Source organism: Streptomyces sp. GS7, assembly GCF_009834125.1.
Classification (GTDB): Bacteria; Actinomycetota; Actinomycetes; order Streptomycetales; family Streptomycetaceae; genus Streptomyces.
In genome coordinates this window covers 2591168-2648663 of sequence record NZ_CP047146.1, presented here as the reverse complement: position 1 = coordinate 2648663, position 57496 = coordinate 2591168, and the positions used below count along the sequence as shown (strand labels likewise).

The following is a 57496-nucleotide window of genomic DNA, read 5'->3' as shown; positions in this document are numbered from 1 at the left end:
GCGCTGCTGGTCGGCGGCGGCCGGATCGCGCCGGTGCCGCGCGGTGCCTGGGAGTTCTCCGCGGGGGGCGTCCGCGTGCTGGAGGCGTGGTTCGCCCAGCGGGGCGCCGCCGCACCGGACACCGAGGCCGCGGACGGCGGTGCGCTGGCGGCGCTGCGTCCCGCCGGCTGGCCGCAGGAGTGGACGTCGGAGCTGCTGGAGCTGCTCACCGTCCTGGCACTGGTGGCCGAACTCCGGCCGGATGTAGGAAGGTTGGCGCGGGAGGTGGCCGCAGGGCCGCAGATCGGCGGGGCGGAGCTGCGGGCGGCGGGGGTGCTGCCGGTGCCGGACGCCGCGCGCCGGCCGGCCTCCGTGCTCGACCATCACGAGGAGGGGCCGAACGGCCAGTTCGCGCTCTTGTGACGCGCGGGGCGGGGTGCCGGGGGGAGCGCCGGCGGGAGCGGACCGCATCCGGGCGCGCGGGGCCGGGCACACGCCGGGCACACAAAGGGCCACCCGTCACGGCGTGACGGGTGGCGAGAAGGGGACACCGGGCGGCAGCGCTGCGCCGGGAAGGGACGATGAGTCGCCTGTGCCCGTGGTGCCGCTTCAGGGACGGCTCAGCCGTGGCCTCCGAAGAGCGAGCGGCGCAGCCTGCGCAGCGGCGCGAACAGCGACACCCGGGCGCCGCGGCTCCTCCTCGTGCGCGAGTGATCACGCGCGGTGAGCTCCTGCATCAGCGACGTCGCGCCCTCTGCCTCACGCTGCGGGATGGCGGGTCCGCCGAGCACCGCGAGATGCCGGTCGAGACGCGCGCTGGACGCGCTGCTTCCGCATGTGATGGCAGGGACTCGCGCCCTGCTGCGCACTGTTATCTGTTCCATGAATCTCCCCACCCGTACGAGGGCACCCGGCCAACGGGCAGAGTAACCCTATCTCTCTTGGAGGACACGCGTGCAGACCGGTCAACGGATTCACCTGCCTTGCTGTGACGTTGACGAACACCATACGGAATGTCACGTACAGCGCGTGTACCAGGGCGAGTTGAGCGACCGTCGGGACGGCCTGACGGCCCGTGGGGCATTGGAGCGCGGAGGAGGCGCCGACCCTCCTCCGCGCCCCGTGTGCGCGGGATTACGCAGCGGAGCCGAGCACCGGGAGATAGCCGCGGGACTGACCGGCCGCCGTGGGGTGGTAGGACTCGTCGACGGGGAAGGTCACGCTGTGCAACCACGGACTGCCCGAGCACAGCTCATGGCCGGCGAAGGCCCTGTTGACATCGGCGAATGTGAAGTGATGGTCGGCGGCGCGCTTGGCGAGGACGCCGTTGATGTCGTCGGCGGCGGCGTCGATGGCGGCGCGGGACTTCTCCGTCAGCCCGGCGGCGCAGTCGCCGTTGAGTTTGTAGAAGCGCGGATAGCCCAGCACGACGACCCGGGCCGACGGTGCCTTGTGGGCGATGGCGGCGTAGACGGTGTCGAGCTTGCCGGGGAGCGTGTTCTCGATGTAGGTGCGCGCCTGGCCGACCCGGGCCAGGCAGGCGCTCTCGCCCTGGAGCGTACAGGTCTCCATGGTGTCGGCGAATCCGGCGTCGTTGCCGCCGACGGTGATGCTCACCAGGCCCGTGCCGGAGTTGAGCCCGCCGAGCTGACCGCTGACGACATCACCCGTTCGGGCCCCTGAACAGGCGTCGAACGAGAAGGACGCGGGCCGGTGCGCGGCGGCCCAGAGGGCGGGGTACGCCTTGGTGCTGCGCTTGCACGAGCCGCTGCTGCCGTCGTAGCTGCCGGCTCCGACGCCGGAGGAGTAGGAGTCGCCGAGGGCCACATAGCCGGCGGCGTGCGGGAGTTGGGCGGATACCGCGGCGCTCGCGCCGGTGAGCGCGAGCGCCGGGGTGACGAAGAGGACGGATGTCAATGCCGCATATCGGGACAGTCTCATGGAACCTCCCATAGCAGGATCTCTGCCTGATCCGTCGTACCAAGACTCGCGAGTAGCCGGAAGTGTCCATGCCAAAAGTCGTACAGAGTTCATGACAAATCCGTCGTTCCGTCAGGATCTCCCACGCGGCGGCATTGCCGTGCCATGACGCGCATATGACACCCCGTTGGGACTCCGGACAGCCGAGTGCGGCTCATCGCGTCCTTCGACGGTCGATCACGGACTTTCCGAAACGGCCGATTACGTACATGCCACGGGCGGGTGTCACCCGGGCGTCGACGGCGCCGGCGTCCGCATCTCCCCCGGGACTTCGGCGGCCGGCCGGCGACCCGTCAGCCTTCGGCGCTCCGGCCGTGCGCGAGACCGGGCACCAGCAGTGCCGTGGCCGCGACGGTGAACGCCACCAGCAGCACCACCAGCGGCGGACGGGTGCCCAGGCCGAGCAGCCAGGCCCCCAGCAGGCCGCCCGCGAGCATCGCGCCCACCGAACTCAACCGCCGGGGCCCCGCACCGCTGCCGTAGCCCAGCCGCCGGTCGCGGCCCAGCGGGGAGCCGCTCACCAGGGCCGTCATCACCCGGGTCTCCACCGTGGTGGTGAAGTCGGGGGCGGCCACCCGCATCGCGGTGACGTTGCGCACCCCCATCGCCGCCGCCATCAGGCCGATCACGGCGTAGCGCTGACCGGTCGCCAGGTCACCGCCCGGCCCGGACTCCCAGCCCGTGGCCGCCGCCGCGACCAGCAGCGCCGCCTCGACCAGCAGGGCCACCGGGAACCACGGCCGCCGCCGGGCCGCCAGCCCCGACTCCACCCGGGCCCCGAGGGCCGCGCCCACCAGGAACGCGCCGAGCGAGACCACCGTGGCCGCCACCGGCAGCCCGCCCTGTCCGGCGATACCGAAGCCGAGGAAGAGCAGATTGCCGGTCTGGGTGGCGATGAAGACATGGCCGAGCGCCAGGAAGCTGACGGCGTCGAGTACACCGGTGACCAAGGTCAGGCAGACCAGGACCACGGTCAGGGCAACTCCGCTCGGCGGCTCCACGGCCACGGCTCCTTCCACCGGGTCACGGCGCCGCCAGCCGGGCAGCCGCGTGCCGACAGTCTCCGGAGCCGCCCGGCCGCCACCGGGCCATTGCGCCGTCTGTGGGCGCCCCGCGCGTCTTGACGGCCCTTCGAGCGCTGCGTCACATTGAGGCCCGGCATCCGGCGCTTATGGGGGGTAAAGCTGCCAATGCACACCCACACCATGCACCACACCTGCCCCGGCGAGGGCCCCACCGAGCGATCCGCCCAACAGCCCGCCGACCGGCGGTCCGACGGCCCGTACGGCGGCCCGCCCAGCAGCCCGCCGCCCGACGACCGACCGCGCAGCCCTGCCGCGTCGCTCGTCGCGGGGGCCGCCTTCGGAACCGCCGCGACGGGCGCCGTCCTGTCGATCGGCGACATCGGCTCACCGCTGCGCGCACCGTTCACGCTCTTCTTCCTGCTGATGGCGCCGGCCGCCGCGATCGCCGCGGCGCTCGGCCGGATGGATCCGCTCGGCCGCGCGGTGGTCGCCGGGGCCGGGGCGCTCGCGGTCGATCTGCTGGTGGCCCAGACGATGCTGGCGCTGCACGTCTGGTCGGTACGCGGCGGGGTGCTCGCGGTGGCGGCGCTGAGCGGCGCCGGGCTGCTGCTGAGCGCGATACGGCGGCGGGCCCGGCGCGGCCGCCGGGACCGGGTGGAGTGACGTGGACCTTGCCGTACTGCGTCCCGGCGAGCTGACCGGGGCCGACCGGGAGGTCTGGCGGGCCCTGCAGTCCGAGGCCCGCGCGCTGGGCGCACCGCAGCTGGCGAACCCCTTCCTGGCACCGGAGTTCACCCTCGCCGTGGGCCGCTGCCGGCCCGGGGTGCGGATCGCGGTGGTCCACGAAGGCGCCGGGCCGGTGGCCTACCTGCCGTTCGAGCGGACGGCGCTGGGCGTGGGGCGGGCGATCGGCCTGGGGCTCTCCGACGCGCAGGGGGTGGTCCACCGTCCCGGATTCCACTGGGACGCCCAGGAGTTGATCCGGGCATGCGGACTGTCGGTACTGGAGTTCGATCATCTGGTGGAGGGTCAGGAGCCTTTCGGCAGCCGGAAGTTCCCCGTATTCGGGTCTCCGGTCGTCGACGTGGACCGGGGGTTCGACGCGTATCTGCGGCAACTGCGTGCCCGGTCGTCGAAGTTCGTCCGCACCACCTTCGCCAAGGAGCGCAAGCTCGGCCGGGACGTCGCACCGGTCCGGTTCGTCCACGACGAGCGCGACCCCGCGGTGCTGCGCACGCTGATGCGCTGGAAGTCGGCGCAGTACCGCAGGACCGGGCGCAGCGACCGGTTCGCGCACCCGTGGATCGTGCGGCTCATGGAGCAGCTGTTCCACACCCGTACGGAGTCGTTCACCGGTCTGCTGTCGGTGCTGTACGCCGGGGACCGGCCGGTGGCCGCGCACTTCGGGCTGCGGTCGCCGTCGGTGCTCGCCTGCTGGTTCCCGGCCTACGACCCGCGGTTCGCGAGGTTCTCGCCCGGGTTGGTGCTGCATCTGCGGATGGCGGAGGCGGCGGCCGCGGACGCGCTGGCGTATCTGGACCTGGGGCGCGGCGCGAAGGACTACAAGAACTCCCTGAAGACACGTGAACTAACGGTCCACGAAGGGATGGTGATGAGGCGTCATCCTGTTGCGCTGGGTCACGTGGCCCGGCGCGCGCCGGTGCGCGCGCTGCGGCACGCCGTACTGGCCAGGCCGGAGCTGTCCGGGCCCGCGGACCGCCTGCTCAAGAGGGTGGGGCGGCTCCGCACGGGGCGGTGAGGGGCGGTCGCGGCGGCGGAGGGAGCGCGGCCGGGCGCCGGCGCACTCCAGTCCGTCCCGGCCAATGGCGCGAAAGGGGACTTGCCATAGGAGGTATTGCTTTAAAGTCCCGTTCGTCAATATCGTCGCACATCCACCCGCATCGGATGATCACGGCACGGCTTCCCCTGGGGAGGGCGCCGGCCACGCGGTGAGCCGTCCGGCGCGGGGCGCGGTGGGGGGGTCCCATGCGCCCGGTCCTCGCAGGCTGTCCGCTGCCTGCCGGGGGCCGGAACACGACCGCGCGGCCGAGTGCGCGCATGCCAACTCACCTTGTTCGCACGGCAGTCGATCGCCGCCTGCACCGCCTGCCGCACCGAACGGGGTGGGCACCCCCCTTTCGCCCCGGACCGCAAGCCGGACCGCCCGGAGACGGGCGGTCCACCGAAAGCTCCACCGGACGTCTCACCGGACGAGAGGGAAACCGCCCATGAGCTCCTTCCTTCGCCCTGCCGACGCGGACGAACCGTCGCCGCTGACCGTGGTGCCCGACCGCTCCGCCTACCGTCCCGTCTCCTGCCACCTCGCCATCACGCCGCCGGTGAGCGTCGTCATCCCGGCGATGAACGAGGCGGCGAACCTTCCGTACGTCTTCCGGACCCTGCCGGACTGGATCCACGAAGTGGTCCTGGTCGACGGGAACTCCACCGACGACACCGTCCGGGTCGCCCGCGAGCTGTGGCCCGGCGTCACCGTCGTCACCCAGCGCGGCAGGGGCAAGGGGGACGCCCTGATCAGCGGCTTCGCGGCGTGCACCGGCGAGATCATCGTGATGGTCGACGCGGACGGGTCGGCCGACGGCCGGGAGATCGTCAGCTATGTCTCGGCGCTGGTCTCCGGGGCCGACTTCGCCAAGGGGTCGCGCTTCGCCAACGGGGGCGGCACGGACGACATGACGCCGGTGCGCCGGCTGGGCAACCGGGTGCTGACCGCCCTCGTCAACCTCAAGTTCGGCGCCCGCTACACCGACCTGTGCTACGGCTACAACGCCTTCTGGCGGCACTGCCTGGACCGGATAGCCCTGGACTGCGCCGGGTTCGAGGTCGAGACGCTGATGAACATCCGGGTGGTCAAGGCGGGTCTGCGGGTCCAGGAGATCCCCAGCCACGAGTACATCCGCATCCACGGCGCCAGCAATCTGCGGGCGGTACGCGACGGGCTGCGGGTGCTGCGGGTGATCCTGCGCGAGCGGGGCGCCAGGCGGAAGCCGGCCGCCCGGCCCGCGCTGATCGCCGGGGACGTGCGGTGACGGGGCCCGGGGGCTCGGGCCCGAGAGTGTCGGTCGTGATCTGCGCGCACACCCAGGAGCGGTGGGCGGACGTGCTGGCGGCGGTGGCGTCGGTGCGGGACCAGTCGTATCCCGCGGCCGAGGTGCTGGTGGTCGTCGACCACCACGACGCGCTGCTGGCGCGGCTGCGGGAGCACTTCGGCGGCGCGGGCGACCGGCCCGCGCCCCCGACTCCCCCGCGGATCATGGCCAATTCGGGGCCCCGCGGGCTCTCCGCGGGGCGCAACACCGGTATCGCCGCGGCCACCGGCGACGTCGTCGCGTTCCTGGACGACGACGCGGTGGCCGAGCGGGACTGGCTGCGGCACCTCGCGGCGGCGTACGCGGACCCGGCGGTGCAGGCGGTCGGCGGGCGCACCGAACCGGTGTGGGCGTCGGGACGCCGGCCCCGGTGGTTCCCCGCCGAGTTCGACTGGGTGGTGGGGTGCACCTACCGCGGACTGCCGCCGGGGAAGGTGCGGGTGCGCAACGTGCTCGGCGGCAACGCGTCGTTCCGCACCCGGGTGTTCGACCTGGTCGGCGGGTTCACCACCGGCATCGGCCGGGACGCCGGGCGGCGTCCGCTGGGCGGCGAGGAGACCGAGCTGTGCATCCGGATCACCCAGGCGCTGCCGGACGCGGTGCTGCTGATCGACGACCGGGCGGTCATCCACCACCGGGTGCCCGCCGTACGGGAGCGCTTCGGCTACTTCCGCGGCCGGGCCTACGCGGAGGGGCTGTCCAAGGCACTGGTGGCGCGGAGCGTCGGCGCGCGGGACGGGCTGGCGGCGGAGCGCCGCCACACGGCCCGGGTGCTGCCCGCGGGGGTGCTGCGCGGTCTGGGGGACGCCCTGCTGGGACGGCCCGGCGGGCTCGTCCGGGCCGGTGCGATCGTTGCGGGGGCGACGGCCGCGGCGGGCGGCTACGCGGTGGGCAGGCTGCGGTACCGGTCAACGGTGGTCCCCCGTACGGGAGTCGGGGGACCGCCGACCGCTCCGACCGCTCCGTCCTCCCCGAACACACCGGCGCACGGGGAGGCCGCGGCATGATTCCCCCCGGTGCGGAGACCGTTCCCCAAGCTCTCGAATCTGCTCGAACAGGGGAGGCCCCAATCACCGGAGCAGCCGACGCCACGGCGCCCGTGCCGATCCTCATGTACCACGCGGTGACCCCCGCCCCGGCGCCCGCCATGAGGGAACTGTCGGTCACCCCCGAGGCGTTCGCGGACCAGATGGCGGTGCTGGCCGCCCGCGGCTTCACCCCGCTGACCACCGCCGCGCTGGCGGCGGCCTGGCGGGACGGCGGCCCGCTGCCGTCCCGGCCGGTGCTGATCACCTTCGACGACGGCTACGCGGGCGTCCACCGCCATGCGCTGCCCGTCCTCGCCCGGTACGGCCACCCGGCCACCCTCTTCGCCGCGACGGGCTGGCTGCGCGGCCGGCACGCCACCGGGGGCGCGCCGGACACCATGCTCGGCTGGGACGAGATACGGGAACTGGCCGCTGCCGGCGTGGAGATCGGCGGGCACAGCCACCGCCATCCGTCGCTGGACGCGGTCGGCGAGGAGCGGCTGTGGCAGGAGGTCGCGCGCTGCCGGGAGATCATCGCCGAGGAGACCGGGACGGCGCCGGAGTCGTTCGCCTACCCCTACGGCCACTCCAGCGGGCGGGTGCGGCGGACGGTGCGGGCGCTGGGCTTCCGGCAGGCGCTGGCGGTGCGCAACGCGCTCGCCGAGCCGCGGCAGGGGCCGTACGCGCTGGCCCGGCTGACCGTCCGGCGGCACACCGGCATCGCGGAGTTCGCCCGGCTCGTCGAAGGGCGCGGGATCGGGCGGACGTTCGCCCGGGACCGGGTGCTCACCAAGGGGTACGCGATGGTGCGCCGCACCCGGCAGGTGGTCCGGCGTGACTGACACGACCACGTGGGCCGAGGAGCGCACCGGCCCGGAGCGGGCGGGCGACGGGCGCGACGCGGGGCGGGGCGGGCACGGCCCGCTCTTCCGCAACGCCTATGCGCTGATGCTCAACACCGGTGTCTCCGGGCTGCTCGGCCTCGGGTTCTGGCTGGTCGCCGCCCGCTACTACACAGCGGACGCGGTCGGCCAGGGCTCGGCGGCGATCGCCGCGATGAAGCTGCTGGCCGGGCTGGCCGCGGTGACGCTGACCGGCACGCTCGCCCGCTTCATCCCGGTCGCCGGGCACACCACCGCCCGCCTGGTGCGGCGCAGTTACGCCGGCAGCGCCGCCGTGGTGGCCCTCGCCGCGGCCGTCTTCCTGCTCACCCTCGACGACTGGGGCCCGTCCTACCGCTTCCTGCACGGGCCCTGGGGCGGCCTCGGCTTCACCGCGGCGGTGGTCGCCTGGTCGCTGCTGACCCTCCAGGACGCGGTGCTGACCGGGCTGCGCAGCGCGCTGTGGGTGCCGGTCGGCAACCTCGCGTTCTCGGCGGTGAAGCTGGGGCTGCTGGTGCTCTTCGCGGCGGCGCTGCCGGCCGCCGGGGTCTTCGTCTCCTGGGCCGCGGCGATCGCGGTGTCGGTGCTCCCGCTGGGCCGGCTGGTCTTCCGGCGGCTGATTCCCGGGCACGTAGGGGCCACCGGGCCGGGCGCCCGGCCGCCGACGCTGCGCCAGATGGCCCGCTTCCTGGCCGGCGACTGCACCGGCTCGCTGTTCTCGCTGGCCGTCGTCTACTTCGTTCCGGTCCTGGTCGCCGCGCAGGTCACCGCGGCGGACAACGCGTACTTCTACATCACCACCACCATCGCGGGCACGGTCAACCTGCTCGCCCTCAACATGGGCGCCTCGCTGACCGTCGAGGGCGCCCACGACCCGGCCCGGCTGGCCCACAACACCCGGGCCGCGCTGCGCCGGATGACCCGGATCATGCTCCCGGTCTGCGTCGGCCTGTTCGTGGGCGCGCCCCACGTCCTGGGGGTCTTCGGCCCGGAGTACGCCGAGGCGGCGACCCCGCTGCTCCGCTGGTTCGCGGTGGGGGCCGCGCTGCGGGTCGTCATGGAGGTCCACTTCGCGGTGCTGCGCGCGCAGAACCGGACCTCCGGACTGGCCGGTCTCCAGGGCCTGTTGTGCGCCCTGGTGCTCGGGCTGACCGTGGTGCTGCTGCCGCGGATGGGCCTGACCGGCGCGGGGCTCGCCGAGGTCGCCAGCCTGACGGTGATCGTCGCGGTGGCCGGCGTGCGGTTGCGGCGGGTGCTGCGCGGGGAGGCGGGCGGCGGGCTGGACGGGCGGCCGAGGGCGGCGGTGGTCCGGGCGCCGGTGCAGGCGGTCGCACCGGACGGGGACCTGGCGGACCTGGCGGTGTACGGGGACCAGGGGGACGGGCCGTCCTGGGACGCGCCCCGGGCCGAGCCGGAGCCGACGCCCCACAAGCCGCGCGGCGACCGGGGGCGCCTGCTGCCGCTGGGCGTCGCGGTGCTGGCGGGCACCGCCCTCGCGCTGTACTGGCTGCCGCTCGGCGGTATGGGCGACGCCGACCTGGACCGGATGGGCGGGCTCGGGCTGCTCTCCGTGCTGCCGGCCGCCTCCCTGGCCGGTGTCGCCCTGCTGATCGCGGCGTACGGCTGCGCCCTGTGGCTGCCCCGGCCGCGCCCCGTGCTGCTGACCACCGTCCTGCTGCTCACGGTGTTCTCGCTGCACGCCCTCCCGGCCGTACTGGAGAGCGTGCCCCGCTTCCCCACCGCCTGGCAGCATCTGGGCTTCCTCGACTACCTCGGGCGGACCGGCACCGCCGTACCGGACCTGGACGCCCGCTGGAGCTGGCCGGGGTTCTTCGCCGGGGCGCGGTTCATGGCCGGGGCGTGCGGCGTCACGGACTTCACCGAGGTGCTGCGCTGGTGGCCGACGGTCCTCGAACTCCTCTACCTGGCACCGCTGTTCCTGCTCCTGCGGGCCGTACGGGCGAGCTGGCGGGCGAAGTGGTGCGCGGCCTGGCTGTTCGCGCTGTGCGGCTGGGTCGGCCAGGACTACTTCTCACCGCAGGGCTTCACCTACCTCCTCTACCTGGTGTTCACGGCGATCCTGCTGGTGTGGTTCCGCGCGCCGGGGCCGCCGTCCCGGGGGGACCGCATCCCGGGCGAGGCGGCGGCCGCCCCCGCCGGCCGCGGCCGGCGGGTGACACTGCTCGCGGTGCTCGTCGCCCTCTTCGCCGCCGCGGTCGCGGGCCACCAGCTCACCCCCTTCGTCATGCTCGGGGTGCTGACCGTGCTGGTGCTCGCCGGCCGGTCGGAGCCGCGCGGGCTGCCGCTGCTGTGCGGGGTGCTGGTCGCGGCGTGGGTGGGGTTCCTGGCCGAGCCGTACTGGTCGGGGCACTTCGACGAGCTGTTCGGCGGCCTCGGGGGCGTCGGCGGCAACGTCGCCTCGTCCGTCACCGACCGGATCGGCGGCGACCCCACCCACCAACTGGTCCTCTACACCCGGGTGGCGCTGGCCGGCGGCGTGCTGGCGCTGGCCTGCTGGGGGATGCTGCGCCGGCGGGCGGCCGGCTACTCGGATCGCTCGCTCCTCGTCCTGGCCGCCGTCCCGTTCCTGGGCTTCGGCATGCAGTCCTACGGCGGCGAAATGGCGCTCCGGGTCTTCCTGTTCACGCTGCCCGGCGCCTGCGTGCTGGCGGCCCTGGGGCTCTTCCCGCGCGACGCCGGGGCGGCCCGCGGCGGCCTGCGCGCCGCCCTCGGTCCGCTCGCCGCCCTGCTGACGGGTCTGCTGCTGGCGTTCGGCTTCCTCGTCGCCCGCTGGGGCAACGAGCCGTTCGAGCGCGTCCGGCCCGGCGAGGTCGCGGCGATGGACTACGTCTACGCCCACGACCGGCCGACCGCCCGCCTGCTGTGGCTGAGCCCCGACCCCGCCAACAGCGTGACCCCCGAACTCCCCTGGGGCGCCCGGGACATGGAGCGGGTCCAGTACCAGCCGGTGTCGGCCCTCCGCGACCCGTCCCAAGTGGCCCCGGTGCTCGACGCCCTGCGGAGGGCCGGCCCGCAGTCGTATCTGGTCGTCAACCACGCCCAGGCCGAGTCGCTGCGCCTCGACTCGGGCTTCGGGGAGCACTGGGAGCAGCGGCTGCGCGCCGCCCTGGACGCCCGCCCCGATCTCCGCCGGGTGGTGTCCAACGCCCATGCCGCGGTCTACGAGTCGACCCGCCGGACGCCGGGCGTGATCCCCTCCCCCCGCCCCGGCCCGGCCGGACCGCTGGTGACCTGGACACCGTGGTCGGTGCTCGGCGCGCTGGCGGCGCTCGCGGTGGTCCTGCTGCTGTCCGCCCGCGAGGTGCTCCGGATCGCCGCCCCGCCCGGCGAGCGCCGGCTCCACCGGCTCCAGGGCCTGTTCTGGTTCGCCCTGCCCCTGCTGGTGGTGTTCCTGGCATCGCTGGTCCAGCGCTTCGCGACGATGTCGTAGCCGTCGCGGCGGGCGCCGGGGAGGGACACCGGGGGTGCGGCGAGGGGGTCAGGAGCGACGGTCGAGCCAGCGCACCGCGTAGGCGTCGAGCGTCACCGTCCGCCCCTCCACCGTCACCGTGGCAGGCCGGTCCGCGGTGTTGACGAGCATGACCGTGTGGTCGCCGCCGAGCACCCGGACCGCCGGATCCGCTTCCCCGCCGCGCACCGTGCGGACGGGCGGGCGCACCCGGCCGTCCGGCGGGAAGGCCCGGGAGAACCGCATCAGCAGGTCCAGCATCGGCAACTCCCGCCCGCCGCCGTCCTGTTCGGTACTGCTCCACAGGCAACCGGGACACGGGGCGTCGGGGTCCTCGCTCTCCGGGTTCCAGTACAGCCCGCTGGTCGCGCCCCCGGCCGCCATCTCCATCAGCGCGGCGGCCCGCACCGCGAGCCGCTCGGGCCCGCTCCATCCGGGGTCGTGCCGGGCGCCCTCCTCCTCGCCCGCCTCCACGTACCACTCCGCCCACCACAGCGGCAGCCCGGTCTCCTTGCGCACCCAGCGCCCCACGTCGGCGAACTTCAGGGTCGCCAGGAACGGGTCGTCCTGCGCGTAGTGCCCGTCCTTGGTGTAGCTGGAACCGTCGACGACGACGTAGTCCGCCCCCGCCTTGTGCCGGTTCCAGTAGCGGAGCGCGTCGACCGTCCGCCGGTCGAGGCTTCCCCAGGAGCCCTGGACCTCGGACGCGTACGTCCGGTCTCCGGGCAGGTAGCTGTCCATCACCAGATACGGCCCGCCCACCTGGATGCCCTTGTCCACCCTCTTCAGCTCCCGGTAGACGAGGTTGTAGAGCCGGGTGTAACCCTCGTAGTCCCAGCGGCCCTTGTCGTCGTCGAAGAAGCCCTTGAACTCGTTCCAGACCAGGTAGTGCCGGACCTCGGGGTACCGGCGGGCGATCTTTCCGGCCAGCGCGGCGAAGTCGGCGTAGTGCGCCGGGTCGGGGGCCTGCTCCAGCCTGCTCCAGTCGGTGCTCCCGGACCGGCCGCCCTTCATCCAGTCGGGGGCGCCGCACAGCGTCAGCACGGGCGTGCCGCCGGAGCGCCGGATCAGCGCGATGCGGCGGTCCAGATCGGCGAAGTCGTAGTGTCCGGGGCTCGGTTCGGGGCTGTCCGCGCCCCACCCCATGATGTGCTGGTTCTGCGGCATGGGGGTGCCGGACAGCAGCCGGGTGACCCGGTCCGTGGCGGTCCCGCTCCCCCGGTCCGCGCTGAACTGGGTATGGGTGAAGCCCCATCCGACGACCGGCCCCGCCGCCCGTTGCGACATCCCGCGCTCACCGCCCCTCCCGCACATCACCAGCAGCAGCGCCAGCGCCGCCAGCCCGACCACCACCGCGACCCCGACGGCCGTACCCCGCCGCCCGTGCAGGACCGCACCGTCCCGTAGGCCGGTCCGACGGAGCCGGCCGCGGTGCGCCGGATGCCCCGGGCGGCCCTGGCGTTCCCCAGCACGACGTCGCACGACGGACCACAGTAGGGCGGCCGGGTCCGGCGCGGCCAGGGCGCACCGAGGGCGTATCCGGCGCCGGATCCGCCGTATTCGGACGGGCATTCGGCCGGGTGCCCGGTGGTGCGGCACGTGCCGGGCGACGCCGGATAATCCATGTACGCGGCGGCCCGTGGTGGCGGATCATGGCGGCATGTGTGCCGATCACGTCCAGCCCTCCCCCACCGAAGCGTCGCTCCCGCTCCGGCTCACGATGGACGACAGCGATTCGCCGTCCGACGTCGTCGACGCGCTGTTCCTGGGGCGTTTCGCCAACGGCGAGCAGCCGTACGCCCGCAGCCGGTCGGTGGACCGGGTCAAGGCCGGGCTGACGCTGCTGCCGCCCGGCGTCCGGATCCTGCGCGCGGCACGCGACGACGACCGCAGCGCCACGCTCGCCGAGGGCGACGGCTTCACGCTGCTGGTCTCCCGCTGGAACCGCGGCGCCGACGTCACGGTCACCGCCGTCACCGACGCGCTCGCCGAGAAGGTGCTGGCGCAGTCCGCGGACGGCGCGGAGGACGAACCGGAACCGCAGCCGGAGAACGTCCCGATGGGCTTTTGGTACTTCTCCCCGCGCCGCGGCCCGCACCGCACCTCCCGCCAGATCACCGCCGGCACGTGGGAGGAGATCCGCCCCAACTACACCGCGCCGGTGGCCGACGCGATGGACCGGCTGATGAAGGTGGCGCCCGAGCAGATCGCCGGCCGGCTGCTGTTGCTGCACGGCCCGCCCGGTACGGGCAAGACCTCCGCGCTGCGGACGCTCGCCCGGTCCTGGCGCGACTGGTGCCAGGTGGACTGCGTACTCGACCCGGAGCGGCTCTTCAACGACGTCGGCTACCTCATGGACATCGCCATCGGCGAGGACGACGTCACCGGCCGGAGCCGCTGGCGGCTGCTCCTCCTGGAGGACTGCGACGAGCTGATCCGCGGCGAGGCCAAGCACACCGCGGGCCAGGCGCTCTCCCGGCTGCTCAATCTCACCGACGGCCTGCTGGGCCAGGGCCGCAACGTCCTGGTCGGCGTCACCACCAACGAGGACCTGGAGCGGATGCACCCCGCGGTGGTCCGCCCCGGCCGCTGCCTGGCCCGTATCGAGGTCGGTCCGCTGACCCGCGGGGAGGCCGTCGGCTGGCTGGGCGCGGAGGAGGGCATCGGCCGCGACGGCGCCACCCTGGCCGAGCTCTACGCGCTGCGCCGCGGCACCCGGCCCGCCTCGGTCCCGGCCCAGGACACGGGCGCGGACGCGGGGCTGTACCTCTAGCGCGGCGGCGGCCGTCCCGGCCCTTCCTCCTGTCCGCCCCGGTACGGCTCCCCCGCGCTCCGGGTGATCGCCAGGATCGCCATGTCGTCGTCGCGGGGGCCGCCGGTCCAGTGCTCGACGTCGTGGAGGAGGGCGTCGATGGCCTGCTCCGGGCGGCGGAACGGGCCCCGGCCGCCGAGTCCGGCCGCCGGTTCGTAGAACTGTCCGGAGCGGTTCCTGGCCTCGGTCACCCCGTCGGTGATCAGCAGCAGGGTGCCGCCGGGCGGGAACGGCCAGGTGTCCGGCTCCGGCCGCGGCACGCCCAGGCCGCTCATGCCCAGTGGAAGGCCGGGGTCGGCCGGATCCAGCGCGCACACCGCGGTGCCCCGGAGCAGATAGGGCGCGGGATGGCCGCAGTTCAGCAGCCGTACGCGGTCCGCACCCGGGGTGATCTCACCGAGCAGGGCCGTGACGAACCCCTCCGTCCGGACTGCCTCCTCGCGGTGCGAGCCCTCCTTGAGCAGGGCATGTTCCAGGGCCCCGGCCAGTGCCGTGAGGTCGGGTGCCCGGTCCGCCTCCACGCGGAACGTGCCGAGCAGTACGGAGACCACGCCGACCGCGCCCATCCCCTTGCCCCGCACGTCCGCGATCAGCAGCCGGGTGCCGTAGGGCGTGCCCTGCACCGCGTAGGCGTCCCCGCCGATCTGCGCCTCGACCTCCGCCGCGTGGTAGACCGCCGCGACGGTCAGCGGGCCGATTCGCGCCGGCGGCTGGGGCAGCACCGCACGCTGGGCGGCCTCCGCGACGGAACGGGCCTGTTCCAGTCGGCGCCCGTAGTGGGCGACCACCCGGTTCACCCCGACCCCGACGAGCGCGATGAGCACCACGTTGATCAGGGTGCGGGTGCCGACCGGGCGGCCGAAGTACCCGTCCCTGATCGTCAGTACCACCTCGATCAGGACCATGGCCGCGCCGGCGGCGATGGTGCGCCGGAGCGAGAACAGGGCTCCCGTCACCATGACGCCGGCGGACAGCAGCGCGTCCCCGGCGTACTCCGTCGGTGTCAGGGCGTCCCCGGCCGCCCCGGCGACGATCAGTACGACCGGCACGATCGCGACGTACCAGGGCAGCCTCCTGGAGGAAGGTTCCATCCGCGTCCCCTGTCCGACGCCGGCCGGTTCAAGCCCTATCAGCGATCATATGCACCGTTTTCCGGGGCGGGCCCGCCGGCTTTCAGGCGTACAGGTCGCGGAGGCGTACGGACAGGCAGGTCACGCACCCCTCCAGCTTCTCGAACTCGCCGATGTCCACGGGCACCGGCCGGTAGCCGAGGTCGGTGAAGAGCCGTGCGGTGCGGGGCGCCGAGGCGGCCATCAGGAGCCGGCGGCCGCCGAGGAGGACGACATGCGAACCGGCCTCCTCCGGGACGGGCCGGAAGCGCGGGAACACCGCGGGGTCGTCGACCAGCGGGGGGTAGCCGATGACGGTGCCGTCGGGCAGGGCGGTGACCGCGGACTTCAGATGGAGCACCCGGCTGACCGGCACGGCGACCACCCGGGCACCCAACGGCTCGAAGACGGAACGGAGTTGGCGTACCCCCTCGGCGTTGGTACGGCCGCCGCGGCCCACGTACACGGTGTCGCCGACCTTGAGGACGTCGCCGCCGTCGAGTGTGCCGGGCGCGCGGATCTCGTTGAGCGAGCAGCCGAGCGCCTCGGCCGCCGCACGGGCCGCGGCGACCTCGGGCTTGCGGGAGTCGGCGCCGGGGCGGGCGAGCAGGGCGACATTGCGGAAGACGACCATGGTGTCCTCGACGAAGACCGCGTCGGGGCAGTCGTCGGCGGGGTCCACCTCGGTGATCCGCCAGCCGTGGTCGCGCAGCACCCGGACGTACTCCTCCCACTGGCCGAGCGCCCGCGCCGGGTCCACCGGCCGCCGGTCGACATGGGTGACCAGGCCCTCGGCGAGGCGGGGGCCGGGGCGGCGGACGAGGGCGTGCCGGCTGGGCATGGGCGGGTCCTTCCGTCAGGAGGGGCGGCGCGGCGCCCGGCGGGCGGCGCGTCAGGCATCGGCTCCGTACGCGGCACGCAGCGCGTTCTCGACGGCGGTGCGGGCGGCATGTCGGTCCAGGCCCAGGCGGTGGGCGCGGCGGGCGTAGGCTTCGGCCGCCGCGGCGGCCTCCCGGTCGGCGGCGTCACCGGCCGCCGCGACGAAGCTGCCGTTGCGGCCGCGGGTCTCGATGACGCCGTCGGTCTCCAGGGCGCGGTACGCCTTGGCGACGGTGTTGGCGGCCAGCCCGAGTTCCTCGGCCAGCCCGCGGACGGTGGGGAGTTTGTAGCCGACCGGCAGACCGCCGTCCCTGGCCTGGTCGGCGATCTGGGTGCGTACCTGCTCGAACGGGGCCTCGGCCGCCGCCGGGTCGATGGTGATCGTCAGGGTCTGCGGGGACACGGTGGCACTCCTGGTACTCGTGGTGGCGCGGGCGGCGGGTGCGCGGGCCCGGGCTCGCGGGGTGCGCGGTTTTGTGGCATCCATTGTGCGTCAGGAGCGGCCACCGTGCCGTGCGGCGGGACGCCTCGGCCCGCCTACAGCTCCAGCGTCGTGCCGGTGGTCCGCAGCCAGGTGTTCATGCCGAGGGCGAGTTCGGCGCCGGGGCGGATGTCGTTGCGCGCGCCGTCGGCGGTGGCCTCGGCCAGCGCTCCGGAGTCCAGCAGCGGGCGGACGGGGGCGTCCCGGTCGGCGGCCAGGGCCTTCAGCTCGGCGCGCAGCGCCTCGTTGTAGTGCGGGTCCTGGGTGCTGGGGTAGGGGCTCTTGACGCGGTCGGCGACCAGGTCGGGCAGGACGTCGCGGGTGGCGGCGCGCAGCAGCGACTTCTCGCGGCCGTCGAAGGTCTTCATCGACCAGGGGGTGTTGAAGACGTAGTCGACCAGCCGGTGGTCGCAGAACGGGACCCGGACCTCCAGGCCGACGGCCATGCTGGCGCGGTCCTTGCGGTCCAGGAGGATCTGCACGAAGCGGGTCAGGTGCAGGTAGCTGACCTCGCGCATGCGGCGCTGATGGCCGGTGTCGCCGTCCAGGTACGGGACTTCGGCGAGCGCCTCGCGATAGCGGAGGTGCTCGTACCCGGGCAGGTCGAGCCGCTTGAGCAGGGCGCGGTCGAGCAGCGCCTCCCGGACCGCGTCGCCGCCGGAGAACCGGCCGGAGACGCCCGCGGCGACCCAGGGGAAGGTGTCGGCGTTGACCGACTCCGGGTCGTGGAACCAGCGGTAGCCACCGAACACCTCGTCCGCGGATTCGCCGGAGAGGGCGACCGTGGACTGCTCGCGGACCGCCTTGAACAGCAGGTAGAGGGAGGTGTCGCCGTCGCCGAAGCCGTTGGGCAGATCGCGGGCGGCGAGCACCGCGCCGCGGTGGCCGGGGTCCATCAGGGCGGCGGTGTCCAGCACGATGTCGTGGTGGTCGGAGCGGACGTGCTCGGCCAGCGCGTGCGCGTACGGGCCGTCGGGGGTGCCGCGCAGGTCGTCGGGCGTGAAGTTCTCGGTGTAGCCGGTGAAGTCGACGGCGAACGAGCGGACCGGGCCGCTGCCCTGGGCGGCCAGCGCCTTGGCGGAGAGCGCGGTGATGGCGGAGGAGTCCAGGCCGCCGGAGAGCAGGGTGCACAGCGGGACGTCGGCGATCAGCTGGCGGGCGACGATGTCGTCGAGCAGCTCGCGGACGCGGGCGACGGTGGTGTCGAGGTCGTCGGTGTGCTCGCGGGCCTCCAGGGCCCAGTAGCGGCTGACGTGCACCCCGTTGCGGTCGACCCGGACGAGGTGACCGGGGCGGACCTCGTGCAGGCCCTTGTAGACGGCGTGGCCGGGCGTCTTGGTGAAGGTGATCAGTTCGGCGAGGCCCTCGGCGTCGACGGCCGGGCGTATGTCGGGGTGGGCGTGGACCGCCTTGGGTTCGGAGCCGAAGAGGACGCCGTCGCGGGTGGGGTGGTAGAAGAGCGGCTTGATCCCCATCCGGTCGCGTACCAGCAGGAGTTCCTCGGTGCGCGGGTCCCAGAGCGCGAAGGCGTACATGCCGTTGAGGCGCTCGGCGAACGCCTCGCCCCACTGGAGGTAGGCGTGCAGCACGACTTCGGTGTCGCTGCTGGTCCGGAAGGTGTGGCCGAGGGTCTCCAACTCGGCGCGCAGTTCGCGGTAGTTGTAGACCTCGCCGCTGTACGTCGTGACGATCAGGGTGCGGCCGTCCCGGTCGACCTGCATGGGCTGCCTGCCGCCGTCGATGTCGATGACGGCGAGCCGGCGGTGGCCGAGCGCGGCGTGGGTGTCGAGCCAGACGCCGGCGGCGTCCGGGCCGCGGCAGGCCATGGTCTGCGTCATCGCCTCAAGGGTGGGGCGCTGCGTCGTCAGGTCGTTGTCGTAGGAGATCCATCCGGTGATTCCGCACATGGTCGCGGCTCCTCCTTCGGTTGCGGCCGGCCGCCGCACTCCCGTCGGCGGCCCGCGTGATCACCGTACGCCCGGTTAGTTGCAGTGGCCACCTATGTAGGTGTGCGACCGTCCGGAACGAGCCAGATACGCACCGCTCACCGGATCGGCACCGCCGCATCCCCCCGCGGGCCGGGAAACCGGCGGCAACCTCGCAGGGCGGAGGGCCTAAAAGGAGAGGCACGGCGGGGCGGGGCGGCGTACCGTGCGCGACCATGACGCTTACCGTGCGCGACTTCCGACCCGCCGACGCCAAGGCCGTGGCCGACCTGCGGCGGGCGGTCCTGCCGCATCTGATCTCGACCCCGCAGGGCGTCGCCCGGCAGGTCGCCGGCGCTCCCCCGGCGAAGCGGCTGCGGGTGTTCGTCGCCGAGCTGGCCGGCCGGGTGATCGGCCAGATCAGCGCGCAGCTCGTGCACCAGAGCAGCGTGCCGGGGCAGGCGGCGGCCACCCCCGTCGTCCACCCCGGCCACCGGCGGCAGGGCGCCGGCGGGGCCCTGCTGACCGCGGCCGAGGACCATCTGGCCGCGGTCGGCGCCGAGCACCTCTTCGCCTGGGCCGTCGACGAACCCGGCTCGCTGGCCTTCGCCGCGCGCCGCGGCTACCGCCTCTCCCGCCCGGCCGGCTTTCTCCGGCTCGATCTCGCGGGCACCGCGCTGCCCCCGCTCCCCGCCCCCCTTGCCGCCCGGCGTCCGGCTGTGCACCGGCGCGGACTTCGGGGCCGACCCGTATCCGCTGTTCGCCGCGGAGGCGGAGGCCGCCGCGGACGAGCCGGGCGATGTCGCCATCGACGCCATGGACTACGAGACCTGGCTGCGCACCACCTGGGAGCACCCCGACATCGACCTCGACCTCACCTCGGTGGTGACCGTCGACGGCGAGGTCGCCGCCTTCACCCTCGTCGCCACCGACGGCCTCGGCCGTTATGTCTCGGCGATGACCGGCAGCCGGCGCGCCTTCCGCGGCCGGGGCCTGGCCCGGCTCGCCAAGACCGACTCGCTGCGGCGCGCCCGGGACGCCGGGTGCACCGAAGCCTTCACCGGCAACGACGACGGCAACGCCCCGATGCTGGCCGTCAACCGTGCCTTCGGCTACCAGCCGTACGCCGCCCAACGGCGGTGCGTACGGGACCTGGTGCGGGGGTGAAGCGGTCACGGGGCCAGGGAGTCAGGGGTGGTCAGGGGGCAGGGGGCAGGGGATCAGGGGCGGTCCGGATGGACGATCAGGGCGTACCGCTCGTCGCGGACCTCCCTCCCCCACAGCGCCGGCTCGGCCGACAGCTCGAACAGCTCCGTACGCGACGCCAACGGGGCGGCGAGCGCCGCGAGTTCGGTGGCGCGCAGGCCGATCGGGGCGGCCTCGCCCCAGCGGCCCTCCACCAGGACCAGCCGGCCGCCGGGGGCCAGCAGCCCCGCCCACCGGCGCAGCACGGACGCCGGATCGGGCAGCGCCCACAGGACGTGGCGCACCAGGACGGCGGCGAACCGGCGCTCTCCTACGGGCGGTTCGGCGGCATCGCCCACGAGGAACACCGCGTCGCGTCCCGCGAACTTGTCACGGGCCAGCGCGACCATGGCCGGTGAACGGTCGACGCCGGTGACCCGGTGGCCCTGCTCGGCGGCGAGCAGCGCCAGGCTGCCCGTGCCGCAGCCCAGATCGAGGATCTCGGCGGGCGCGGCGGGCAGCCAGGAGCGCAGCCGGGCGGCCCAGGCGGCGCGGAGGGCGGGGTCGCGCAGGCCGTGGTCGGGCTCGTCGTCGAAGGTCGCGGCGGCGGCTTCCCAATAGGCCGCGTCCGCGTCGGGCAGGGGCGATTCCGCCTGGTCGGCGGGGGTGTTGGCAGTCATGCGTCCATGGTGCCCGCCACCACTGACAACGGCCGGGGACCGCCGGGCACGCGGCCGTGGACTGCGGCCGGGCGGGGCGGGGGAGTACCGTTGAAAGCGCTGGTGGTAGCCGGTGGCGGTCCGCGGCGGAGGGCCGCGGACGCCGGGCGTCGCACCGGCATGGGACCGGTCGTAGATGAGCGCATTCCCGAGCAGCCGCCTCACCGGAGACGGAGTCCTCGACTTCACCCGGACCGCCGTGGTGCTGGCCGATCGCACGGGCGTGGTGCAGGGCTGGACCGAGGGCGCCGAACGGCTCCTGGGGTATCCGGTGTCCCGGGCCGTCGGCCGGCCGCTCGCGGAGGTCTTCGCCGGGGCCGACCCCCGCCAGCCGTCGCAGGACGACACCTGGCGGGACCGGCTGGCGGCGGCGGACGGCTGGAGCGGGCTGGCCGCGGTACGCCGCGGCGACGGGCGCCGGCTGGACCTGGAACTGCGCGTGCTGCCGGTGCTGGACGCCGAAAAGCGGTCCTTCCGGCTGGTCCTGGCCGCCGAGATGATGCGGACCCCCTGGTCGGGGCTGGGCCGTTCGATGCTGGACGGGATTCTCGGGATGTCGCCGGTCGGGGTGGCCATGCTGGACCCCGATCTCCGGTACGTCTGGCTGAACGACGCGCTGGAGCGGATGGGCGGCTCGCCGCGCGCGGAGCGGGTCGGGAAGCGGATCGGCGAGGCGCAGCCGGGGCTGCCCGCCGAGTCCATCGAGGCGGAGATGCGCCGGGTGCTGCGGACCGGCGTGCCGTCGGTGGGCGTCGAGTACCTGGGCCGCCCGCGGTCCGATCCGCAGCGCGAGCACGCCTACTCGACGTCGTTCTTCCGCCTGGAGGACGAGGCCGGCCATGTGCTGGGCGTCTGCTACATGGTCCTGGACGTCACGGAGAGCTATCGCGCCCGGCAGCGGATGGCGCTGCTCAGCCGCGCCGGGGAGCGGATCGGCAGTTCGCTGGACGTCTGGCAGACGGCGCAGGAGCTGGCGGACGCGGCGGTTCCGGACCTCGCCGACTTCGTCACCGTCGACCTGCTCGACGCGATGGTCTCCGGTGAGGAGCCCTCGTCCGGGCCGATCGACGCCGGGACCCTGTTCACCATGCGCCGGGCGGGCCAGCGGTCCGTACGGGAGGGCTGCCCCGAGGCGGTGATCGCCGTCGGGGAGCCGGCCGCCTATCCCTCGTCGGCGCCCGTCGTCCTGAGCCTGACCGGGGGCGACTCCCTGCTGCTGCCGGCCCTGGACCTGGACAGCGGCAGCGACTGGCCGGCCGACGACCCGGTCCGCGCCGCGCGCCTGAGGGAGCTGGGCTTCCACTCGCTGATGGTGGTGCCGCTGCGGGCCCGGGGCGTCTCCCTGGGCGCGGCCACGTTCGCCCGCTGGCAGCCCACCGGGCCGTTCCAGCCCGACGACCTGGTGCTGGCCGAGGAGTTCGTGAACCGTGCGGCGATCTCCCTCGACAACGCCCGCCGGTTCACCCGCGAGCACACCGCGGCGCTCACCCTCCAGCGCAGTCTGCTGCCGCGCGATCTGCCCGAACAGAGCGCGGTGGACGCGGCGTACCGCTATCTGCCCGCCGATTCGTCCACGGGGGTGGGCGGCGACTGGTTCGATGTGATCCCGCTGTCCGGGGCCCGGGTCGCGCTGGTGGTCGGCGACGTGGTCGGGCACGGGGTGCACGCCGCGGCCACGATGGGGCGGCTGCGGTCCGCGGTGCAGGCGCTGGCCGATCTGGACCTGGCGCCGGACGAGGTGCTGGCCCACCTGGACGAGATGGTCAACCGGGTCGCCCATGACGCCAACAGCGACGACGGGGTGATCGGCGCGACCTGCCTGTACGCGGTCTACGACCCGGTGAGTTGCTGCTGCACGCTGGCCCGGGCCGGGCATCCGCCGCCGCTGCTGGTCAGCCCGGCGGGCGCCTGCCAGCTCGTGGAACTGCCGACCGGTCCGCCGCTGGGGCTGGGCGGGATGCCCTTCGAATCCGCGGAACTCCCGCTGCCCGAAGGGAGTTTGCTGGCGCTTTACACGAACGGTCTGCTGCTGGGCAAGGCCCTCGACCTCGACGGCGGGATCACCCGGCTGCGGACCGCGCTGGCCGATCCGCAGGCCCCGCTGGAGGACATCTGCGAGTCCGTCATCAGCAGCCTGCCCGGCGCCCGGCCGGTCGACGACGTGGCCCTGCTGCTGGCCCGCACCCGGGCGTTGCCGAAGGAGCAGCTGGCCGTCTGGGACATCGCCGCCGCCCCGTCCGCGGTCGGCGAGGCCCGCCGGTCCGCCGCCGGGCAGCTGGCCCGATGGGGGCTGGAGAAGCTGGAGTTCTCCACCGAGCTGATCGTCAGCGAACTGGTCACCAACGCCATCCGGCACGCCTCCGGGCCGATCCGGCTGCGGATGATCCGGGACGGGACGCTGATCTGCGAGGTCTCGGACGGCAGCAGCACCGCGCCGCATCTGCGCCACGCCAGGACCACCGACGAGGGCGGCCGGGGCCTGTTCCTCATCGCCCAGTACGCCGAGCGGTGGGGCGCCCGCTACACCGCCGACGGCAAGTTCATCTGGGCCGAACTCCCTCTGGAGACAGTGGTCGAGGCCGTACCGGCGAGCGCCCTCATCGACGCGTTCGCCGACCCCGACGACCGGTGACCCCGCTCCCCGACCCCGACCGCCGGTGACCCGGGCGGCACCCGCCACCACCCCAACCCCCGTTCTCCGGGCCCCTGATGCCCGTTTTCCCCCTGGCTTCCTGTGCCCCTGCTTAGTCCCGGCTTAAGACGACCATAAGGATCGCCGGGATCGGCCTCCGGGCCCCGAATCCGCTGCTCAGCGCGGCTAGCGTGCTGCTCGCAAGGCGGGTTCGGGTACCCGCCGGTGCCGTTCACCGGGGGGCGGCACCGCGGCACCCGCGTCCCGACCCCCCACCTCCGCCTTCGCTCCCCCACCCCCGAACCCGACGCACCTGATGAAGGAGCCCCCCACGATGACCGTTCGTCGCAAGGCCACCGTGATCGCCCTGGTCGGCGTCGCCCCCCTGGCGCTCACCGTGCTCGCCGCGGCCCCGGCCGCCGCGCACGGGACGATGTCGGACCCGGTCAGCCGGGTCGCGGCCTGCTACGCGGAGGGTCCGGAGCACCCCAAGTCGGCGGCGTGCAAGGCGGCCGTGCAGGTCGGCGGCACCCAGGCGCTCTACGACTGGAACGCGGTCCGGGACGGCAACGCGGGCGGCAGGTCCAAGGAGAAGATCCCGGACGGCCGGCTGTGCAGCGCCGGCAACCCCGAGTACAAGGGCCTGGACCTGCCGCGCGCCGACTGGCCGTCCACGAAGATGCAGGCGGGCAACCACACCTTCCACTACAAGGCCACCGCCCCGCACAAGGGCTCCTTCGAGCTGTACCTCACCAAGGACGGCTACGACCCGACCAAGCCGCTGAAGTGGTCGGACCTGGAGTCCCAACCGTTCGCGAAGGTGACCGACCCGACGCTGACCAACGGGGAGTACGTCTTCGACGGCAAGGTGCCCGCCCGCTCGGGCCGCCACCTCGTCTACAGCATCTGGCAGCGCTCGGACAGCCCCGAGGCGTTCTACACCTGCTCCGACGTGGTCTTCGGCAAGGACAGCGGCGGCACCGGGTCGGCGACGCCGGCGCCCACCGCCTCCGCGCCGACCGACCGCCAGATAGCGGCGGGCGCCGGCAGGTCGTCGATGGACATGAGCGGGCACGGCCACATGGCCGGCGGCGCGGGCCGGCCGGCGGCGGCCGCGGGTGCGGACGCCGCCTCGGTGGCCGGCGGCGCGCACCCCGACGGCGCGGCGCGGCCCGTCGACGGCCGCCGGCTGGCCGAGACCGGTGGCAACGCCGCCACCGCCCCGCTCGCCATCGGCGGCGCCGCGGTGCTCGCCATCGGCGCCGCGGTGCTGTTCACCACCGCCCGCCGCAGGGCCGTCCGCAACCACGGCTGAGCCGCTCCGGCTCCGCGGCCGATCGCCCCGGGCCGCTGCCCCCGTCAGGCCGTCAGGCCCGTTCGGGCGGCAGCGGCTCGATGATGTCGTTGGCGACGTGCTGGTAGACGACCGAGCTGCGGCAGTCGACGACCTCGCGGCGCTTGAAGACCTGGTCCATGAGCAGGGCGTGCAGCCGGTCGACGTCCGGGACCGCGACATGGACCAGGAAGTCGTCGCCGCCCGCGACGACATAGACGTTGAGCACCTCGGGCAGCGAGGTCAAGAACGCCTTGAAGCGCTCGATGACCTCGCGGTTCATGGGCCGGATGCGGACCGTGAGCAGCGCCTGTACGGGGCGGTTGAGGGCGCGCAGGTCCACCGTGGCGCGGTAGCCGGTGATCACGCCGCGGGCGCGCAGCGCGCGGACCCGCTCCAGGCAGGTGGAGGGGGCGATGTTCAGCAGGCGGGCGAGTTCACGGTTGGTCTGCCGTGCATCGCGCTGGAGTTCGCGGACAATCGCCGAATCAATGTCGTCCATGGGTCCCATGGTGCCGCACGAACCGAATTTCGTTCGGTGGCAGCTCAATGTGACCAATCGAACGGCTACCGTCAGGGCCCGTGTCCGTACAAGAATCATCCCTTTCCGCTTCCGCGCCGCCGGATGTACGGCGGCTGGGCATCGGCAGCGGCACCGCGCTCTGCGCGGGCGCCGTCCTGGGCCCGGGTGTCCTGACGCTGCCGTCGCTGGCCGCGGCCGCGGCCGGCCCCGCCTCGATCCTGGCCTGGGTCGTCCTGCTGGCCATGTGCGTCCCGGTGGCCGCCTCGTTCGCGGCGCTCGGCGCGCGGTTCCCCGACGGCGGGGGCGTCGCCACGTACGTGCACCGGGCCATCGGCCCGCGGGCCGCGGCGGTGGTCGGGTGGTGGTTCTACGGGGCGGTGCCGATCGGGGTGGTCTCGGCCGCGTGGATCGGCGGCAAGTACGTGGCCGACGCGGTGGGCTGGGGCGACGCCGGCGCGGCCGCGGTCGGCGGGGCGGTGCTGGTGGGGTCGCTGGTGTCCAACGCGGTCGGGCTGCGGATGTCCGGGCGGGTGCAGCTGCTGCTCGGCGGGCTGCTGGCCGCGGTGCTGCTGTGCACCGTCCTGGCCGCCGCCCCGCAGGTGTCCGCCGCGCACTTCACCCCGTTCATGCCGGGCGGCTGGGCGTCGGTCGGCTCGGCGGCCTCGGTGCTGTTCTTCGCGTTCGCCGGGTGGGAGGCGGCCAGCCACCTGTCCGGTGAATTCGCCGATCCGGCGCGGGACCTGCCGCGGGTGACCCGCCGCACCCTGGCTGTCATCACGGTGCTCTACCTGGGGCTCGCGGTGGCCACCGTCGGCGTGCTGGGGCCGGCCGCCGCGGACACCGACACCCCGCTGACCGCGCTGCTCACCCGGAGCGTGGGCGGCGCCGCCCGCCCGGTGGCCGCCGCGGCGGCGCTGCTCCTCACCTTCGGGACGGCCAACGCGTACCTGGCCGGGGCCTCCCGGCTCGGCGCGGCGCTCGGCCGGGACGGGGCGGCGCCCCGCTGGCTGGCCAAGGGCGGGGCGCCGGGCGAGGTGCCGCGCCGCTCGCTGGCGGTGCTGGGCGCGGCGTCGGTCGTCCTGGCCGTGGCCGCCGGGTCCGGCGGCACCGATCTCGATCTGCTGATGCGGGCCACCGCCACCTGCCTGGCCGCGGTGACGCTGGCCGGGCTGGCCGCCGCGCTGGTGCTGCTGCCGCGCCGCACCCTCCTGTGGTACGGCGTGCTGGCCAGTTCCGTGCTGACGGCGGGGGTGCTCGCCTTCTCGGGGTGGCTGCTGCTGATCCCGGCGGCGCTGGCGGCGGCGTCCGGCTGCTTCCTGACACTGCGTCGGCCGGGGCGCGGCAACGGCTGACGTACCGCGGCGGACGGCCCGGCCGGCACCGGGGGTGCGGGCCGGGCCGCCGCTGTCCGCCGGCCGGGCCGGCCGCCGGTCAGGAGACGCAGGTGGTCGGGGTGGCGTGCGCCGGGTCCAGCGCGTTGGCCGTCTCGTGGAAGGCGGCCCGGTCGACCGTCCCGATGGCGACGTGCTCGGAGAGGTCCACCGGGCACAGGTCCTGGAGCAGCACGTTGTGGACGTCGGGGCCGTTGAGGTACCCCGACGTGTAGGGCGTGACGACCTCGTCGTACTTGGTCGCGATGACGGTGTAGTGGACGCCGGGGAGGGTGTCGCCGCCGGCGTTGAGGCGGTTGAGGATGTCGGAGCCGACGGCCTGGTCGGTCAGCCCCGGGGTGAACTTGTCGATGTACTGCTTGGCGCCGGGGAAGAGGTTCAGCAGCTTGGTCAGCCCGTCCAGGGTGGTGCCGTGGTTGTCGGGAGCCAGCCCGACCAGCGTGTTCACCTTGTCCGCACCGCCGTGGAACTTCATGTAGACGCGCGCCATCATGCCGCCCTGGGAGTGCCCGACGAGATCGACCTTGGGCGCGCCGGTGGCGGCCAGCACCCGGTCCACATAGGTGGCGAGTTGCTGCGCGGAGCCGTCGACCGGGCCGAGCCCGTAGAAGACCGGGACGCCGGGCAGCTGGCCGTAGTCCAGGGAGAAGACGCAGTAGCCGCGGTCGACCAAGTAGGGCGCGAGGCCGAGCCAGTTGTCGGTGCCGTTGCCGAGGGTGCCGTGTACCAGGACCACCGGGCGGGGGTGGGCGGCGGAGGGCTTGCAGGAGAAGTTGTTCCAACCGCTGCTGATAGTGGGGGCGGCGGCGGCAGGGGTGGCGGTGGTGATGCCCATGGCCAGGGCGGCGACCGGGAGGAGGGCGAGCCTTCTCGGCCGGCGCATGCGTGACCGGCGCAACTTCATACGATGCTCCTTGCGAGATGAGGGGACTCCGAAGTGCTCGGTGAGCCGTTCACCTGCGATCCGGATCGCAAGGGCCAACGTGGTAACTGACAAGTAAGTTACGGCCGGGTAAGCAGGACTTACCAGCGGTATGACGGTGAAGGAAACCGCACACAACCCTCACCGAACGCCCGGGTGCGAAACGCCGGTTGCGTGTATTTGGGCAGACTTCACGCGCCGTATGCCGATACGCCGCGCCCGAGAGGGTGCTTCCCTCCCGGGCGGAGTGGGGCGGAGTGGGGCGGGGGTGGGGGCAGGGGCTAACTGCCCGACGGGCCCAGGGGGTTGCCCGCCGGCCACGGGGGCCGGCGGCCGGTGGTGCGGGCCGGGCCGGGAGGCCCGGGCGCCGGGGCGGTGCCGGTTCCGGGGGCCGGGCCGAGCGTGGCCGCGGGGCGTACGGAGCCGGTACCGAAGCGGGCCCTGGCGCGGTCCACGGCCGCCTCGATGCGGTGCGCCTTGTCGTCGGCCGGGTCGAAGGTCAGCTGGTGCGCGGCGAGTTCGGCGCGGCAGAGGTCCTCCGCGCGCAGCGCCAGGGACCGCACCCGCGCACGCTGGAGGCCGAGCGCGGCGTGCAGGGCGTAGGCCGCCTCGGTCAGCGCGGGGCCGTGTGCGGTCGGCTCCTCCAGCCGCCGGGTACGGGTCGTCGTGGAGCGGTCGGCGTAGCGGACGGTGAGGGTGAGCGCCCGGGCCACCTGCCCGCTCGCGCGCATCCGGGCGCCGAGTCCGTCGGCGAGCGAGAGCAGCGCCCGGCGGCGCCGGACGGGGTCCAACTCGTCGTGGGCGAAGCGGTGTTCGGCGCCCATCGAGCGGGCGGAGGCGTTGGGGGTGACCGGCGTCGGGTCGATACCGCGGGCCCGCTCGGAGACCGCCCGGCCGGCCTTCGCGCCGAGGATCCGCTGGAGGGTGGCGGGCGGTGCGGCGGCGATCCGGCCGACGCTGTCGAGCCCGTACCCGCACAGGGCGCGCGCGGTCGCCGGCCCGACGCCGTCCAGTGCCGCGGCCGGGCGGCGGTCGAGGAAGGCGGCGACCTCCCGGGGGTCCGCGGGAACGGCCCGGATCTCTCCGGGCGGCGCTTCCCGGGCCGCCATACGGGCCAGCAGCGGGTTGCCTCCGATCCCGATCGTGCACCGCACCCCGTGCCAGGCCAGCGCGCGCAGCCGGATCAGCTCGGCGATGCCCACCGCGTCCCGGTCGAAGTAGCGCAGCGCCCCGCGGACGTCGGCCAGCGCGGCGTCCGGCGGCAGCGCCTCGATCGCCGGGGTGAACCGGCCCAGCAGGCGCAGCAGTTGCTCGTACTGCTCGGCGCCGACCGGCTCGCCGTCGGCGGTCCGGAAGCGTACGTGGAGCATGCCGGCCGGCCGCGGGGCGCCGGAGGGCTCCGGCGGTACGGCGGCGGGCGGCCCCGGTGCCGCGCTCATCCCGCGCTCCCGGGGCTGGAGTGCCACAACTTGCGGCCGGTGGCGGCGCGCTCGCCGGGCGGCTGGAGGTCGGCCCAGGGGTGCATCTCGTAGCCGGTCTCCAGGCGGATGGTGCGCCCGGCGGCGACCGGCTCGGGCTCCGGCGCGGCGCCGCCCCCGGCGCCCGCCGCGGTCGCGTCCCCGGCCGGCCGGTCCGGTGTGGCGGCGAGCCGGGCGGTGACCGCCTCCAGGCCGCCCTCGCGGCGCAGTTCGGCCAGTTCGGCGAGGTTCCAGGCCGCCGCGCCGACCACACTGAGGCTGCGCGGCCCGCGCCGCTGGACCGTACCGCGCACCAGCAGCAGCCAGGAGTGGAAGACGGTGTGGGCGCACCTCTCGTGACTGTCCTCGAAGAAGGCGCAGTCGACCAGGCCGGTGCTGTCGTCGAGGGTGGTGAAGATGACCCGGCGGCCGGAGCGGATCGGCGGGGTCTGGGTGGCCGCCTTGGCCCCGGCGACCAGCACCGTCTCGCCGTGCCGGGCGGTGCGCAGCAGCCGGGCCGGCACCGCGCCCAGCTCGGTGAGGAACTCCCGGTGGTCGGCCATCAGATGGCGGGAGGCGTCCATGCCGAGGACACCCAGCTCGGCGCTGAGCCGTTCGGCGTCGCCGAGGTCGGGCAGGCCCGCCGGCTCGATCCGGTCGGGCGCGTCCTGGTCCGTGTGCAGCGCCAACTGGCCGCCGGAGGCGCCGCGTTGCCGGTGGTGCAGCTCGGCGATGTGCAACAGCAGGTCCCGCCGGTTGGCGCCGAAGGCGTCCAACGCACCCACCCGGGCGAGGCGTTCGGCCACCGGGCGGCCCGGCCGGGCCCGCTGCCACAGGTCCTGGAGCGAGCGGTAGGGCTGCCCGTCCACGATCCGCCGCGCCTCGGCCTCGCTCATGCCGTGCACGTCGCAGAACGCGAGCCGCAGCCCCCAGACACCGCGGGAACCCTCTCCGCCGGACACCAGTTCGATTCTATGGCGGACCGCCGACCGGTTCACATCGAGCGGCAGCACCGGCACCCCGCGCCGCCGGGCGTCCGCGAGCAGCAGCCGCTTCGGGTACATCCCGGGGTCGTGGGTGAGCAGCCCGGCGTAGAAGGCCGCGGGGTGGTGCGCCTTGAGCCAGGCGGACTGGTAGGTGGGCACCGCGAACGCCACCGCGTGCGCCTTGCAGAAGCCGTACGCGCCGAACGCCTCGACGATCTCCCAGGTGTGCGCGACGACTTCGGGTGCGTATCCGCGCCGCTCGGCCCGCCCGGCGAACCAGGCGCGCACCCGGCCCTGCTTCTCCGGGTCCGACAGCGCGCGCCGCTGCTCGTCCGCCTCGTCCCGCCGGCACCCCGTCATGATCCGCAGGATCTCGATGATCTGCTCGTGGAACACCACCACGCCGTAGGTCTCGCGCAGCGGTTCCGCCAGGTCGGGATGCGGGTAGCGGACCGCCGCGCGGCCGTGCCGGGCCTCGATGAAGGGCCGCACCATGTCGGCGGCGACCGGCCCCGGCCGGAACAGCGAGATGTCGACGACCAGGTCGTGGAAGGTGGCGGGCTGGAGCCGGCCGACCAGGTCGCGCTGGCCGGGCGACTCGATCTGGAAGCAGCCCAGCGTCTCGGTCGAGCGGATCAGGTCGTAGGTGGCCGGGTCGCCGGGCGGCACCTGCGCCGGGTCGTCCAGGTCGAGCCGGACCCCGGTGGCCCGGCCGATCTCGGCGACCGCGTGCGCCATCGCGGACTGCATCCGCACGCCCAGCACATCGAGCTTGAGCAGCCCGAGGTCCTCCACGTCCTCCTTGTCGAACTGGGACATCGCGAACCCCTCGCCGCTGGTCGGCACGACGGGCGTGCGGTCCAGCAGCGTGGCGTCGGAGAGCAGCACCCCGCACGGGTGCATGGCGATCCCGCGCGGCAGCGCGTCCAGCGCCTCGACCAGCGGCCACAGCCGCTCGTCGGCGCTCTCCCGGACGCCGCGCAGCTCGGGGAGTTCGGCCAGCGCGGCCCGCGCGTCCCGGGCCCGGATGTGCGGGAACGCCTTGGCGAGCCGGTCCACCCGGGCCGGATCCATGCCGAGGGCGACGCCCACGTCCCGTACGGCGTGCCGTACGCGGTAGGTCTCCGGCATCGAGACGGTCGCCACCCGCTCCGCGCCGAAGCGGTCGAAGATCGCGTGGTAGACCTCCAGCCGGCGGGCCGACTCGACGTCGATGTCGATGTCCGGCAGCGCGGCCCGCCGCTCGGACAGGAAGCGCTCCATCAGCAGCCCGTGCTCGACCGGGTCGGCGTGCGCGATGCCCAGGAGGTGGTTGACCAGGGATCCGGCGCCGGACCCGCGGGCCGCGACCCGGATGCCCCGCTCCCGCACGTCGTCGACGACCCGGGCGACCGTCAGGAAGTACGAGGGGTAGCCGAGCCGTTCGATGGTGCGCAGTTCGTCGTGCAGCCGGGCCCAGCGCGTGCGGTCGCGGTCGTAGCCGCGCAGCACCATCGCGGCGGCGCAGCGGGAGCGCAGCACCCGGGCGGCGGTGCGGTGTTCCGCGCCGACCAGCCGGGGCTCGGGGAAGTGGATGCGGCCCAGCCCGATGTCGTCCTGCGGGTCCACCAGGCACTCCCCGGCGGTCTCCTCGGTCATGGCGAGCAGCCGGTGGGCGACGCCGCGCCGGAAGCCGGCCGCCTCGGCGATCCGGTCGGCGGTGCGGCTCATCGCGGCGGTGCCTTTGAGCCAGCGCTCGCCGCTGTCCCAGGTCTCGGGGCGGTGCCGGTCCACCGGCACCAGCCGGCGGGCGGAGTCCAGGACGTCGGCGACCGGGCCCTGGCCGGGATCGGCGTAGCGGACCGCGTTGGTCAGCACCGCGCACACGCCCTGGTCGACGGCGAAGCCGAGGGTGCGGGCGGCCAGCCGCAGCGAGCCGGGGCCGCTGCCGGGGCGCCCGTGGTCGACGGCCTCCAGGCGCAGCGCGTCGCCGTACAGCTCGCGCCAGGGGGCGAGGAGCCGGGCGGCGCGGTCCGGGCGGCCGGCGGCCAGCGCCCGGCCGACGTCGGAGTCCGGTCCGAGCAGCACGGTCAGCCCGTCCGTGGCGGATTCCAGGGCGTCTTGGGAAAGGACGGGCCGCTCGCCCCGGCCCACGTGGGCGGCCGAGACCAGCCGGCACAGGGCGGCCCAGCCGGTGGCGCCGTCCCGGGCCAGGAAGACGGCGCGGGCGGCGGACTCGTCGAGGAAGGCGCCGCCGCGCACCGGGGTGCGGCGGCGGGCGGTGGGCCGGGGCGCCGGTTCCCGCTCCGCCACGGCCAGTTCGGCGCCGAACAGCGGGCGGACACCGGCCTCGGCGGCGGCCTTGGCGAACCGTACGGCGCCGGAGAGCCCGTCCCGGTCGGTCAGCGCGAGGGCGTCCATTCCGCGCTCGGCGGCGCGCTCGGCCAGCCGCTCCGGATGGGAGGCGCCGTAGCGCAGGGAGAACCCCGAAGCGGTGTGCAGATGCGTGAACCCGGGCATCCGCACCTCCTGCGCCTCATCCGCCCCCTGGCCGACTCCGTGTCCCTCGTTTCACTCCCTCCACCATAACGCCAACTCGAACACTCGTACGAACGCGCGGCTCGGGAAGCCGCCCGTACCCATCCGTCGATCAGCCCACCCAATCTGCACGGCCCCACCATCGACCGGAAGATATGGCCATAAAGCCCGGAAAACAGGGCCGCAATCCCGGAACGGAGCGGCGCATGGCCACGACCGACGGCGGCACCCGGATCACCTTCCTGGAGGAGGTGAAGAACGCGGTGACGCCCCGGGCGGCGCTGCTGGTGATCGGTGTGCTGGGCCTGATGGTCGCGTTCATCACGTCGTACACCGGCGCCTTCCACCACCCGAAGCCGGACCGGGTGCCGCTCGCGGTGGTCGCGCCCGGCCCGGCCGGCGGGCAGCTGGTGCGCCAGCTGGACCGGCTGCCCGGCGCACCGCTGGACCCGCGCCCGGCCGCCTCCGAACAGGCCGCGCGGCGCCGGATCGACGACCGGGCGATCGACGCCGCGCTGATCGTCGATCCACACGGCCGCACCGACCGGCTGCTGGTCGCCGGCGGCGGCGGGGCCTCGCTCTCCCAGGCCGTCGAGGCGGTCGTGGTCAAGGCGGAGCAGGCCCGGCAGCGGGCCGTCCGCACGGAGGACGTGGCGCCGGCCGCCGCGGGCGACAGCCGCAGCCTGTCGTCGTTCTACCTGGCCGTGGGCTGGTGCGTGGGCGGCTATCTGTGCGCCGCGATCCTGGCGGTCAGCGCCGGGGCCCGCCCGGCCAACGGGCAGCGGGCCGTCATCCGGCTGGCCGCGCTGGCGCTGTACGCGATCGCCGCCGGGCTGGCCGGGGCGATCGTGGTCGGCCCGGTCCTCGGCGCGCTGCCCGGCAGCCTCTTCGGACTGTGGGGACTGGGCGCGCTGGTCGTCTTCGCGGTGGGAGCCACGACGCTGGCGTTCCAGGGGCTGCTGGGCGTCATCGGCATCGGCCTGGCGATCCTGGTGATCGTGGTGTTCGGCAACCCGAGCGCGGGCGGCGCCTATCCGTATCCGCTGCTGCCGCCGTTCTGGCACGCGATCGGGCCCGCGCTGCCGCCGGGCGCCGGCACCTGGGCGGCGCGCTCCCTCGCGTACTTCAACGGCCGGGCGCTGACCGGACCGCTGCTGGTGCTCGCCGCCTGGGCGGTGGGCGGGACCCTGGCCACCCTCGCCCTCGCGACGCTCCGCGGAACGAACGGCGAGCGGGCGGACGGCGAGCCGGGGAGCGGGGAGCCGGCCGGCGGCGGGGAGCGACTGCCGGCGTAACCGGGAGCGAACGGTCCGCGGACGGACCCGGCGCCCCGCGCCTGCCGCGCCCCTCCCGACGCGGCACACACGGGGCGCCGTCTCCCGCAACACCCCCTGGCCACAGGGGCGTTGGGTGTCACATGTGCGTACCGCCGTCGATCCGGATCTCCGTGCCGGTGATGAACGCGCCGTCCTCCGAGGCGAGCATCGCGACGACGCCGGCGACGGTCTCCGGGCCCGCGAAGCCCTGCCCGATGGCCGGGGCGAGCTTCGCGAACAGGCTCATGTCGGCGTCCTCGGGCAGCCCCGGGCCGCGCCCGGTGGTCATGTTGCTGGCGATGGAGCCCGGCGCCACGCACACGGCGCGCAGCCCCTGCTTGCCGTACTCGCTCGCGATGGCGTGCGTCATGGACTGGATGCCGCCCTTGCTCGCCGCGTACGCCGACATGTACGGGTGCGCGAACGAGGCGGAGGTGGAGCTGAAGTTGACGATCACCGGCGCCACGCCCGCCAGGAGGGCGGGCAGCGACTCGCGGATCATCAGGAAGGTGCCGGTCAGATTGACCGAGATGATCTTGTTGAAGAAGTCCAGGCTGGTCTCGTGGGTGTGCGAGGAGCGCAGGATGCCGGCCGCGTTGACCAGGACGTCGAGCCCGCCGAGGCGCTCCACCGCGGCGGCGACGCCGGAGCGGACCGCGGCCTCGTCGGATATGTCGAGCGCGGCGGCCTCCAGGCGCCCGGCGGCGCCGTCCGCGGCGGCGCGGTCGGCGGTGGCCGCAAGGCCCGCGGTGTCGACGTCCACCGCCACGACCCGGCCGCCCTCGGCGAGGATCCGGTGGGCGGTGGCCTGCCCGATGCCCGAGCCGGCTCCGGTGACCAGTACGCGGCGTCCGTCAAAGCGGTTCATGGTGCTGCTCCGTTCTCGAAGGCCCCTTCACTGGGGTACGTCCGCACCGTACGCCCACTTGGCACGATGTGCCAGATTCACATGTCATGCCGTTCTGTCACCGCGCTCCGTAAGCTGACCCCATGCCCACCGCACCCCACCCCGAGCCGCGGCCCCGCCCCTCCCTCACGGAGCGGCGCAAGGCCGAGACCCAGCTGGAGATCGCCCGCACCGCGGCGGCCCTGTTCGCGGAGCGCGGCCCCGGGGTCACCGCCGACGAGATCGCCCGCGCCTCGGGCGTCGCGCTGCGCACCTTCTACCGCTACTTCCGCACCAAGGAGGACGCGGTGGCGCCGCTGCTCGCCGTCGGCGTGCGGCAGTGGATCGACGACCTGGCCGCGGTGACCGCCGGACCGGACGCGCCGCCCGCCCGCGAGGCGCTGGAGGCGGCCGCCCGCCGGGCCCTCACCCCGGCCGGCGAACCGGCCGCCGAGGCGCTGCGCTGGACCCGCGGGCTGCTGCGGGCGATGCCCGGCGACCCCGGGCTGCGCGCGGTCTGGCACCGCGTCCACCACGACTCCGAGGAGGCGCTGCGGCCGGTCCTCGCACGGCTGACCGGCGCGGACCCCCTGGCGGTACGGCTGGCCGCCGCCGCCGCCAACACCGCGATGCGGGTCGCGGTCGAGGAGTGGGCCGCGGGCGAGGAGCGGCCGGACGGCCCGCACGGGCCCGGCGAACTGGTCGTCCGCGGGATGCGCGCGCTGACCGCGGGACTGCCGGAGCTGAACAAGTGTCACAAGTAGCCGGGCGCTTCACAACTGGCCCGGACCTTCGGCCAATCGCCGGAGATCGAATACCTCCCGAACGACCGGTCGGCGGCCGGATTCCTCCCTCCCGGGCCCGCCCGCACACCCGGCGGGGACACCGGCCCGGCCGCATCCGTGCTGGCAGCGCCCCACAGCCCCCGCAGCCCACTCCCCTGCGACCCGGCGCGATCGCGCCATTACCCTCAGCTTTCACCCAACGACTGAAAGTGAACGCCCCGCGTGCGTTTGAGATGCGGTTGGGCCAGACTCCCGTCCGGTATCTGAAACCTACGAGCAAAGGAGCTCGTTATGCGGTACATCACTGGTGCGATTGCGCTCGGCGCGGCGCTGGTCCTGGGGTCGCTCGCCACCACCGCACAGGCCGCCACCGCACCGGTGCAGCCCGCGCGGACCGGCGGGCTGTACGCCCAGAGCGAGCTGGTGCTGACGGTCGGTCAGGGCGACAGCCGCGAGACCGCCACGGCGCTGCGCGCGGCGACCCTCACCTGTATGCCGGGCGCGTCCGGCAGCCACCCGTACGCACGGACCGCCTGCACCCAACTGCGCGCGGCGTCCGGCGACTTCACCGAGGTGACGGCGACCGAGAGCGGCCGGATATGCCCCCAGATCTGGGACCCCGTCGTGGTCACCGCGGACGGCGTCTGGCAGGGCCGCCGCCTCTCGTACACGCACGTCTTCCCCAACGCCTGTGAGATGGCGGACCACGGCTCGGTCTTCGAGTTCTGACCGACCTCCCCGCGCCACTCATGCCACCGGCCCCCGGACGACGCAACCGTCCGGGGGCCGGTGCCGCATCATACGCGCGGAGGTCAGCCGATCTGCGCACCCTCGGCCTGGAGGGCCGCCGGAACCGGCTGGAAGAAGGTCTCGCCGCCGTTGGTGCAGTCGCCGCTGCCGCCGGAGGTGAGGCCGAGCGCGCTCTCGCCGTCGAAGAGGGCACCGCCGCTGTCACCGGGCTCGGCGCAGACGTCGGTGTCTATCAAGCCGCTGACCGAGCCCTCCTGGTAGTTGACGGTGGCGTTCAGCGCCTTGACGGTGCCGTCGTGCACCTGGGTCGTGCTGCCGCTGCGCTTCACCTTCTCGCCGACGGTGGCGTCCGCCGCCTTGGTGATCTTCTGGGTGCTGCCGTTGTAGAGGTCGACCTCACTGGGTTGGGCGGCGTCGCTGGCGTACTTGGCGATCGAGTAGTCGGTGCCCGGGAACTTGGAGTCCTCGGTGGTCGCGATCGTCTGGCCGCCCTGCTGGTCGGACCAGTCCTGGACGGCGTTGCCGCAGTGGCCGGCGGTCAGGATGTACGGATGGCCGCCCTTGGTCACGTTGAAGCCGAGCGAGCAGCGGGCGCTGCTGCCCCAGATCGCGTCACCGCCGGCGATCAGGGGCTTGAACTCCCCCTTGGTCTGCCGGAGTTCGACCTTGTCGCCGAGGCCCTTGGCGACCTTGGTGAGCTGGGCCAGCCTGGCGCCCTTGACCGTGCGGTCGGCGGTCACCACGACCTTGTCGCTCTTCGGGTCCACGCCCCAGGCGGTGCCGGGGATCGTGGCCCTGGCCTTCAGTGTCTGCCGGGCCGAGTCGAGCTGGGCGAGCGAGTACTTGACGAGTCTGGCCTCCGCGCCCTTGGCCCGTACGGTCTTGGCCGCGGCCTGGTCGACGACGTTGACGACCAGCTTCCGGGCCTGGGCGTCGTAATAGGCGCCGGCCGTACCGGTCTTGAGCTGGGACGCCAGGGTGGTCGCCGCGGCCGGGGTGAGCTTGGCCACCGTGGGGGTGGGGGCCGGGGCCGCGTTGGCGTTGGCGAGGGTGACGGTCGCGGTGGTGGCGAGGGCGAGCGCGCCCGCGCCGGCCAGCATCGCGCGGCGGTTGGGTATGCGTCGGTGCTTCAACTCAGAGCCTCCCGTGGGGGGATGGGCCCGGACTGAGGGGAGCGCACGGGCCCGAGAGTGGGGAATCGGAGCACAGACGGCTCGGCCCCACAACGGCACCTCGGGGAGTCGCGTCCATGCCAACGTGCGGAGCCGAGTATTCCCACCCGCCACACTCGTGCACAAGACCGAGTTCCGGTCTTGGGTACGGGAGTTCACCTTTTCGTCACACGACACTCACACCGATATCCGCACGCGCCGATCCCGAGTGCGGACATCAGAGGGCGTGCCGGGCCGCCGGCGGCGCGCGAAGTGTGAGGGTTGCCAATGTCCGGAAAGCGACGGCGCGCAGCGCGCGAAATCGCCGTACGCGCGCCCCCTACGGGGACGGGTACGTACGGCGATCAGCGGGGGCGGCGGGGCCTACGACAGGTTCTCGGCCTCCGGGAGGTCCTCCAGCAAGGGCAGTTCACCGTCGGCGGCGCCGTTCTCCACCGGAGCCGGAGCCGGAGCCGGGGCCGTAGCCGGGGCCGCGGGCGCGGCCGGACCCGTCGCGCGCGCCCGTTCGGTCTCCGCCTCCGCCTGGGCGGTCTGCGCCTGGGCCTGGAGCCCGGAGCGCTCCAGGAACCGCAGCAGCTCCACGGGGAACGGCAGGACCAGGGTGGAGTTCTTCTCGGCGGCGACCGCCACCACGGTCTGCAGCAGCCGCAGTTGCAGCGCCGCGGGCTGGTCGGACATCGCCGCGGCGGCCTCGGCCAGCTTCTTGGACGCCTGGAGTTCGGCGTCCGCGTTGATCACGCGGGCCCGCCGGTCCCGGGTCGCCTCCGCCTGGCGGGCCATCGAGCGCTTCATCGTCTCCGGCAGCGAGACGTCCTTGATCTCGACCCGGTCGACGCTCACGCCCCAGCCGATGGCCGGGCTGTCCATCATCAGCTCCAGGCCCTGGTTGAGCTTCTCCCTGTTCGACAGCAGGTCGTCCAGTTCACTCTTGCCGATGATCGACCGCAGCGAGGTCTGCGCCATCTGCGAGACCGCGAAGCGGTAGTCCTCGACCCGGACGACCGCGTCGGCGGCGTCCACGACCTTGAAGTAGACCACCGCGTCGACCCGGACCGTGACGTTGTCGCGGGTGATGCCTTCCTGCGCGGGCACCGGCATCGTGACGATCTGCATGTTGACCTTACGCATCCGGTCGATGCCGGGGATGATCATGTTGAAGCCCGGCTCGCGCACCTCGTCGGTCAGCCGTCCCAGCCGGAGCACCACGCCGCGCTCGTACTGCTTGACCACCCGCGCCGCCGCCATCAGATACACCGCGCCCGCGGAGGCCAGCGCCACCCCGGCCGCGACCAGCTCTTCGACCATCACGGCTCCCTGAAGTGTGCCGTTGCGTCGCCCGAGTCGCTTTTGTCTCCCATGGTAGGCCCGGCCCGGGAGGCGGTCGAGGCTCGTGGCGAGCCCGGGGCCGGGCCCCGCCCGCCGGCCTGCGGGGGCCCGGTCCGCGCGTCGGCCGGTCAGGAAGCGGCCACACCGCGCGCACCGGGCTCCGCGGGCGCGCGGCACGGGGTCAGTCGGCGGTCCTGGGCAGGCCGGGCGGATTGACGCGCGAGGTCGCGACGGCCTCGCCGGACAGCCCCCAGCGGGCCAGCACCCTGGCGTGGCGGCCGTCGTGGATGACCTTGCGGAGCGCGGCGGCGTACGCCTGCACCAGGCCGCTGTCCTTCTTCGTCGTGGCGGCGATCTCCCCCTGGACGGTGGCGCCGCCGCCCGAGAAGGTTCCGGTGATCTCCGTCTGCCCGGCGGTGGCCACGTGGTAGGCGACGGACGGGTTGGGGCCGAAGTAGCCGTCGACGCGGCCCGATCGGAGTGCCAGGTAGACGTCCGAGGGCTTCTGGAAGTACTTGATGTCGACCGGCTTGCGGCCGGCCTTCTCGTCCTGCCTGCTCCACTCGACCAGGATCTTCTCCTGGTTGGTGCCGGAGCCGACGGCGATGGTCCGCCCCGCGACGTCCCGGGCGCCGCGGACCTTCCAGCCGCTGCCCTTCCTGGCCTCCATCGCCAGCTTGTCGAGCCGGTAGGTGGCGAAGTCGTACTTCTCCTTGCGCTCCTCGGTGACGGTGACGTTGCCGAAGACCGCGTCGAGTCGGCCGCTGTCCAGGCCGACGAAGAGGTTCTCCCAGGAGAGCGGTGCGAAGTGCGGGGTGAGGCCGAGGGTGTCGGCGACGAGGGTGGCCAGGTCCTCCTCCACGCCGATCAGGGTCTTGTCGTCGGTGGCGTAGAAGGTCAGCGGCGGGCTGCTCTCGGCGCCCACCCCGATGCGGAGTTCGCCGGTGTCCCGGACCCGCCGCGGCACCAGCGCGGCGGCCTGCGGGTCCTTGGTGCCGCGGATCCGGTGCTGGTCCGGGCCGAGGTCGAGCTTCGGCGCGTTCTTCCCCGCGGCGGCGTCCACGGTGTCGCCCGCCGCGTCGCCGGCGCCGCAGGCGGTGAGCAGGACGGAGCCGGCGGCGAGCGCGAGGGCGGCGGCGACCGTGCGGCGGATCAACGGATGTCTCCTCGTGGGCGGGGCGGGGCGAGGTGGGCGGGTGCCGGGGGCAGGGAGCGTCGGGGTCACAGGACCTTGGAGAGGAAGGCTCTGGTGCGCTCGTGGCGCGGGTGGTCCAGGACCTCACCGGGCGGGCCCTGTTCGACGATCCGCCCGCCGTCCATGAAGACGACGGTGTCGGCGACCTCGCGGGCGAAGCCGATCTCGTGGGTGACGACGATCATCGTGGTGCCCCGGCCCGCCAAGTCCTTGATGACATCGAGGACTTCACCGACCAGCTCCGGGTCGAGCGCCGAGGTCGGCTCGTCGAAGAGCAGCAGCTCCGGCTCCAGGGCGAGCGCCCGGGCGATGGCGACCCGCTGCTGCTGGCCGCCGGAGAGCTGCCCGGGGTAGGCGCCTGCCTTGTCGGCGAGCCCGACCCGGTCGAGCAGCCGCTCGGCGGTGTGCACCGCCGCCGCCTTCGGCCGGCGCAGCGCGGAGACCGGTGCCTCGGTGATGTTCTCCAGCACCGTCAGATGCGGGAAGAGGTGGAAGTTCTGGAAGACGAAACCGATCCGGGTGCGCTGCTTGAGGATGTCGCGCTCCCGCAGCTCGTACAGCCGGCCCGCCCGTCGCCCGCCACCGCCCTTGCCGAAGGCCCTTCGGGCCGCGGTGTCGTCACCGCGCCGGTAGCCGATCAGCGCGCCGTTGACGCTGATCCAGCCGCTGTCGACCTTCTCCAGGTGGTTGATGGTGCGCAGCAGGGTGGACTTGCCGGAGCCCGACGGGCCCAGGACGACGGCGACTTCGCCGGTACGGACCTGGAGGTCCACCCCCTTCAGCACGTCGAGCGAGCCGAAGCTCTTGTGGACGGAGCGGACCTCGACCATGGCGTTCACCGCGCGGCTCCCTTGGCGTAGTGGCGTTCGACGTAGTGCTGGAGGACGGAGAGCACGGTGGTGAGCAGGATGTACCAGGCGGTGGCCACCATCAGCAGGGGCACCACCCGGCGGTTCCGTCCGTAGACGACCTGGACCTGGTAGAAGAGTTCGCCGATCGCCATCACGGAGACGATCGAGGTGCCCTTGAAGAGCGAGATCACCTCGTTGCCGGCGTTCGGCAGGATGGAGCGCATCGCCTGCGGCAGCACGATCCACCGCAGCCGGCGCAGCCGGGGGATGCCGAGGGCGGCCGCCGCCTCCACCTGCCCGCCGTCCACCGCCAGCACCCCGGCGCGGACGATCTCGGCGGCGTACGCGGCCTGGTGCAGCGCCAGCCCGAGCACCGCCGCGCCCATCGCGCCGACCAGCCCCATGGTGTCGAGGTGGAAGACGCCGGGGCCGAAGGGGATCCCGAAGTCCAGCCGCTTGTAGAGGTAGGAGAGGTTGAACCAGAACAGCAGCTGGACGATCAGCGGAACGGACCGGAAAGCCCAGATGTAGCCGAAGGCGACCCAGCGCAGGAACGGGCTCGCGGACAGCCGCATCAGGGCCAGCACCATGCCGAGCGCGAAGCCCAGGGCGGTGCCGTAGGCGGTCAGCCGGAAGGTGACCCAGACCGCCTTCAGCACCGTCCCGGTGGCGAAGAACTGGGCGAACACCCCCCATTCCCAGGCCGGGTTGGTGACCAGTCCGTGCACGAACTGGGCGAGCAGCACGGCGGTCACCGCGATCGCCGCCCAGCGCCAGGGGTGGCGTACGGGGACGACCTTCAGGGCCGCCGGATCGTCCGCCTTCGGGGGCCCGGTCCGCTGCGGGGCGGGCGTCCCGGCGAGGGCGGAGCCGGCGGGCGGATCACTGGTCAGCGGCATCGGGGTCCTCGGGGGTGAGTGCGGGGACGGGTACCGGCGGGGCGGTGCGGTCCCGGAGGAAGGTGAGCAGGGCGCGCGCGCTCGCGTCGTTCTGCCGGAAGGCGGGCGCGTTGGTACGGGGGCGGGTGAAGGCGCCGCCGGCCCGCGCGTCGGTGTGCGGGCCGAGGGCGAAGCGGCGCGGATGCGGGCGGCCGGCCCGGTCCAGGATCCGGCCGTCGGCGGGGTCGACGGCCAGCAGGCCGGCGGGCGTCGCCGCCGCGCCCTCGGCGTACAGGGCGCGCAGCAGCCGGTCCCGGGTGTGCGCGACGGTCGGCTCCGGCAGCCGCGCCTCCACCAGTGCGCGCGCCGCGACCGACTCCCCGGGCACGCTCGCGCCGGTGGCGCGGAACACCCCGTGGGCCTCGTCGGCGGTGACGGTGAGGCCGGCGCCCAGGAAGCGCACCACCCCGGCCCGGGAGAGCGCGAGCAGCTGCCGCAGCCGCGGTCCCGGGGGACCGGAGGCGAGATAGCTGAAGAAGCCGTGCCACCAGGGGCCGCGGTCGCCGATCCGGACCAGCTGCCCGTAGACCGACAGCAGCGCGAGGAAGACCGCCAGGTCCGGGCTGTGCGCGGGGTCGTGGCGGCGGGCGAGGTCGGCCTCGATGTAGCCGCGCAGCCCTTCCTGGAGGGCCGCGCCGTCCGCGTAGCGCACCCCGTCCAGCGGATGGTCCAGCGCGTCCAGGTCGAGCCGGTCGGCCGGGTCCGGGACCGCGGCGGCGACCAGGGCCTGGAGTGCGGCACTGCCCGGGTCGGCGGCGGCGTACTTCTCCTCGAAGTCCGGCCGGTGCATCCGGGTGCGTTCGGGGTGCGCGGTGAACAGCCGGTGGTAGTGGGCGAAGCCCAGCTCCTTGTCGATCAGCGGCCACACGTCGCGCCGGAAGTCCGGGCCGCCGGGCCGGGCCAGCAGCTCGTCGACCTGCCGCGGCCCGAAGAACCGGGGCAGCGGCGGCCGTTCACCGGACAGCCGGTAGCCGATCTTGGAGTGGTAGGGCACCCCGCGCCGCGATCCGACGTGCAGGACCGGTTCGCGGCCCGAGGGCCGGTACGTCAACTTCCCGTCGGCTCCCGTGGTGTACGTGCCGCCGCGCCCCTCGGTCAGCAGCACCATCAGGTCGACGAAGGCCAGTCCGAAACCGCGCACCAGCACCGGCTCGCCCGGCCGCAGCGCGCTCAGATCGCTGTCGGCGGTGAACGCCGGCGGCAGGTGCGTCAGCCCGTGCCGGGCCGCGAAGCCGCTCAATTCCCGCTGTTCCTCGGAGAGTTCCGACTCCAGATGGCCGAGCGCCAGGACGACCAGATCGGCCCGCAGCGGGGTGGGGCGGCCCGCCAGCCACACCTGCTGGCGCCCGTCGCGCGGCCCGGAGATCCGCAGCGCGGTGCGCCGGTGCTCGTGCACGGCGACCCGCGGCGGCAGCGCGGCCACCGCCTCCTCGTACACCCAGCGCAGATAGGCGCTCTGCAGGTGCCGCCCGGCGAAGTCCTGCGGCCCCAGCGCCGCGACGCCGTCGGCGAGGTCCGGCGCGACCGGGATCTCGCCGGCCCGCACCGCCCGCGCCCACTCGGCGAGCGAGGGGCCGGGCCGCACCGGCCCCGCCAACTCGACGCTCTCGTCGGTGAACATGGTGACGTCCTCGGACAGGGAGTTCATCCACAGCAGCGGGGACTGGTCGCGGCGCCAGATCCGGCCGCCGCCGGGCGGGTGCGGATCGACCAGGTGCAGGTCGAGCGGCGTATCGCCGTAGAGCTCGGGGGCGTTGGCGGCGATCCGTTCCAGGATCCCGGTGCCCCGCGGGCCGGCGCCCACGATCACCACCGACGGCCGTACGGCGCCGCGCGCGGCCGGCCTCACCGGACACCGGCCGCACCGCGGGCGTAGTGCCGCTCGATGTAGTGCTGACCGACGCCGAGGAGGGAGGTGACGAGGACGTACCAGAGGGTCGCCACCAGCAGCAGCGGGACGACCTCGTAGGTGCGGTGGTAGACCAACTGGACGGAGTAGAGCAGGTCCTGGACCGCGATGACGCTGACGATCGAGGTGCCCTTGAGCGTGCCGATCAGCATGTTCCCGGCCGGCGGCACGATCGACCGCATCGCCTGCGGCAGCACGATCCGGCGCAGCCGCCGCCAGCGCCCGAGCCCCAGCGACTGCGCGGCCTCCACCTGCCCCTTGTCGACGGACAGCACGCCGCCGCGGACGACCTCGGCGGCGTACGCGGCCTCGTGCAGGGTGAGCCCGATGACGGCGACGGCGACCGGGCCGAGCAGGTCGACCGTGCGGACGCCGAGGACGACCGGGTACAGCGCACCGATGTTGAACCAGAACAGCAGCTGCACCAGGATCGGCATCGACCGGAACAGCCAGACGTAGCCGCGGGCGACGCCGCGCAGCACGGGGTTGCCGGACAGCCGCAGCACCGCGAGCAGGGTGCCCAGCGCGAAGCCGAGCACCATCACCACGGCGGTCAGCCAGAGGGTGAGCCACAGACCGCGCAGCACCGCGCCGGTCAGGAAGTAGTCGGCGACCACGTCCCATTGGAAGGCGGGATTGCGGACCACGGACGTGACGGCCAGGGCCGCCAGGGCGAGGACGAGGACGGCCGCCGCCCACTGGCCGGTGCGGCGCCGCGGCACGATGCGCGGTACGGCACCGTCCGGTGCGCCGGGCGGGGCCACGGCGGGGGCGTCGAGGGTGTCGGAAGACATGCGAAGGCTCCGTGGACGCTGTCGATCACGGGAGTCGCGCGCCTTCACACGGGCGGAACGGGCCGCGCCCCTCAGCACGACCGGTCCTTGAGGCTATGGGGTGAACACGGCCCGCTGTCAAGGGTGGTTGGCCCGCCGTCCGTACGGTGAGCGATGGATCACTCGGCGGTTGACGCGGAAACGGATGCCTGTTCCACTTGGTTCCATGCATCCATGGCAGCGGCTGGTCACCCGCGACCACATCGACTTCGGTCGTGTGTGGTCCGCGTCCTGTTGAGCTGATCCCCTGCCCTGAAGCCCGCCGCCCCAGGCCGGGCCGTTTCGCGGTTCTCCCGGTCCCCGCGGCCCTCCCGGCCGGTCCGGACCCCCCTTCCCGCCGCGCGCCTTCACACCCCGCGCCCTCGTAGGGCGCACCCCTCCCCTCGCTCCGCCCCGTTGCCCCGTCCCGCCCCCGCACTCTGTTCTCGGTTTCGCCCGTCCCGTAACTTCCCTTCCCCGGCGCGCTCGTACGCCGTCGAGCGGCGCCACTGGACACGGAGGCGACTCGATGACCGCCGCGCCACGGCCGCCGCACGCGGCCTGCCTGACGATCCGTCACACCACCGTCACCGACCCTCCCCCGGCCTGCGGCCGGGGGGACCCCCCAGCCCGCCCCCTGCTGGACGGGCTCACCCACGAGTACAGCACCCGCTACGACAAGCCCGTCGACCTGAGCCTGGAGTACCCGGCCGAGGAGTTCGCCCCGCCCGGGGGCGCCGCCGCTACGACCCCGACACCGCCGAACGCATGGGGGTACCCCCGGACGAAGTCCGGGGGAGGATCTGGACCCACTCCGCGCACCGCCGGCGCGGACTGGCCCGGCGCGTCCTGGACGCCCTGGAGCGGCACGCCGCCGACCGCGGCTGCACCCGCGTCCACCTGACCACCGGCCCCCGCCAGCCCGAGGCCAAGGGCCTCTATCCCGCCGCCGGTTACCGCCCGCTGTTCGACCTCACCGCGGCACCGGAGTCGATCGGCCCGCTGCCGTTCGAGAAGCATCTGGAGATCCCCCGACCATGACCACCCGCAGCCGCCGGGCCCGCCGGCCCCTCCTCCACTCCCGGCTTCGCTCGAACAGGGGGACCCCCATCCTCCCGTCCCGTACCGCAGCCCTGCTGGCGGCCGCGGTGCTGTCGCTCACCGCCTGCGGTACGGGCGGTGCGGCGTCCGGTGCCAGGGACGCCGGACCGGCCGCCGCCGACGCCCGCATCCCCACCGCGGACGTGGTCTCCGCGGTCCACAAGGACCCGGCCGCGGCACGGCTGCTGCCCGCCGGCGTCCGCGCCCGCGGCGCCCTCTCCCTCGCCGCCGCCGTCGGCAGCCCACCCGGCGCCACCTACCTGCCCGACGGCACGACCCTGGCCGGCCAGGACATCGACTTCGCGGACGCGGTCGGCAGGGTCCTCGGCATCCGGCTCCACCGCGAGGTGGCGAGCTTCGAGGCGATCCTCCCGGCCCTGGGCAGCGGCAAGTACGACGTGGGCACCGGCAACTTCGGCGTCACCGACGAACGCCGCAGGACCATCGACTTCGTCACCTACGTCGACGACGGCCAGGGCTTCGCGGTCCGCGCCGACAGCCCGCTGAAGAAGATCACCGCACTGACCCGGCTGTGCGGCCTGACCGTCGCCACCGGCGCCGGCACCACCTTCGAGGCCACGCTGGCGGAGAACGCACACCGCTGCAAGGACGCCGGGAAGAAGCCGTACGTCGTCACGACCTTCGCGGAGCAGGGCGCGCTGTGGATCTCGCTCCGGCAGGGCCGCAGCGACGTGGTGATGAGCACCGTCAACGGGCTGCGCTACGCCGTGAAGCAACAGCCGGGACTGAGGTTCCTCAACGAGTTCCGGCGCCTGGACGTCGGCTTCGCCTTCAAGAAGGGGACACCGCTGGCACCCGCCTTCCAGGCCGCGGTCAACCGCCTCAAGGAGGACGGGACCTACGACCGGATCCTGGAGAAGTGGGGCACCGCCCCCTCGGCCATCGCCACCTCGCGGATCAGCCCGCCGGAGCTCCGCTGACGACGGGGGCGGGCGGCCGCCGGACCGCCCGCCCCCGTGGGCCGGTACGCCCGGCGCCCCGGCACTCCCACCCGGTCCGCGTCGACGAGCGGAGCGGTTTCCGCCGCGGCGTCAACGACACTCCTCTGGGTCAGTCACCCGATCATCGGGCTTACCCAGACCTGCGGCCAAGACCGACGACATATGCCCTGGGCCCGCCCGCGCGCTCCCCGCGGATCCGAACCTGTCGACACCGGCCACCTGCCGACATCTGCGGACTGGTACCGACCGTGACCCCCGTCGTACTGTCAGTTCACCACCGGGGCACGCAACCTGACGGTGCACCACCCTCTTTGCACCAGATATGTCACGAACCCCCCGTGCGGCGGCTATCCACTTGGCACACACTCGGCCTCATGAACGACGATAGGGGCGGACAGAACACAGACACCGCGGGTGAGAGGAGGCGTCAATGGGATCGGTGCGCAAGGCGAGTGCCTGGCTTGGCCTCGTGGACGACAACGATGACGAGCGCTACTACGACGACGACTACGCCGAGGGACCCGAGTCCGCGGACTCGGGTGGCAGCCCCTGGGTGACCGACCCCCGGGTCCGGGTGGCCGACGAGGCCGCCCAGGACCAGGGCACCCGCATCGCCACGGTCACCCCGGCCTCCTTCCGGGACGCCCGCAACATCGGCGAGCTCTTCCGGGACGGCGTCCCGGTGATCGTCAACCTGACGGCCATGGAGCCCGCCGACGCCAAGCGCGTGGTCGACTTCGCCGCCGGCCTGACGTTCGGCCTGCGCGGCTCCATCGAGCGGGTCGCGACCCGGGTGTTCCTGCTGACCCCCGCCGACTACAAGGTGGTCTCCGGCGAGTCCCGCGCGCACCGCAACGGCGGCTTCTTCAACCAGAGTTGACCGGCGTGGGGGTTTCGGCCGGGGGCCCGGGCGCCGGGCGCCCGCGGCACCGTCCCCGGCAAGGGCGGTACCCGCGAGCAGCGGCAGGGCCGCTCACCGGAAGGCGTCGAGCCCGGTGAGCGCCTTGCCCAGCACCAGCTGGTGCATCTCCGCGGTGCCCTCGTAGGTGAGCACCGACTCCAGGTTCGTGGCATGCCGCATGACGGGGTATTCGAGCGAGATCCCGTTGGCGCCGAGGATGGTCCGGGACGTACGGCAGATCTCGATCGCCTCCCGGACGTTGTTGAGCTTGCCGAAGCTGATCTGCTCGGGGCGCAGCTTCCCGGCGTCGAAGCGCCGCCCCAAGTGGTGGGCGAGCAGCACCCCTTTGTGGAGTTCCAGCGCCATGTCCGCCAACTTGGCCTGGGTGAGCTGGAAGCCGCCGATGGGCCGGCCGAACTGCTCGCGGGTGCGCGCGTAGTCGAGGGCCGTCTCGAAGCAGCTGCGCGCCGCCCCCATCGCACCCCAGACGATCCCGTAGCGGGCGTGGCTCAGGCACCGCAGCGGGGCGCCCAGCCCGGCGGCGTCGGGCAGCATCGCGTCGGCGGGCAGCCGTACCTCGTCCAGGACCAGTTCGCTGGTGACCGAGGCGCGCAGCGACCACTTGTGCTTGATCTCGGGGGCGGAGAACCCCGGGCTGTCGGTCGGTACCGCGAAGCCGCGGATGCCGTCGTCGGTCCTCGCCCAGACCACCGCGACACCGGCCACCGACCCGTTGGTGATCCACATCTTGCGCCCGGTCAGCACCCAGTCGGACCCCTCGCGCCTGGCGTAGGTCCGCATGCTCGCCGGGTCGGAGCCGTGGTCCGGCTCGGTCAGCCCGAAGCAGCCGATGATCTCGCCGGAGGCCATCCCCGGCAGCCAGCGCTGCTTCTGCTCCTCGGAGCCGAAGCGCCAGATGGCGTACATGGCCAGCGAGCCCTGGACGGAGACCAGCGAGCGGATACCGGAGTCGGCGGCCTCCAGTTCCAGGCAGGCGAGCCCGTACTGGACGTGGGAGGCGCCGGCGCAGCCGTATCCGGTCAGCGACATGCCGAGGGCGCCGATCGAGCCGAGTTCGCGGGCGAGTTCGCGGATGCCGGGGAGTTCGCCGCGCTCGTACCAGTCGGCGATCTGCGGCAGTACGCGGTCGGCGGCCCACCGGCGGACGGTGGCGCGGACCGCGCGGTCCTCGTCGGTGAGCAGATCGTCGATGCCCAGGGGGTCGCCCGGGTCGAACGGCGGAAGCGAGGTCGGCGTTGCGGACATGGCGGGGCCTCCGGCGGGTTCGCGCGAAAAACTAGCAGTGGTAGTTACGCGCGTCCGACGGTACGGCCCCGGGCGCCGCGCGGGCAAGGGTCACCGCCGCGCGGCGGGACGTGCCGCGGCGGCGGCCGGACCTCAGCGGCCGGTGCTCGCCGGGGCCGGCGCACCCTCGCGCCCGGCGGCCGGCGCACCCTCGCCGGCGGCGGTCTCGCCCTCTGCCCGTTCGGTGGACTCCGCGGCCCGGCGCGGCAGCCGCAGCGCGATCCCCGCGCCGACGAGCAGCAGCAGGGCGCTGGCGACGAGGGTGACCCGCAGCCCCTGGATGAAGGAGTCCCGGGCGGCCAGCCGCAGCGCGTGCCGGGCGTGCTCGCCCAGTCCGGCCGCGACCTTGTACGCCTCGCCGAGCGAATGCGACGCCGAGTGGGACGCCTTGGCGCTGACGCCGTCGACCCGGTCCAGGCCCGGTGCGTACGCGGCGTTCATGACACTGCCGAGCAGTGCGACGCCGATCCCGGCACCGAGCTGGTAGGCGGTCTCGCCGAGCGCCGCGGCACCGCCCGACTGCTCGGCGGGGGCCTCGCTCAGCATCGACTCGTACGCGCCGAACAGCGTCGACTGGAAGCCGAAGCCGAGCAGGACGAAGCCGAGCGCCAGCTGCCAGAAGCGGTCCTGGCTGCCCAGCGCGGTCAGCGTCAGCACCGCGGTCGCGGTCAGCGTGAAGCCGCCGGCGACCATCGCCCGCGGGCCGAGCGCCTGGAGCAGCTTCGAGCCGGTGAGCCCGGCGGCCATCGCGGAGAAGACCAGCGGCAGCATCCGCAGGCCGGTCTCCAGCGGGCTCAGCCCCAGGACGAGTTGGAGGTACTGGACGGCGATCAGCTGGAGCCCGACAAGGGCGAGCATGGCCAGCACGATGCAGCCGATGGAGGTGCCGAACGCGGGCCGGGCGAACAGCCGCATGTCGATCAGCGGATGCTCCCGGCGGCGCTGGCGGCGCACGAAGAGGATCAGCAGCAGGGTGCCGAGGGCGATCGGGAGCAGGGTGGTCGGGCCCACCACGGGCGCACCGCTGCCCAGCCGCTTGACGCCCAGCACGATGCCCAGCACGCCGAGGGCCGCGACGACCGCGCCGACCACGTCCCAGGGGCCGTTGCGCTCGCCCCGCGACTCCGGCAGCAGCCAGCGTCCTATCAGGAACATCGCGGCCATCATCGGGATGTTGATGAGGAAGACCGAGCCCCACCAGAAGTTCTCGACGAGGAAGCCGCCGAGCACCGGGCCGACCGCGGCGCCGACCGCGGCCACCGCGCTCCAGACGCCGATGGCGACCGCGCGCTCCCGCCGGTCGGGGAAGACCTGGCGCAGAATCGACAGCGTCGCGGGCATGATCATCGCGCCGCCGATGCCGAGCAGCGCGCGGGCCGTCATCAGGATCTGCGGATTGGGCGCGAGCGCGGCGGCTGCCGAGGCCAGTCCGAAGAGGCCGTAACCGAGGAGCAGGATGCGGCGCCGGCCGACGCGGTCGCCGAGCGTGCCGAAGAGGATCAGCAGCGACGCCGCGATCAGCGGGTAGATGTCGACGATCCAGAGCAGCTCCACCGGTCCGGGCCGCAGGTCCTCGGTGACGGAGGGCACCGCCACGTACAGGATCGTGGTGTCCAGCGCGACGAAGACCAGGCTGACGCAGAGCACGGTCAGCACGGTCCAGCGGTTCACGCCGCCGCCTGTGTGCCGGGGAACTCCCCCCGTCCGCCCCCTGCCGGACGCGGTCGTCCCTGACATCCAGTACCTCCTGTCATGCGCTCGCCGTCATGCGCTCGCGGCCACGGACCGGGGCACGAAGGCGCCCCGGGGAAACCGGTGGCACGGGCGAGTGGAGACGTCAGACTACGCGAGTCCACCTGGGGCCCGCGTGGCCCACCTCACGGTGAGACGCTCCTCGCAGCCCCTGACGTTGCGCGACCCGCCCGGGTCGGGCCCACTTTCGCCACCTGGATAATCGTCCCGATGAACGATCTTGCCTCGACCGCCGCCCCCGGCCGCACGCTGTGCCCGCCCGCCGTCCGGGCCGCGCTGCGCCGTGCCGCCCCCGGGCTGGCGGCGTACGCGGCGGTCCGGCTGCTGGGCCTGGCCGTGCTCATGGTCTGGTCGGCCGCCAACGGCAAGGACTGGCACACCCTGCTGACCGCCCGCTGGGACTCCCTCTGGTACACCGGGATCGCCGAGCAGGGCTACGGCCACACCGTCCACCTGGCCAACGGCGCCGTGCACTCCGACCTCGCCTTCTTCCCGCTGCTGCCCTGGCTGGAGCGGGGCCTGTCGGCGATCACCCCGCTGTCCGCGGCGGACGCCGGGATGGCGGTGGCGTGGCTGACCTCGCTGGCGGCGGCCTGGGCGCTGTACGCGACCGGGGAGCGGCTGCACGGACCGCGGGCCGGGGTGGCACTGGCCGCGCTGTGGGCCGCGCTGCCGGTCGGGATCGTGCAGTCGATGGCGTACTCGGAGTCGCTGTTCACCGCGCTCGCGGCCTGGGGCGTGTACTGCGTGCTGACCGGCCGCTGGGTGTGGGCGGGCGTGCTGGCGTCGCTGGCCGGGCTGACCCGGCCGGTGGGCGCCGCGGTGGTCGCCGCGGTGGGTGTCACCGCGGCGGTGACGGTGGTGAACGAGCGGGCCGGCGGCGTCCGCTTCCGCGCCCTCCTCCGCGGCCGGCACCGCCGGATGCTGCTCGGCGTCCTGCTGGCGCCCCTCGGCTGGTGCGGCTACTTCCTGTGGGTCGCCGCCCGGCGGGGCTCGCTCACCGGCTATCTCGACGTCCAGGCCGGCTGGGGCAACGGCTTCGACGGCGGAATCGCCTTCGGCCACTTCATCGGCCACCAGCTGACCGGGCCCGCGTTCGCCGCCGGCCTCGGGCTGCTGATCGGCGTCGCGCTGGTGGTCTGGCTGTATCTGCACGGCGTACGGCGGGGCCAGCCGCTGCCGCTGGCGGTGTACGGCGGGACGGTGCTGCTGCTGGCGCTCACCGCCAGGGGCTACTTCGGCTCCAAACCGCGGCTGATGATGCCGGCCTTTCCGCTGCTGCTGCCGCTCGCCGCGGGGCTGGCGCGGTGGCGTCCGGCGCGGTCGTGGCTGGTCATCGGGCTGATGGCGGCGGGCTCGGCGGTCTACGGCGCGTTCTGGCTCAACGGCTCCGGCCCGCCGTGACCGGAAGATCCCGCTCCGCGATCACTACCCCGGGAAAACGCGGCGCGACACCCGTGCGAATCACGGATAAACTCCGCCGGCGAAAAACAGATAAGCACGCACGGCGCCGACACGCGGATGGCCGGAAGGGAATCCAGTGGCCCGGGAATTCTCTTCGAAATCCAGGTCACCGAACGGTGATTGAGACCCATTCCACATCACATCGTCATTACAAAGCGCACGGTTTGACCAAGTGCATACATCACACGCGGTAACGTCGTTTGAGTGCGTACCGATGACAAGCTCGACCAGATGGAGGAGCAGCTCCCGACCGATCGCGTCAAACCGCCCCGCATGACCCGGACCCGCCTGTGGCTGCTCTGGGGCACGCTGGCGGTGTACATCGCGATCGTCGCCGGAGTGCTGGCCAACACCTATCTGGTCACCCTCGACTGGCAGGTCATGTTCTTCCGGCCCTATAAGCAGTGGCCGTCTGTCCATGCCTTCCTCGACTACTTCGTCGTGCTGGGACAGCGCGGCCCGACCGCCGTGGCGGTGGCCGCCTGGCTGGGCTGGCGCTGCTGGAAGCAGCGCAACCTCCACCCGCTGCTGGTGCTCGGCGCCTCGCTCCTGCTGCTGAACATCACCGTGGGTGCCGCCAAGCTCGGCATGGGCCGGCTCGGCCCGCACTACGCGACGACCGTCGGCTCCAACGAGATGTGGCTCGGCGGCGATATATTCCCCTCCGGTCACACCGCGAACGCCGTGGTCACCTGGGGTGTGCTGGCCTACATCGCGACCACCCCGCTGCGCCGCCGGACCCTGTCGGTGATCGCCGCGCTGGGCGCGCTGGGCGTCGGCATGACGACCGTCTACCTCGGTACGCACTGGGTCAGCGACGTGCTGCTCGGCTGGGCCGCGGGCCTGCTGGTGCTGCTGGCGATGCCGTGGGTCGAGCCCGGCATCACCTGGGTCGAGGACCGCCTCATGGGCATCCTGCTGCGGCTCTGGCTGCGGCTGCGCCCCGATTCGCTGCGCGGTCCGCTGCCGGCCGGCGTGCTGGTCCCCGGACTCTCCCCGCAGCGGGTCGCCCCGGACGGCGAGGTCCTGGTGCGCGAGGCGGTGGGCGTCGCCCACGCCACCCGCGCCCCGGACGGCTGGCCGCACCACCCGTCGCGCCCGCACACCAGCCGCGCGGAGCGCACCCCGGTCACCCCGACGGGCAGCCGCCGGCCGCCGCACGCGGACCGCGTCCCGCGCGGTGCCGCGCCGTTCACCCCCGCCACCGGCCGCGGGCGCAACGGCACCGGCTGACCGCCCCCGCGCCGCGGGGCCCGGTACGCACACCAGCTGCCCCGCACCGAAGGCCCCGGCCGCTCCCTCCGGAGCAGCCGGGGCCTTCGCCGTATCCAGGGTCCGCCGGCCCGGTCAGCCCTGCCAGCTGCGGTGCACCACGCCGTCCCGGACCTCGAAGTTGATCCGGCCGGTGAGGTGTTCCATCGTGATCAGCGCGCCCGGCGGCAGCGCGCGGACGGTGGTCCAGCCGCGGGCCCGGGCCCGCTCCTCCGCCTCCTGCCGGCCGAGGCCGACATACGCCTCGGCCTCGTCCTGGATGTCGTCGCGGTCACCGGGAAGGTTCGGTACGGGTGCCATACCGGCCACCGTAGGCGGCCGGGGCGGCGCGCGGAAGGGCCGTCCGCCGCACACCGCGGTGACCTGCCGGTCCGTCATTGGTCACACTTGTGTCACGGTGAACGCTCTGGCGATTGCCGGAACGGCCCTCACCCTTACGCGCCGTGCGCTGCCGCAACCGGGTGGAAAACAAAGCGGCCGGAATTCCCTCTTGATCATATGCGGAACGCTGTGCCGCCACTTCGGGCAAAGCCGGGCAGCAGGCGGAAATTAATCGCCCACGCGTCCCGCATTCCCCTTACCCGACCCTCTTTTTCAGCCGCCCGGAAATTGGCCAACGAGACACATTCCACACACATTTCCCGCACATCGCCCGGGATGCCCCGGCCCGCCCGGCTCCCCGCCGCGGCTGTCGGGACGCCACCGGAACGGACCGGAGCGTCCCCTCGCTCTGCGCCCCGCGCGCGAGCATCATGACCGGCGCCCCCGTACAACCCCGGCCGAACGAGGTGCAGCCGATGGTCAGCGAGATCTCCCGGGAGAGCGCCCGGCCGGCCGGGGGGCGGCGCCGCGGGACGGTACTGGCCGACTGGCTGAGCACCACCGACCACAAGAAGATCGGGCACCTCTACCTGATCACGTCGTTCGGCTTCTTCCTCGTCGGCGGGCTGCTGGCGCTGCTGATGCGCGCCGAACTGGCCAGGCCCGGGCTCCAGATCATCAGCAACGACCAGTTCAACCAGGCGCTGACGATGCACGGCACGATCATGCTTCTGCTGTTCGCAACCCCGGCCTTCGCCGGCTTCGCCAACGAGATCATGCCGCTCCAGATCGGCTCCCCCGATGTCGCCTTCCCGCGGCTGAACATGCTCTCGTACTGGCTCTACCTCTTCGGCGGCCTGATCGTGCTGAGCAGCTTCCTGACGCCCGAGGGCGGCCCGGCGTACGGATGGACGGCCTACGCCCCGCTCAACTCCGCGGTCCGCTCCGACGGCATCGGCCCCGACATGTGGATCATGGGGCTGGCGCTGGCCGGATTCGGCACCATCCTCGGAGCGGTCAACTTCATCGCGACGATCATCGCGCTGCGGGCGCCGGGCATGACGATGTTCCGGATGCCGGTGTTCACCTGGAACATCCTCTTCACCTCGATCCTGGTGCTGATGGCGTTCCCGGTGCTGGCCGCGACCCTGCTGGTGCTGGAGGCGGACCGGCGGTTCGGCGCGGTGGTCTTCGACGCCCGCTGGGGCGGCGCGCTGCTGTGGCAGCACCTCTTCTGGTTCTTCGGCCACCCCGAGGTCTACATCATCGCGCTGCCGTTCTTCGGCATCATCACCGAGATCATCCCGGTCTTCTCCCGCAAGCCGATCTTCGGTTACGTGATGCTGATCGGCGCGACGATGGCCATCACGGCGCTGTCGGTGATGGTCTGGGCGCACCACATGTTCGCGACCGGCGCGGTGCTGCTGCCGTTCTTCTCGCTGATGTCGTTCCTGATCGCGGCGCCGACCGGGGTGAAGTTCTTCAACTGGATCGGCACCATGTGGCACGGCTCGGTCTCCTTCGAGACCCCCATGCTGTGGTCGGTCGGCTTCCTGGTGAGCTTTCTGTTCGGCGGGCTGACCGGCGTCATCCTGGCCTCACCGCCACTGGACTTCCAGGTCACCGACTCGTACTTCGTCGTCGGCCACTTCCACTACGTCGTCTTCGGGACGGTGACCTTCGCGACCTTCGCCGGCTTCTACTTCTGGTGGCCCAAGTTCACCGGCAAGATGCTTGACGAGCGGCTCGGCAAGGTCCACTTCTGGCTGCTGTTCGTCGGCTTCCACACCACCTTCCTCGTCCACCACTGGCTGGGCGTGGCCGGTATGCCCCGCCGCTACGCCGACTACCTCCCCGCCGACGGCTTCACCGCGCTCAACACCGTCTCCACCGCCGGCGCGTTCCTGCTCGGCACCTCCACCCTGCCGTTCCTCTACAACGTGTGGCGGACCACGCAGCAGGGCACCCGGGTGGCGGTCGACGACCCCTGGGGCTTCGGCCGCTCCCTGGAGTGGGCCACCTCCTGTCCGCCGCCGCGGCACAACTTCACCACGCTGCCCCGGATCCGCTCCGAGTCGCCGGCCTTCGACCTGCACCACCCCGAGATGTCCGCGGAGACCGCCGTCAGGCCAGTGCCCGGGAGAGCCGGTCCCTGATCTCCCGTACCCGGCCGGCGAGTTCGGCCGGCTCGCGGATCTCGAAGTCGAAGCCCAGCAGCGCGATGTGGAACACCAGCACGTCGAGGCTGTGCGCCCCGGTGCGCAGCAGGCAGCTGTGCGCGTCGACCGCCTCCAGCACCCCGTCGTACGGGCCGACGCGCTCCGCGGCACGCTCCAGCGGCACCCGCAGCAGCACCGTGGCCTGCGTCCGGAACGCCCGCCCGGAGACGCCCCGGGAGACATACGTGGCGAGGTCCTCGGCGGGCGGGGTACGGGGGGTGAAGCGCGGACCGTGCGGTGGGGCGGGGGTGATCCGGTCCACCCGGTAGGTGCGCCAGTCCGCGCGGTCCACGTCCCAGCCGACCAGGTACCAGCGACACTGTGCGGAGACCAGGCGGTGCGGCTCGACGGTGCGGCGGGTGACCGCCCCGTCGTGGTCGGTGTAGTGGAACCGCAGCCGCTGGAAGTCCCGGCAGGTGTGCGCGAGTTCGGTGAGGATCCGGGGGTCCACCCGGGGGCCGCCGGGCCGGCCGAGCATCGGGACGGTGGCGGCGGTGAGCGCCCCGACCCGGTGGCGCAGCCGGTGCGGCAGCACCTGCTCCAGCTTCGCCAGCGCCCGTACGGAGGTCTCCTCGATGCCCTCGACGCCGCCGGCCGCGGCGCTGCTCAGTCCGACCGCGACCGCCACCGCCTCCTCGTCGTCCAGCAGCAGCGGCGGGAGTTCGGCGCCGGCGCCGAGCCGGTAGCCGCCGGCCGTGCCGGGCGCGGAGTGGACGGGATACCCCAGTTCGCGCAGCCGGTCGACGTCCCGCCGGACGGTGCGCGGGGTGACGCCGAGGCGGTCGGCGAGATCCGCCCCCGACCACTCGCGGTGGGACTGCAGCAACGAGAGCAGACGCAGCAGACGCGCCGAGGTGTCCAACATCCCCCGAGTCTCCCAGCCTTCGGGGCCACCCCGCGCCGCGTCCCGCTCACCCGTCGCGGCCGAGCGCACCGACCAGCCAGTCGTGCGCGGCCCCCATCGTCGGACCGCCGCCTGCGGTCACCTCGTCGACATACCGCCAGTACGCCCGCATCCGCGGATCCTCGCCGGCCGCCGAGACCGCCCGCAGCCCGGCGCGGAACGCGGGGCTGTCCCTCCTGCGGTACGCGCGGGCATGCGCGGCCACGAAGGAGTCCAACGCGTCACCGGGCCCCGGCGGGCGGCCCGCGGCGAGTGCCGCGGCGGCCAGTGCGTACGCCTCGGCCAGCCCCCGGTAGAGCGCCACCGGGTCGCTGTCCCCCGCCAGGGCGGCGGGCGCCCGGCGCACCCGGCGGCAGCGCTCGGCCAGGCCCCCGGTGCCGGCCGTGGTGAGCGCGTGCAGCCGGGCGTAGCCGACGACCTGGGCCGGTTCGGGGTCCGCGGGCGGGACCGGCACCGCCGCGTCGACGACCGCATCGCGCAGCGCGGACGGCAGCGCGCGGGGCAGCTGCCGGCGCCAGAAACGCACCGCCCCGTCGCCGGTCGGCGGCAGCGGGAGGCCGCCCAACAGCCGCAGCAGCGCGGGGCGTTGATCCGCGGACGCCTCGGTGAGGGCGCGTAGCGCGGCCTCCTGCCAGCGCAGCGCGGTGAGCTGCCCGCCGACCGCGGCGAGCCGCCCGGCCAGCGCCCGCTCCAGCGAGCCGCCCGCCAGCGCCTCGGCGACGTCGGGCAGCGGCATCCCGAAGGCGCGCAGATCCCGGATCCGCCGCAGCCGGTCCAGGGCCTCCGGGTCGTAGCGCCGGTGCCCGCCCGCGCTGCGGCCGGCGTCCGGGAGCAGCCCCTGGTCCGAGTAGTGGCGCACGGTCTTGACCGTCACCCCCGCACGGTGGGCCAACTCCCCGATGCTCAGCGGCGACCCGCCGGGCTCCTCCGCCACCACGGGCGCTACGTCCCCTCGGCAGGGCCGGTGACGCGGACGGCCAGGTCGTTGTCGAGCGTGTAGTACGGGCCGATCCGC

The 57496-nt window shown here is 73.8% G+C and carries 46 protein-coding genes and 2 pseudogenes (2 of these 48 cut by a window edge); 21 read left to right on the top strand and 27 right to left on the bottom strand.

Annotated features, from left to right (window positions below; translation table 11 throughout):
• Positions 1-402, top strand: partial view of a type ISP restriction/modification enzyme gene (locus tag GR130_RS11405; RefSeq protein WP_443043592.1) — the end only. 876 nt of this gene lie to the left of the window's left edge; the window shows 402 of its 1278 coding nt (coding positions 877-1278); its start codon lies beyond the left edge, outside the window; the stop codon is at positions 400-402.
• A gap of 197 nt (positions 403-599) precedes the next feature.
• On the opposite strand, the gene GR130_RS11400 is transcribed toward GR130_RS11405, so the two are convergent.
• The 3 genes from GR130_RS11400 to GR130_RS11390 all read right to left on the bottom strand — a co-directional run bounded on the left by GR130_RS11400 (position 600) and on the right by GR130_RS11390 (position 2960).
• Positions 600-863, bottom strand: coding sequence for a hypothetical protein (locus tag GR130_RS11400; RefSeq protein ID WP_159504615.1), 264 nt, complete (start codon positions 861-863; stop codon positions 600-602).
• A gap of 250 nt (positions 864-1113) precedes the next feature.
• Positions 1114-1920, bottom strand: coding sequence for an SGNH/GDSL hydrolase family protein (locus GR130_RS11395; RefSeq protein WP_159504614.1), 807 nt, complete (start codon positions 1918-1920; stop codon positions 1114-1116).
• A 332-nt stretch (positions 1921-2252) separates the two neighbouring features.
• Positions 2253-2960: a YoaK family protein gene (locus GR130_RS11390; RefSeq protein ID WP_159504613.1), complete on the bottom strand. Its 708-nt coding sequence runs from the start codon at positions 2958-2960 to the stop codon at positions 2253-2255.
• 204 nt (positions 2961-3164) lie between these two features.
• On the opposite strand from GR130_RS11390, the gene GR130_RS11385 reads away from it, so the two are divergent.
• From GR130_RS11385 to GR130_RS11360, 6 genes are all read left to right on the top strand, one after another.
• Entirely contained in the window at positions 3165-3647 is a 483-nt protein-coding gene (locus GR130_RS11385; RefSeq protein WP_201304860.1) for a hypothetical protein, read from the top strand.
• Between the two features lies 1 nt (position 3648).
• Positions 3649-4743: a GNAT family N-acetyltransferase gene (locus GR130_RS11380; RefSeq protein ID WP_159504612.1), complete on the top strand. Its 1095-nt coding sequence runs from the start codon at positions 3649-3651 to the stop codon at positions 4741-4743.
• Between the two features lie 469 nt (positions 4744-5212).
• Positions 5213-6031, top strand: a complete 819-nt coding sequence (locus tag GR130_RS11375) for a glycosyltransferase family 2 protein (protein ID WP_159504611.1) — start codon at positions 5213-5215, stop codon at positions 6029-6031.
• 35 nt (positions 6032-6066) lie between these two features.
• Positions 6067-7098, top strand: a complete 1032-nt coding sequence (locus GR130_RS11370) for a glycosyltransferase family 2 protein (protein ID WP_236572976.1) — start codon at positions 6067-6069, stop codon at positions 7096-7098.
• Positions 7099-7202: 104 nt separating this feature from the next.
• Entirely contained in the window at positions 7203-7961 is a 759-nt protein-coding gene (locus GR130_RS11365; protein WP_236573951.1) for a polysaccharide deacetylase family protein, read from the top strand.
• Entirely contained in the window at positions 7954-11451 is a 3498-nt protein-coding gene (locus tag GR130_RS11360; protein ID WP_443043591.1) for a lipopolysaccharide biosynthesis protein, read from the top strand. Before GR130_RS11365 ends, GR130_RS11360 begins: the two co-directional genes overlap by 8 nt.
• A gap of 48 nt (positions 11452-11499) precedes the next feature.
• On the opposite strand, the gene GR130_RS11355 is transcribed toward GR130_RS11360, so the two are convergent.
• Positions 11500-12951: a xylan 1,4-beta-xylosidase gene (locus GR130_RS11355; protein ID WP_443043590.1), complete on the bottom strand. Its 1452-nt coding sequence runs from the start codon at positions 12949-12951 to the stop codon at positions 11500-11502.
• 178 nt (positions 12952-13129) lie between these two features.
• Between GR130_RS11355 and GR130_RS11350 the strand changes: the two genes are divergently transcribed.
• A complete protein-coding gene (locus GR130_RS11350; RefSeq protein WP_159504608.1) occupies positions 13130-14242 on the top strand; it encodes a DUF5925 domain-containing protein in 1113 nt (370 codons plus the stop codon).
• Here GR130_RS11350 and GR130_RS11345 read toward each other — a convergent pair.
• The 4 genes from GR130_RS11345 to asnB all read right to left on the bottom strand — a co-directional run bounded on the left by GR130_RS11345 (position 14239) and on the right by asnB (position 18657).
• Positions 14239-15372 carry a PP2C family protein-serine/threonine phosphatase gene (locus tag GR130_RS11345; protein WP_159504607.1) on the bottom strand — a complete coding sequence of 378 codons (1134 nt, stop codon included), beginning with the start codon at positions 15370-15372 and terminating at the stop codon, positions 14239-14241. The genes GR130_RS11350 and GR130_RS11345 overlap by 4 nt on opposite strands.
• 82 nt (positions 15373-15454) lie before the next feature.
• Entirely contained in the window at positions 15455-16231 is a 777-nt protein-coding gene (gene ddaH, locus GR130_RS11340; protein WP_159504606.1) for a dimethylargininase, read from the bottom strand.
• Positions 16232-16282: 51 nt separating this feature from the next.
• The gene (locus tag GR130_RS11335; protein WP_159504605.1) at positions 16283-16672 is read right to left on the bottom strand and encodes a GntR family transcriptional regulator; all 390 of its coding nucleotides are present in this window, start codon (positions 16670-16672) and stop codon (positions 16283-16285) included.
• 134 nt (positions 16673-16806) lie between these two features.
• A complete protein-coding gene (gene asnB, locus GR130_RS11330; protein ID WP_159504604.1) occupies positions 16807-18657 on the bottom strand; it encodes an asparagine synthase (glutamine-hydrolyzing) in 1851 nt (616 codons plus the stop codon).
• Positions 18658-18911: 254 nt separating this feature from the next.
• Between asnB and GR130_RS11325 the strand changes: the two are divergent.
• Positions 18912-19842: pseudogene (locus GR130_RS11325) on the top strand (GNAT family N-acetyltransferase).
• Positions 19843-19895: 53 nt separating this feature from the next.
• Here GR130_RS11325 and GR130_RS11320 read toward each other — a convergent pair.
• Positions 19896-20540 carry a class I SAM-dependent methyltransferase gene (locus GR130_RS11320; RefSeq protein ID WP_159504603.1) on the bottom strand — a complete coding sequence of 215 codons (645 nt, stop codon included), beginning with the start codon at positions 20538-20540 and terminating at the stop codon, positions 19896-19898.
• A gap of 175 nt (positions 20541-20715) precedes the next feature.
• Here GR130_RS11320 and GR130_RS11315 point away from each other — a divergent pair, with 175 nt between their 5' ends.
• Complete coding sequence (locus GR130_RS11315) at positions 20716-23211, top strand: SpoIIE family protein phosphatase (protein ID WP_159504602.1); 2496 nt, start codon at positions 20716-20718, stop codon at positions 23209-23211.
• A gap of 334 nt (positions 23212-23545) precedes the next feature.
• Entirely contained in the window at positions 23546-24526 is a 981-nt protein-coding gene (locus GR130_RS11310) for a lytic polysaccharide monooxygenase auxiliary activity family 9 protein (protein WP_159504601.1), read from the top strand.
• 52 nt (positions 24527-24578) lie between these two features.
• Here GR130_RS11310 and GR130_RS11305 read toward each other — a convergent pair whose 3' ends face one another.
• Complete coding sequence (locus GR130_RS11305) at positions 24579-25046, bottom strand: Lrp/AsnC family transcriptional regulator (protein WP_159504600.1); 468 nt, start codon at positions 25044-25046, stop codon at positions 24579-24581.
• 80 nt (positions 25047-25126) lie between these two features.
• Here GR130_RS11305 and GR130_RS11300 point away from each other — a divergent pair, with 80 nt between their 5' ends.
• A complete protein-coding gene (locus GR130_RS11300; RefSeq protein WP_236572975.1) occupies positions 25127-26419 on the top strand; it encodes an APC family permease in 1293 nt (430 codons plus the stop codon).
• Positions 26420-26498: 79 nt separating this feature from the next.
• On the opposite strand, the gene GR130_RS11295 is transcribed toward GR130_RS11300, so the two are convergent.
• From GR130_RS11295 to GR130_RS11285, 3 genes are all read right to left on the bottom strand, one after another.
• Positions 26499-27362 (bottom strand): lipase family alpha/beta hydrolase, encoded by an 864-nt coding sequence (locus GR130_RS11295; RefSeq protein WP_159504599.1) that lies wholly within the window; start codon positions 27360-27362, stop codon positions 26499-26501.
• Between the two features lie 299 nt (positions 27363-27661).
• Entirely contained in the window at positions 27662-28819 is a 1158-nt protein-coding gene (locus tag GR130_RS11290) for a DNA polymerase Y family protein (RefSeq protein ID WP_159504598.1), read from the bottom strand.
• Positions 28816-32322, bottom strand: coding sequence for a DNA polymerase III subunit alpha (locus tag GR130_RS11285; protein WP_159504597.1), 3507 nt, complete (start codon positions 32320-32322; stop codon positions 28816-28818). Before GR130_RS11285 ends, GR130_RS11290 begins: the two co-directional genes overlap by 4 nt.
• A 224-nt stretch (positions 32323-32546) precedes the next feature.
• Here GR130_RS11285 and GR130_RS11280 point away from each other — a divergent pair, with 224 nt between their 5' ends.
• Complete coding sequence (locus tag GR130_RS11280; protein WP_159504596.1) at positions 32547-33635, top strand: DUF3533 domain-containing protein; 1089 nt, start codon at positions 32547-32549, stop codon at positions 33633-33635.
• A gap of 118 nt (positions 33636-33753) precedes the next feature.
• On the opposite strand, the gene GR130_RS11275 is transcribed toward GR130_RS11280, so the two are convergent.
• Positions 33754-34524: an SDR family NAD(P)-dependent oxidoreductase gene (locus GR130_RS11275; RefSeq protein ID WP_159504595.1), complete on the bottom strand. Its 771-nt coding sequence runs from the start codon at positions 34522-34524 to the stop codon at positions 33754-33756.
• Between the two features lie 122 nt (positions 34525-34646).
• Between GR130_RS11275 and GR130_RS11270 the strand changes: the two genes are divergently transcribed.
• Together GR130_RS11270 and GR130_RS11265 are read left to right on the top strand one after the other, a co-directional pair.
• Positions 34647-35306, top strand: coding sequence for a TetR/AcrR family transcriptional regulator (locus GR130_RS11270; protein ID WP_159504594.1), 660 nt, complete (start codon positions 34647-34649; stop codon positions 35304-35306).
• A 312-nt stretch (positions 35307-35618) separates the two neighbouring features.
• Positions 35619-36056 (top strand): subtilase-type protease inhibitor, encoded by a 438-nt coding sequence (locus GR130_RS11265; protein WP_159504593.1) that lies wholly within the window; start codon positions 35619-35621, stop codon positions 36054-36056.
• Positions 36057-36139: 83 nt separating this feature from the next.
• Here the strand turns inward: GR130_RS11265 and GR130_RS11260 are convergent, their stop codons facing one another.
• The 7 genes from GR130_RS11260 to GR130_RS11230 all read right to left on the bottom strand — a co-directional run bounded on the left by GR130_RS11260 (position 36140) and on the right by GR130_RS11230 (position 44262).
• Positions 36140-37210, bottom strand: coding sequence for a S1 family peptidase (locus tag GR130_RS11260; RefSeq protein WP_443043589.1), 1071 nt, complete (start codon positions 37208-37210; stop codon positions 36140-36142).
• 402 nt (positions 37211-37612) lie between these two features.
• A complete protein-coding gene (locus GR130_RS11255) occupies positions 37613-38554 on the bottom strand; it encodes a slipin family protein (RefSeq protein ID WP_159504592.1) in 942 nt (313 codons plus the stop codon).
• Between the two features lie 202 nt (positions 38555-38756).
• Complete coding sequence (locus GR130_RS11250) at positions 38757-39731, bottom strand: ABC transporter substrate-binding protein (protein ID WP_159504591.1); 975 nt, start codon at positions 39729-39731, stop codon at positions 38757-38759.
• Positions 39732-39796: 65 nt separating this feature from the next.
• Positions 39797-40600, bottom strand: a complete 804-nt coding sequence (locus tag GR130_RS11245; RefSeq protein ID WP_201305164.1) for an amino acid ABC transporter ATP-binding protein — start codon at positions 40598-40600, stop codon at positions 39797-39799.
• Positions 40601-40605: 5 nt separating this feature from the next.
• A complete protein-coding gene (locus GR130_RS11240; protein ID WP_159504589.1) occupies positions 40606-41520 on the bottom strand; it encodes an amino acid ABC transporter permease in 915 nt (304 codons plus the stop codon).
• Positions 41504-43408, bottom strand: coding sequence for an FAD/NAD(P)-binding protein (locus GR130_RS11235; RefSeq protein WP_159504588.1), 1905 nt, complete (start codon positions 43406-43408; stop codon positions 41504-41506). Before GR130_RS11235 ends, GR130_RS11240 begins: the two co-directional genes overlap by 17 nt.
• Positions 43405-44262: an amino acid ABC transporter permease gene (locus GR130_RS11230; protein WP_159504587.1), complete on the bottom strand. Its 858-nt coding sequence runs from the start codon at positions 44260-44262 to the stop codon at positions 43405-43407. Before GR130_RS11230 ends, GR130_RS11235 begins: the two co-directional genes overlap by 4 nt.
• A gap of 547 nt (positions 44263-44809) precedes the next feature.
• On the opposite strand from GR130_RS11230, the pseudogene GR130_RS11225 reads away from it, so the two are divergent.
• The 3 genes and pseudogenes from GR130_RS11225 to GR130_RS11215 all read left to right on the top strand — a co-directional run bounded on the left by GR130_RS11225 (position 44810) and on the right by GR130_RS11215 (position 47223).
• Positions 44810-45321: pseudogene (locus GR130_RS11225) on the top strand (GNAT family N-acetyltransferase).
• Entirely contained in the window at positions 45318-46322 is a 1005-nt protein-coding gene (locus tag GR130_RS11220) for an ABC transporter substrate-binding protein (RefSeq protein WP_159504586.1), read from the top strand. Before GR130_RS11225 ends, GR130_RS11220 begins: the two are co-directional and overlap by 4 nt.
• 451 nt (positions 46323-46773) lie before the next feature.
• Positions 46774-47223, top strand: a complete 450-nt coding sequence (locus GR130_RS11215) for a cell division protein SepF (RefSeq protein WP_159504585.1) — start codon at positions 46774-46776, stop codon at positions 47221-47223.
• A gap of 93 nt (positions 47224-47316) precedes the next feature.
• Here the strand turns inward: GR130_RS11215 and GR130_RS11210 are convergent, their stop codons facing one another.
• The gene (locus GR130_RS11210; RefSeq protein WP_159504584.1) at positions 47317-48510 is read right to left on the bottom strand and encodes an acyl-CoA dehydrogenase family protein; all 1194 of its coding nucleotides are present in this window, start codon (positions 48508-48510) and stop codon (positions 47317-47319) included.
• Between the two features lie 132 nt (positions 48511-48642).
• Positions 48643-50286, bottom strand: a complete 1644-nt coding sequence (locus GR130_RS11205; protein ID WP_236572974.1) for an MFS transporter — start codon at positions 50284-50286, stop codon at positions 48643-48645.
• Between the two features lie 225 nt (positions 50287-50511).
• Between GR130_RS11205 and GR130_RS11200 the strand changes: the two genes are divergently transcribed.
• Positions 50512-51705, top strand: a complete 1194-nt coding sequence (locus GR130_RS11200) for a glycosyltransferase family 39 protein (protein ID WP_159504582.1) — start codon at positions 50512-50514, stop codon at positions 51703-51705.
• A gap of 264 nt (positions 51706-51969) precedes the next feature.
• Positions 51970-52998 (top strand): phosphatase PAP2 family protein, encoded by a 1029-nt coding sequence (locus GR130_RS11195; protein ID WP_159504581.1) that lies wholly within the window; start codon positions 51970-51972, stop codon positions 52996-52998.
• 114 nt (positions 52999-53112) lie between these two features.
• On the opposite strand, the gene GR130_RS11190 is transcribed toward GR130_RS11195, so the two are convergent.
• Entirely contained in the window at positions 53113-53337 is a 225-nt protein-coding gene (locus GR130_RS11190) for a proteinase inhibitor I78 (RefSeq protein ID WP_159504580.1), read from the bottom strand.
• Between the two features lie 497 nt (positions 53338-53834).
• Between GR130_RS11190 and ctaD the strand changes: the two genes are divergently transcribed.
• Complete coding sequence (ctaD, locus tag GR130_RS11185; RefSeq protein ID WP_159504579.1) at positions 53835-55514, top strand: aa3-type cytochrome oxidase subunit I; 1680 nt, start codon at positions 53835-53837, stop codon at positions 55512-55514.
• Here the strand turns inward: ctaD and GR130_RS11180 are convergent.
• The 3 genes in view from GR130_RS11180 to GR130_RS11170 are tightly spaced (at most 46 nt apart) and all read right to left on the bottom strand, a layout consistent with a single transcriptional unit that may run on beyond the window.
• Positions 55483-56442 carry a helix-turn-helix transcriptional regulator gene (locus tag GR130_RS11180; protein ID WP_159504578.1) on the bottom strand — a complete coding sequence of 320 codons (960 nt, stop codon included), beginning with the start codon at positions 56440-56442 and terminating at the stop codon, positions 55483-55485. The genes ctaD and GR130_RS11180 overlap by 32 nt on opposite strands.
• A 46-nt stretch (positions 56443-56488) precedes the next feature.
• The gene (locus GR130_RS11175; RefSeq protein ID WP_236572973.1) at positions 56489-57418 is read right to left on the bottom strand and encodes a MerR family transcriptional regulator; all 930 of its coding nucleotides are present in this window, start codon (positions 57416-57418) and stop codon (positions 56489-56491) included.
• A 5-nt stretch (positions 57419-57423) separates the two neighbouring features.
• Positions 57424-57496, bottom strand: partial view of a hypothetical protein gene (locus GR130_RS11170; protein WP_236572972.1) — the 3' portion only. The gene runs 893 nt beyond the window's last position; the window shows 73 of its 966 coding nt (coding positions 894-966); its start codon lies off the right edge, out of view — the gene reads right to left on this strand; it ends in the stop codon at positions 57424-57426.

Excerpts from the sequence above, each read along its gene's own strand:
- GR130_RS11215 (WP_159504585.1), top strand. The coding sequence starts at position 46,774 with ATGGGATCGGTGCGCAAGGCGAGTGCCTGGCTTGGCCTCGTGGACGAC.
- GR130_RS11265 (WP_159504593.1), top strand. The coding sequence starts at position 35,619 with ATGCGGTACATCACTGGTGCGATTGCGCTCGGCGCGGCGCTGGTCCTG.
- GR130_RS11285 (WP_159504597.1), bottom strand. The coding sequence starts at position 32,322 with ATGCCCGGGTTCACGCATCTGCACACCGCTTCGGGGTTCTCCCTGCGC.
- GR130_RS11190 (WP_159504580.1), bottom strand. The coding sequence starts at position 53,337 with ATGGCACCCGTACCGAACCTTCCCGGTGACCGCGACGACATCCAGGAC.
- GR130_RS11305 (WP_159504600.1), bottom strand. The coding sequence starts at position 25,046 with ATGGACGACATTGATTCGGCGATTGTCCGCGAACTCCAGCGCGATGCA.
- GR130_RS11365 (WP_236573951.1), top strand. The coding sequence starts at position 7,203 with ATGTACCACGCGGTGACCCCCGCCCCGGCGCCCGCCATGAGGGAACTG.
- GR130_RS11295 (WP_159504599.1), bottom strand. The coding sequence starts at position 27,362 with ATGAAGTTGCGCCGGTCACGCATGCGCCGGCCGAGAAGGCTCGCCCTC.
- GR130_RS11205 (WP_236572974.1), bottom strand. The coding sequence starts at position 50,286 with ATGTCAGGGACGACCGCGTCCGGCAGGGGGCGGACGGGGGGAGTTCCC.
- asnB (WP_159504604.1), bottom strand. The coding sequence starts at position 18,657 with ATGTGCGGAATCACCGGATGGATCTCCTACGACAACGACCTGACGACG.
- GR130_RS11270 (WP_159504594.1), top strand. The coding sequence starts at position 34,647 with ATGCCCACCGCACCCCACCCCGAGCCGCGGCCCCGCCCCTCCCTCACG.
- ddaH (WP_159504606.1), bottom strand. The coding sequence starts at position 16,231 with ATGCCCAGCCGGCACGCCCTCGTCCGCCGCCCCGGCCCCCGCCTCGCC.
- GR130_RS11200 (WP_159504582.1), top strand. The coding sequence starts at position 50,512 with ATGAACGATCTTGCCTCGACCGCCGCCCCCGGCCGCACGCTGTGCCCG.
- GR130_RS11230 (WP_159504587.1), bottom strand. The coding sequence starts at position 44,262 with ATGTCTTCCGACACCCTCGACGCCCCCGCCGTGGCCCCGCCCGGCGCA.
- GR130_RS11240 (WP_159504589.1), bottom strand. The coding sequence starts at position 41,520 with ATGCCGCTGACCAGTGATCCGCCCGCCGGCTCCGCCCTCGCCGGGACG.
- GR130_RS11245 (WP_201305164.1), bottom strand. The coding sequence starts at position 40,600 with ATGGTCGAGGTCCGCTCCGTCCACAAGAGCTTCGGCTCGCTCGACGTG.
- GR130_RS11220 (WP_159504586.1), top strand. The coding sequence starts at position 45,318 with ATGACCACCCGCAGCCGCCGGGCCCGCCGGCCCCTCCTCCACTCCCGG.
- GR130_RS11290 (WP_159504598.1), bottom strand. The coding sequence starts at position 28,819 with ATGAGCGCGGCACCGGGGCCGCCCGCCGCCGTACCGCCGGAGCCCTCC.
- GR130_RS11375 (WP_159504611.1), top strand. The coding sequence starts at position 5,213 with ATGAGCTCCTTCCTTCGCCCTGCCGACGCGGACGAACCGTCGCCGCTG.
- GR130_RS11210 (WP_159504584.1), bottom strand. The coding sequence starts at position 48,510 with ATGTCCGCAACGCCGACCTCGCTTCCGCCGTTCGACCCGGGCGACCCC.
- GR130_RS11320 (WP_159504603.1), bottom strand. The coding sequence starts at position 20,540 with ATGACTGCCAACACCCCCGCCGACCAGGCGGAATCGCCCCTGCCCGAC.
- GR130_RS11345 (WP_159504607.1), bottom strand. The coding sequence starts at position 15,372 with ATGGAACCTTCCTCCAGGAGGCTGCCCTGGTACGTCGCGATCGTGCCG.
- GR130_RS11400 (WP_159504615.1), bottom strand. The coding sequence starts at position 863 with ATGGAACAGATAACAGTGCGCAGCAGGGCGCGAGTCCCTGCCATCACA.
- GR130_RS11280 (WP_159504596.1), top strand. The coding sequence starts at position 32,547 with ATGGCCACGACCGACGGCGGCACCCGGATCACCTTCCTGGAGGAGGTG.
- GR130_RS11255 (WP_159504592.1), bottom strand. The coding sequence starts at position 38,554 with ATGGTCGAAGAGCTGGTCGCGGCCGGGGTGGCGCTGGCCTCCGCGGGC.
- GR130_RS11315 (WP_159504602.1), top strand. The coding sequence starts at position 20,716 with ATGAGCGCATTCCCGAGCAGCCGCCTCACCGGAGACGGAGTCCTCGAC.
- GR130_RS11395 (WP_159504614.1), bottom strand. The coding sequence starts at position 1,920 with ATGAGACTGTCCCGATATGCGGCATTGACATCCGTCCTCTTCGTCACC.
- GR130_RS11180 (WP_159504578.1), bottom strand. The coding sequence starts at position 56,442 with ATGTTGGACACCTCGGCGCGTCTGCTGCGTCTGCTCTCGTTGCTGCAG.
- GR130_RS11275 (WP_159504595.1), bottom strand. The coding sequence starts at position 34,524 with ATGAACCGCTTTGACGGACGCCGCGTACTGGTCACCGGAGCCGGCTCG.
- GR130_RS11385 (WP_201304860.1), top strand. The coding sequence starts at position 3,165 with ATGCACCACACCTGCCCCGGCGAGGGCCCCACCGAGCGATCCGCCCAA.
- ctaD (WP_159504579.1), top strand. The coding sequence starts at position 53,835 with ATGGTCAGCGAGATCTCCCGGGAGAGCGCCCGGCCGGCCGGGGGGCGG.
- GR130_RS11310 (WP_159504601.1), top strand. The coding sequence starts at position 23,546 with ATGACCGTTCGTCGCAAGGCCACCGTGATCGCCCTGGTCGGCGTCGCC.
- GR130_RS11350 (WP_159504608.1), top strand. The coding sequence starts at position 13,130 with ATGTGTGCCGATCACGTCCAGCCCTCCCCCACCGAAGCGTCGCTCCCG.